The organism is Nostoc sp. (assembly GCF_036917375.1).
Lineage (GTDB): Bacteria > Cyanobacteriota > Cyanobacteriia > Cyanobacteriales > Nostocaceae > Nostoc.
Window position 1 is genome coordinate 1 of record NZ_JBALDN010000054.1, and the last position, 41,524, is coordinate 41,524.

A 41,524-nucleotide genomic window follows, 5' to 3' on the forward strand; every position below is an offset into this window, starting at 1 on the left:
CGCTCTAGTTTCAGAGGCAGGTCTTTTTCCATAATTGTGATACTCCACCTCCGATGTCACACTTGTCAATACCTCCTGACCTGAATCCTTACAACTTCACTTTCTACCTTTGCAGATAAAAAAGCATTATTGGTAATGTTTATTTGTCGGCATTGCCCGTTTGTAAAACACGTCCAAAACGAATTAGTACAGTTAGGAAGAGATTATTTTACAAGTGATTTAGCGATCGTTGCGATTAGTGCTAACGATGCAAAAAATTACCCAGATGATGCGCCAGAGTCGTTACAAGCATTTGCAACAGAACAAGGGTTTAATTTTACCTTCTGCTACGACGAGAGCCAAGAAACAGCGAAGGCTTACACAGCAGCTTGCACACCAGATTTTTTTGTATTTGATGACCAACGCCAACTTGTGTACCGGGGACAATTAGATGATAGCCGCCCCAGTAACGGTAAACCTGTAACAGGTGCAGATTTACGCGCAGCCATTGAAGCAGTGCTAGCGGGTAAACCTGTTACAAGTGAGCAAAAGCCGAGTGTTGGTTGCAATATTAAATGGAAACCAGGAAACCAACCCAGTTATTTTGGTTAAGAGGGATTGGGCATGGGGCATTGGGCATTGGGCATTGTAAAAACTTTTCCCTACTCCCTACTCCCTACTGCCCACGACTATCAATGTTTAATTTCCAAATTCAGTATGTAGCATCCTAATTGGACTTTTTCTGCCCACAATTCATATTCCAGCCGCAAATTCTCTGGCAAAGGATGTCCATTGAGAGTTAGGCTACGAGTAAAATTTCGTAAACGAATCGGATCGTTAGGTTGCAATGACTCAGTTGGCAACCAATAGCGACTAATGCCATAAACACCCTGTTCCCAAAAGTGACGATAACTCACTTGAGCGTTACCTTGCATAGTCATGATGACTCGGTAAGGTGAAATCTCCAGCCATAATATTCTGGGACTGTTAGGGGCGTAAGCTTTGCTCTTGCTTTGAGGAAGTGTGTCTTCTGGACTTATGACACTCTCTACTTCGCAGCTAATTAAAGGCGGTGCGGTCATCAGTAAATGAAATCGATCGGTGTCTTTTTGATACAATGTCGCGGCAGTTTCGACAACTGACCAGATGGGTAGGTCAGTGGAAATAAGTGATAAGCACACGGGCTTGCGGTGATGGGTCAGCATGGGAGCGATAAGGGCTAAAAGCTATTGAACAAAGTGAAATGAACACTCTAGCTGTCTAATAGGTCGGGCTAAGAAACTAAATAGTAAAGCAGGCTTAATATTAATGAATCCGTTGATTTGTTAATAAGCTACACAAATCTGGATGGAACAGGTAGAATGTCAGCTTACACAGTAAAAATGGTACTTTTATCTAGAGAGAGCTAATTCGTAAGTAAAGCTTGTAAATATTCTAAGGCTATAGCCTCAAAACAGTGGCAGTCGTTTTAGATGCTAAAAACCTTCTTCAGGGAGACTTACCGTAGATTGGAGTAAGTTTCATACAGCCAAAAGCAATAGGATACTAGGAAGGAAGTCACCAGAAAGAAGCGACAAACTAAGTCGCTGATGAACTTCCGGTGTATTCAAATGCCAGTGTATCCTAATGTCGGCTTCTGTTATATCCGTAAAAACTCACGAAAACCTTTCTCACCAAAATATTGCTGAGTAAAAAGTAAAATTTATTGACTCAGCAATATTTTGGTCTGCCCATTACGCGTCTCGCAGAGGCTGAAGCTTCATAAAAAATCATTCTGATTTATTTTTATTCATTACTGATGCCATTGCACCTGTAAACAAGTCATGAGTGTTACAGGCTGGTACTTATTTGGGAATACTTTTATAGGAGTGATAAGAAAGGCGATCGCACTAACACTTGTAATTCTAATGTACTACTACGTCACCTTATAATCACTCTTATTTTACAAAAAAGACCTATCAATACTCACTAATCTATCAGGAGCAAGCTAGATGGCATTCACTGAAGATATTACCAAACTATCTGAACAAGTGCGTAAGCGGGCTGACCAAGTTGTTGGTGAAGAATCTACTAAGATGGCACTGATTGTTCCTTTTTTGAGTGTTCTTGGCTACGATGTCTACGATCCTAGTGAAGTAATACCAGAATACGTGGCAGATTTTGCTATCAAAAAAGCAGGGCAGTTTGAAAAGGTAGATTACGCCTTAGCTATTAATGGTACTAAAGTGATGCTCGTAGAAGCAAAAGCCCGTGGTCAAAAAGCTGAGGCACATGATGGACAATTGAGTAGATATTTTAATGCACTTTCGACAACAAAAGTAGCTATTGTCACTAACGGTATTGAATACCGTTTTTTTACAGACTTGCGTGAAACAAATGTCATGGACAAGGAGCCATTTTTTACTTTTAACATCCTGGAATATGATACCAAAGATATTGATAACCTCAAATTCTTTCACCGTGATAATTTTGAGGTTACAGCTATTACCAACCATGCTGAAGAAATGGTTTATGTAAAAGGCATGACTCAACTTCTAGGAAATCTTTTACGTTCTCCTTCTGAAGAATTTGTTCGCTTTTTAGTGACTGAACTTGGTACAGTTGCTCCTAGTTATGAAATTAAAGGTCGAATTACAGGTAAAATTATTGATAAATTCAAACCAATTGTTAAAAAGTCGATTCAGGGAAGTTTAGTAGAGTTAATGACTCGCTCACTTACTCCAGTAATAGATCAGCCTGTTGAACCTCCAATAGACATAGATAATGGAGAAGTGGATATACAACCAAATCCTCAAGAATCAAAAGTAGTAACAACTGCTGAAGAAATCGAAGCTTTTGAAAAAATTAAAGCAATTACGCAAACCTCAACGAGTTACAATTATCAACTCCAATACAAAGATACTGTTTCATACTTTGGTATCAATCTTGTTGGCAAAAGTACTTGGTGGTTTCTGCGGCTGTATCTATCTTCGCAGAAAAAAAGTTTTGTTACTCGACTAAGTGTAGATGAAGTAAAGTCGCTAGCTTCAAACTTTGAAGTACAGGAAGTAACAGCTTCTCTGGGAGATGCCGCATCAAAAGTAATTATTTCCTCTGTCAGTGATTTAGATAAGCTGACATCACTGATTCTCAGATGTTACGAGGCAGAAGCAGCCAAGCATCAAACATTGACTCCAGACTTAATCAGAATGGAAAAATCAGCTTAACTCAAGGTATTTACTACAAAACTACACCTAAGCAACTATCTCCGATTTTTGCGTGCCAGCAAATTAGCGATCGCAGTACTAATTGCTTGACATATCAGTAATCATTGACTTGGAAAAAGGACAAAAAAAGTGGCTCTGCAAGCAGCAGAACCACCAAAGTTTTCACAAACTTTTTATAAATTAACGAACTGCCCCTTGAGCAGAAACAGTATCAATCGGTTTCATCAGGTACAGCCGCAATAATTGCCAGCCGTTGGAGATGTAAAGCGGCAGTTTTTGGAAGATTTGCAGGAATTTGGGAGTGTTGGAGTTAGCGATCGCACCCAACTTCTCATTATTGCTTATACAAACATCCAACCGCTCATAAAACTCTGGATTCTCTACATCCAGCATCAGTGGGAATACCCGACCTGCGTTTTCGTTGGTCTTCTGAATTACATGGATATCGTATTCTCGTGCATCTAATCCAAGGGTGGCATAAAAGTCCTTGCGTTGGATGTCATTGAGATACATTGTCGCAAACACCGACAACAGGAAGAACCGACTCCAGAGCCGTGCTTTCCAATCATTCAACATTTGCGGCTGAGATTTCATGATTGCATCAAAGAAATCGCCGTGACGGTTTTCATCCTGACACCAGTTCTCAAAAAACCGGAAGATTGGATAAACCCGATCTTCGGGATGTGCTTCTAAATGGCGATAAATCGTGATATAGCGCCAATAACCGATCTTCTCAGAAAGATAAGTAGCGTAGAAGATGAATTTCGGTTTAAAGAAGGTATAACTGCGGCTCTTAGTCAAAAACCCTAAATCTAGGGATAGATTAAAGTCTGACAAAGCTTTGTTCAAAAAGCCAGCGTGACGTGCTTCATCCCGTGACATCAGGTTAAAACACTCTGCTAAAACAGGGCTTTTTCCCTTCAAGCGACGACCAAGTTCTTTATACAGCAAAAAGCCGGAAAACTCTGCCGTACAAGAACGTTCTAGAAATTCAACGAACAATCGGCGAGTTTCCCCGTCAATATGATCCCAGGATTGTTCAAACTCGGCATCCCGAACAAAGTGGTGGCGGTTGTAGTCAGTGCGGAACTCTTCAAGAATGGCTCTTAACTCATCTTCGTTGACGGAGATATCCATCCGTGCCATTTCATCAAAATCGGTAGTATAAAACCGAGGTGTTAACAGGGTTTCTTTTGCCGGGACTTTAATCCCTGGCCGGATTTCTTCAAAGCCTGGTTTTTTGAGGGAATCTACCATGTCTTGATTTCTCTTTCGTCTTTATTATCTTAAGTAGACCTTTCGGGTGACGTTCCTACGTCTCTACCGCCACGGTAACGGCAGTTCCTCATCGGGAGCCAGTGCGTTGGGCGGCTGTGCCGACTTGAAGCAACTGGCGTGGAAACCCCGTTGGCGCTAGCCTTTCCTTTTGGGAAAAGACCGGACTGCCTCACCAAAAATTCTTTGGCAAACCGTAACAGCCCACAATAATCCAATTGTATAAAGTTCAGTCTACCAAGGTGCGGGTGAGAAATTTCTAAGCAAAACATTAAGAGTTGCAACAATCATTCAATATTTGCGGAATCAAAAATCGCGGATTGGTAGTCAAATAAATATAGTTCAGCAAGCAGTATTATCTCGTTCAAGTGGAGTAGCACTCACCTCTTGATTCTCAAAGCACTACTATCTCAGTAATTTTCTCTGGTTGTTACTACAATAAATTCATAGGGTTCTATTAATACGTTGGGCATCTTAAAGTTAACAATCCATGAGTAGCATAATTACTGAAAAAATCTAAGTACTTTAGTGATTTTTTGCACCTTTCTTAATAATTATAGATTAGACATTGCCGACAACTTCAAATCATAACAGCAGTGTCTATTAACAAAATTGTTAGAAAGCAACTGGTGCAAGATGTAAGTCTAGCTATTAGCACTTGGTATAAAAAACAGTCAAAAAAACCATTTCAAACAACAAGAGTAAATCCAAAAGGTTGAAAACAAGATGAATCTTGAAAACAATCAGCAGCAGAAAGACCGACTTCTTGTCTCTTATATTTTGTGTGCAGTCGGATTTATGGGGGTGGGAGGATTACAGCGTTTCTATAATGGCAAGATCGGAACTGGTTTGTTATGGCTGTTGACTGGTGGTGTGTTTGGTATAGGGCAGTTTGTGGATTTGTTCTTTATCCCCAATATGGTTGACGAATACGAACACAACTTGAGATTGAAAGCGGGTGTATCTCCCTTTGGTGTGCCGTTGAATCAAGCAGTAGTTGCTTCTCAAGTCCACCGACCAACAGGCAACCAATTGATGATGAAACTGATTGAAGCGGCCGAAAACAAAGGCGGTATTTTAACTGTCACTCAAGGCGTAAAGTTTACAGGAGCCAGCTTTGCTGAAGTGGAAGCTACTCTCAAAGAGATGTACAAATCAGGTTATGTAAAAATTGATAACGACCCCAATACTGGAGCCGTTACCTACCATTTCCACGAGCTTTAATTATTAGTCATTTGTCATTTGTCCTTTGTCATTTGTTAAAAACCAATGACCAATGACCAATGACTAATTTCTACCTAACCACTTTTGACCGTCCAAGCGCTGAACTAAGCCATATACCAATAAATCGAGGGTAATTTTGCGCTCATCGATTAAGAATGACTCAAGAGTACTAGGTTTTTTGCCTTCATTACAAGAAAATCCCTTTTTTCCTTGAATATCTTCATCGGGGAAATACAGGTTGAACTGACGCTTACCAATTTCTGACCAACTGCCAATAATTTGCCAGCATTCTTCAGCAGATTCAAAGCCAGTGATTGGCATCTTCTGCTTGGCAAAAGACACCTGTAAATCTTGCACACCTTTTTGAGCGATCGCTTTTTGTAAAGCTGGCAAGTAGTCTTGCTCAATGAACTCTACAAATGGCTTATTTTCAACAGCTGGGGCTTTTTCCTTTTTGGCGGCTTTAGCGGCGGCGGGTTTTTCTTCTGTTGCGTCGTCGTCGGCGGGTTTTTCTCCTTTTGCGGCTTTAGCTGCGGCGGCGGGTTTTTCTCGCTTGGGTGATGCAGCTGGTTTGGCAGCATTGGGGTTATCTTCGGGGTTTGCGGCTTTAGGATCTGGCGCGTTGGCAGTAGGAATATCTGTGGCTTCGGGTGAATCTGTACTAGGAGCGTGTTCTTCAGCTACACTGGGAGCTTGCTGGTCAACAGTGCTGGGAGCTACTTCTCCCGCTTGATTGTGATTGGTTGGGTCTGCCATTGCTCAGGTCAATCCTTTAATCTAGCTTTGGGAGCGATCGCTCACCTTGATGTATCGGGTATTTTTATTTTGACATACTACTACCGCTGTGCAGAATTCGTAATTTGTATTTGTAATTTGTAATTTATATACCGCAAGGGTTTCATTTATTTGGGATGGGTGGTTTACTTCAGCCATGCTGTACCAATGCAACACAGCAAAAATAACTGTACAGTTAGAAATAACGCAAAGGCTTAGGATATAAGCTTTTTTACCCTTCGCCTTTTTCAAATCCCTTTGAATCTCATACCAGTTTCTACCTGTTGCTGTGCTGGAGTAGAACTCACTTTGCCAGATGCAATCCTAGCAGTCTGACGCCCGGTTGCCAACTTGGCTCAAGAATATATCTCCTAAAATCAAGCTAACGCCAATATATTGAGGTCGGGTAGGGGCTTCACTCAGTCCTATAGTTTAAGATAACGCCAACAAAAGCTGCGAAAGTAAAACATAAAATTTTATTTTTTATTTTCCTCTTAAACGATTATTGAACTATTTGTATGTCAGGTATTTTAAAATCTTAATTTTAAAAGCGATCGCGCCTGCGAACAAAAATTTTTTAATAGCTATTAAAGCAATTATTCTATGCTAACTCATAGTTAATTGGTAGCAATTCCAGATTAATGTAGTGGATAATTTTCCTTTCTCGAAAAAATATAAAAATCATATAATCCAGTCAAAAAGTCAGCAAAAACTAAACCTTAACCAAGATGCTATTCAACCTTAATGATTAGGATAAATATTCTTAACATTATTCAAATACACTCCTGCTAAGATAACTCCAAATCCAGATTACAACCTTAGTTTTCGACTTTTAATGGGCAAATAGAAGCGAAAAAGTGAAGAGAGCTAAAGAGTAAAAAGTGTTATTTAGCAAACTCACTGTACTTTTATTTTTAAATTTATCCAATAGATATTTTAATCCTAAGCTATCAGTAAATTCGCTTAAATTAGATTACAGAATTCGATATGCTTCCTAATTATGATAAGTTGCTATTAATAAATTCTTTAAGGAAGTTTACCAATAGTTAGTAGCTTCATTTCAGATAAAATCTTAATTTCTATATTTTATGCTAAAATTACCAGCTTTTTATTGTATTTAACAATTAAAGTGGCGTAATCCAATAAGTAATACCTCGAATAGCTTGTTTTTTAAAACCAAACTGAGGTAAGTTCTCTTCAGATAAACCCACATAAGTCCAATGTGGAACATCGTTTTCTACAGTTTGAAACCAACCATTTTGATTAAGAGCTTTTCTCTGCTCTTTACTACCTACGCGTAAATCAATGGCTAACCCCCAGAGATGTTGTGAAGTTCCTGGAGGCGCAACTAAACCGAGAATTTTTGTTTCTTTACCTTGTTGAACTTTTGCTAAAACTCGATCGTTAGCATACTTGTGCCAAAATCTTAAATTTGTATTAAAAGTGCGAGTACAATCACCAGAGCCATAACCAGATTTTAGCGGAATTTGTTGCTGGATTCGCGCTTTGTTTAAAGCATCAGCCGCCGATTTTTGTAAAGAACAGTCGTTAGTGCCATCAACATGACCCATTGTTAAAGTAGCTTGAAACTCTTGGGTTTCTTGTTCGTTAGCAAAGATATCTTTTGGCGGTAGTTTAATCCCAATATCGGGATTTACGAATACTGCACCATAGCTTCGCAGCAAAGTATATTCATAAGTACCAGGCTGGGGAATTGTGGGTAGTTTTCTAGCGATCGCAGATAAAAAACGCTGTTGAGCATTTAATTTAGGATCGGGAATAAATGGTTCTGATGTTGTGTTTTTAGAGGCATTTATACAAGGTAATGAATTATTAATCAAGCATTCTTGTAATGGTTGAGCAGTTATAGCAACTTTGTGATGGGTAATCTCATTGCTAGCAACTAATACAAATATCATCAATATAACGATACTGATGAAACTTGTCTTTCTAATAAACCTAGTAATATTTTTTTGCTTTTTGAGGGTGAGTTTCATTTTAAATAATTGGCTTAGATAGATGATCAAGAATAAAATTAATAAGCTTTTGGTAAAAAGCTATTATTGATGATTTAAAATCACAAATGATTTGTCAGCATTGAGCTATAGTCTTATACAAGCTAGAGAAAGTATTTAATATGTACCAGTCATAAATTAATTTATGCTGGCTAACGATATGAACAATAGCTGCGATCGACAAACCGGAACGTTGTCACAAATTTTAAAAAGATGAGATTTTTCACCTTACTACTAAACTTAAAAAATGGAACCTTGCTTTTAATTGAGTACTAGTAAGTTTGATAACTTTTTTATCAGAAAGTTACATCCATGAAACCACTGGAACAGCTAAAATTGAAAAGAACTCTAAGCTTGCCGATCCTGTAAGTATGACCATGCACAATTCCGTTGAATTCCAAGACGCTTTTGATGTCATAGTCGTCGGTGCAGGTCACTCCGGTTGCGAAGCAGCTCTCGCCTCTGCACGCCTCGGTTGTCGTACCCTGTTATTGACGCTCAATTTGGATAAAATCGCTTGGCAACCTTGTAACCCAGCAGTGGGTGGTCCGGCGAAATCCCAATTGACCCATGAGGTAGACGCACTCGGCGGGGAAATTGGTAAAGTCGCAGACCGCACCTACTTGCAAAAACGTATCCTCAACTCTTCACGGGGGCCTGCTGTTTGGGCATTACGCGCCCAGACTGATAAGCGCGAATATGCAGCGGTGATGAAAAATATTGTTGAGAACCAAGAAAACTTGACAATCCGCGAAAGTATGGCAACAGATTTGGTGCTGGGCGCTAATGATGAAGTCATTGGGGTTGAAACTTATTTTGGTGTAGGGTTCCAATGTAAAGCAGTCATTTTGACAACCGGCACCTTCCTGGGAGGCAAAATTTGGGTTGGTAACAAATCAATGCCAGCTGGGCGTGCTGGAGAATTTGCAGCTGAAGGATTGACACAAACCCTAAATCGTTTGGGATTTGAAACCGGCAGACTTAAAACTGGAACTCCAGCACGGGTAGACAAGCGATCGGTAGATTACAGTAAAATGCTCATCCAGCCAGGAGATGAAGATGTGCGCTGGTTTAGCTTTGACCCAGATGTGTGGGTAGAACGGGAACAAATGCCTTGCTACATCACCCGTACAACCCCCGAAACCCATCGCCTGATTCAGGAAAATTTACACTTGTCGCCAGTTTATGGCGGTTGGGTAGAAGCTAAAGGGCCGCGCTATTGTCCCAGTATTGAAGATAAGATTGTCCGCTTTGCCGATAAAGAAAGCCACCAAATCTTTATTGAACCGGAAGGAAGAGATATACCCGAACTGTATATCCAAGGATTTTCTACAGGGTTGCCAGAAAATTTGCAGTTGCAAATGTTGCGGACTCTCCCCGGTTTGGAAAAATGTGTGATGCTGCGTCCCGCCTATGCAGTGGAATATGACTATTTACCAGCAACTCAGTGTTATCCCACACTGATGACTAAGAAGATTGCGGGGCTGTTTTGTGCTGGGCAAATTAATGGCACTACAGGTTATGAAGAAGCTGCTGCTCAAGGGCTGGTGGCGGGAATTAATGCCGCTCGATTTGTTCGCTCTCAAGAAATGATTGTGTTTGCCCGCGAGCAAAGTTACATTGGGACGCTAGTTGATGACCTGTGTACAAAAGACCTGCGAGAACCTTACCGAATGCTCACCAGTAGGTCAGAATACCGATTGCTATTGCGTTCTGACAATGCCGACCAACGCCTGACACCCTTGGGGCGGGAGATTGGTTTAATTGACGATCGCCGCTGGGATATGTTTACTCAAAAACAGGGTAATATCACCACAGAAAAACAAAGATTGCAAGCCACACGAGTTAAAGAACATGATGAAATTGGAATAGCGATCGCATCTGATACCCAACAAGCAATTAAAGGTTCGATTACCCTCAATGACTTGTTGCGGCGTCCAGGATTACATTACGTCGATCTCGACAGGTTCGGACTGGGAAACCCTAACCTCAACCGTGCCGAGAAAGAAGGCGCAGAAATTGACATCAAGTATTCTGGCTATCTTGCTAGGCAACAAAATCAAATTGACCAAATTGCCCGCCAAGCTCACCGCCAGTTACCTGGGGATTTAGACTACACAACAATTGATACTCTTTCTAAAGAGGCACGGGAAAAGCTGACTCACATAAAGCCACTCACCCTTGGTCAGGCTGCACGTATAGGTGGTGTAAACCCAGCCGATATTAACGCCTTATTATTATATCTAGAATTGCGTAGAACCAAGAGCCAGTCAGAGTTTCCAGCGTTAGCTTAACACAAGCTTGATAAAGACTGAGTATAGTAGTAGGGAGAGAGATTGGTATGATAGATGACATAAGGATTAGTAGTGGCATCATCAACAATCCCCAGATGAAAGTTGAATTTAATACCAACACTCAATCAACTTATCTCAATTAGATGGGGGATTGGATGTTTCATTATTCAGGAGGCAGTGTTTCGACTACGCTCAACAACCAGGCAGAAGTAACCCACGCACAACTGCATAGGATTGGCGCAAGACCAAAGGCAAAGCGGCTCCTCTGTTTGTATCTTGCCCGATACAATTCTTCTTTTTAATCAGGGTAATCACTCAGGAGTAAAGTTTTTATTCATACTTATTTCCTCCAGTAAAAACTGCCCTCGACCTACTGCCTCCTCTGATAATCCTAATTTCCAGGCAGTCTCAATGAAACAAGTTTCACCACCAAGTATGAAAGAGGGACTGGGGACTGGAAACTGGGAACTGGTATTTTTACTCAGCACTCAGCACTCAGCACTCAGCACTTTCAAGTCAGTAGGGGTGGCGTTTCCTCGTCCAAGCAACAACCCAGAACGTCTATGTTACAAGAAGCCAGCACCCGTCTCATAGTACCAGAACCATCAGAAGACTTAATCACCAACGAGCCTTGGTCGATAGAAAACTATGCTGATGGCCTAATGGATGAACTCTTTGCCGATATCGACTGCATTCTGGATGCTAATGGTAATCTGCCTTCTCAAACTGTTAGGCACAGTAGTCAGAACAGATCGAGCCACTCTGTTGCTGGAGTTTCCGCCCAAGCTCAACGCCAATCGCCTCCAGAATACGTGCCTCTGCAAACAGTTACGATACCACAGATTACTTTGAACCAAGGAGTACAGTCAGTTGCTCAAGATAACCACAAGCAATTGAGTACCGTTGTATTTGGCACCTCTACTGTTAAATCAGTTAGTAGAAAGCGTCAAAACACTAGTTCGGTTTTGGGCAAACTGCTAATTGTAGGAACAACTTTAGGCGTGGCGATCGCTAGCACGATCTACTTGGTGCAGGCTGGAGTCGTATATCTTTTAAATAACAAATTGCCTGAGTCAGCGCTTCTATTGCCGCAATCGCAGTCACGGTTGCCCGTAAAAACGGAAATAGAGGCAGAGTTAGTTGACTATATGCTCCAAGCGCTGGCTGTCATAGATAAGCAAGGAGCAAAAAGCAATCAAAAATCTTTTAATCTAGGATTCTCCAGTCAGGCAAATACTAACCAAATAGCCCTTGGTCGCGAGCAAGCAACTGGTAATTTACCAGCACTTCCACTTTTAGCGAATAATACACCACCAGCCCCCAATCGTTCTGGAAGCGTTGTTGAGCGGATCTACGTCCCCGTTTATCAAGCGCCGTCACCAATGCGCTACGCCCTTCCAGCCATTCCGGGGACTCCTACACTTTTACCACAAGTTGCCAGTGCGTTACGGGCATCTCAACCTAATGTTGTGAAAACTGCCCTGAATACAGTGCGGCAAGCTGCCAAGCCTGTAAGCGTCAACACAATGTTTGCTGCGGCTGTACGAGCCGAACTCAAACCGGTGGCAGCAAAAACTGCACCCATTACCGTGCGCCAAACACCCAAACCTCTGCCTGCATTACCAGTAGTTCCATTGCGTGCTGCACTCGCACCAGAGTCAGAACCAACTATTACCCAGGAACAAGTATATCCGGCAACTGCGATCGCAGAAGCTCCGAGTAATACCTTAGAGGGATTACTAGAGTTGGGCAACAAATCTGCCGCTTTGTTTAAAATTGATGGTGTGACTCGCCGCATCAATATGGGTGAAAGTATCGGCTCAAGCGGTTGGACGCTAGTAGATGTCAGTAATGGCGAAGCAGTCATCCGACGTAATGGCGAAGTGCGATCGATTTATGCAGGACAGAAACTATAAATTTTTTAACCCACTGCCTGATTGAGGAGAGTTTAATCTTTAAACTCATCGAGCGCCATTAATAGTACTGCGACCAGAATAATTGATTGAAATAATTCGATCGCGTCAAATAGTTCTCTGTCTCTATCTGCACTGTTAGGATTGCCTACTTATATGTAGCCTAACGAATGCGATCGCGCCTTAATAGTTTTAATATTATCAGCTTTATTGATTGCAAGATCGCTTTTACCTCCAACAGACTCTAGTAACTATTGAGCGAGGATTACTTTTTTGGGAATTTGCCGATTGATTTCGGTAATTTTGATACTTTCAATGCTAACTTGTGTAAATCCTGTTGCTAAATTTTTATTAAAATAAATTTCAACTAAATCATCTAGTAATTATATAGTTTTGTCCTTTTAAAAAGTATTTGCATAACCCTTCAGCCAATAATGGTTTTTCTCAAAACGGACAGCTAAAATTGGGTAACTCACTGGCTTAATATCAAATTTCATTGGGTTTATCTCCTTTTGTAGCTTGAGAGTTACGCATTTGCTACACTGTTATTAACCCAAATGTTTAGGTGTAGTCCGTCGTAGGCATCGATTTGCCGATAAAAAAAAGTAAATATTTACTGTAAATAGCTGGAAATTTTGTCTAATTATCTCATAAATCAGTGAAATACCACAACATTTAATCAATATAAGCAGAAAATCAGGTGTGTGGTGGAGAATTGGAAGACAATATTGAATTTCCCTACCTAAAGATGGTTCACAGAAATAAATTTCAATGTTAAAACTATAATTTGTGTTTATTATAGTTACACTATAGTGACTATTTGGAAACCTACATTTTGCATATATCTTGCTTAAGCAAGATATATTTAGCTCAAACAGTTAGTTTGCTAATTGATGTAATCCTCAAATCTTACCAATATGAAACAACCTAACTATTTTCAAAATAATTCTAAAAACTCTTTAAGAGAAAAGTATCATCTTTACAAAGGCGAAAAGCTGAACTGGCTTCAAGTAACTCTTCGCCTTGAAAGGTCAATTATCTCTATCATTCTTCCTTGGGTAATTTTTTGTACTATATATGGTACTTTCATATCATTTTTAGCTCATTTAGGATTACCAATCGCATTTTCCGATTCCAGTAATATTCTTACCAATGCTGTTTTAAGCTTTAATATTGGCTTTACATTACTATTAGTCTTTCGGACGAATACAGCTCATGATAGATTTTGGGAAGGTCGTCAACTATGGGGAGCTTTAGTTAATACATCGCGTAACTTAACTCGTGGAATTGCGATAATAGTTAAAGAGAAGACACCACAAGATAAATTAGAAAAAGAAGCAATGCTTCGGTTAGTAACTGCTTTTGCAGTTGCAATGAAGTTACATCTTAGATCGGGGCCTTTAGACACTCAGTTAGCATCATTAATGTCTGAAAAACAATATTTACACCTCCAAGATAGCGATCATCCTCCACTACAAATTGCTTATTGGATAGGAGATTATTTGCAGTATCAGCATGACCGAAATTGTCTAAATGTCTATCAACTGACTACTCTACATAATTGTGTAGATGAGTTAGTAGATATTTTAGGTGGTTGCGAACGTATTTTAAAAACGCCATTGCCTTTGATATATACTATTAAATTAAGACAACTGTTATTAATTTTTTGTCTTATATTACCTTTGGAAATTGTGAGCTTTTTAAATTGGTGGACTGGTATAGTAATGGCTTTTGTAAGTTTTACATTATTAAGCATTGAACAAATTGGCTCAGAAATAGAAGAACCTTTTGGCTTTGATCCTAATGACTTACCTTTAAATACTATTTGCAATACAATCTCTAACAATGTTGAAGAATTAATCAAGCTTACTTCTAACAATGTTCGTTCTTATTAAATCTGTAAATAAGTTTAGTTTTATCAGTCAACTTTTGATGAGAACAGAGAGGTTTTTCCTTTATTAAACATAGAAAATACTTGGCTGAAAAATGCGATCGCTTAATAAATAATTCGCCAAGCTTTTACCGTCCCTTTACCAATTTCGCTATCAACAGTTTGACCTCCTTCCAAAACTAGTCTAATATCTAAGTTCTCATCTGGAGCATTTTTTAAAGCAGTGGCTAATTCTTGACTGATAGCAAAGGTGCCATTTGAACCGTCTAATCGAAAAACTTTTTCTTTGACCTTGAGCAAAAGCTTATCGACTTTTTTAGTCGTGATAAATCTAAAATAGTCAGGTCTAGGATACACACGGCCTGCGGTGTAGAAAGAAGACATTGCTTGACCCGAATTTACTGTTACGAGTACTCGAATGCTCGAAGGTGTCCACAAACTAATAACTTGCGTTGAACCCTCACGGTACAAATAGCCACCTAACGAATTGCGGTCGAAAACTCCAACAAACTCTCCTTCAAAGGGGTCAACAATTTTTACGGCTTTCGACCAAGGTACATCCATATCGGGGGACAGTCCAGCCGATTTGACCATTGGTAAATCGCTTGATGCTTGAGCAAGAATAGCTATTTCTTGAACAGTGAAAGCAGCACAAACTTGAGGGGAAATTACAGCCAAGCTAGCCCCAAAAAGAAGAACTGGAATCGTTTGCGGTAACTTCATCATAAGTCAGGGGTATAATCTTCAAATGCTTCTTACTGCAAAACAGTTTGCCTCACTTCAACTGGTTCACCTGTCAAACTAAAAGGACGGACTTCAGTAATTTTTACCTTCACTAACTGCCCTTTGAGTTCTTTGATGTCACCGCTAAAAAAGGTCAAACGATTACCGCCAGTACGTCCCATCACCTGGGTTGGATCTTTCGGATTTTGGTCTTCTACTAAAACTTCTTCAATGCGTCCAAAGTAACGTTGCGATCGCTCTGCTACTTTCAAGTTTCCCAAATGATTGAGCCGTTGCAAGCGATCGCTTTTAATTTCTTCACTCAGTTGATTGTCCCACAAAGCGGCTGGTGTCCCTGGACGCGGCGAATATGCTGCTGTATTCAACATATCAAAGCCAATATCTTCTACCAGTTTCAGGGTATTTTCAAACTGTGCTTCTGTTTCCCCAGGAAAACCGACAATCACATCGGCACTAATGGAGGCATCTGGCATATACCGCCGAATGGTATCGATAATCCGGCGATATTTCTCATGAGTATAACCCCGCGCCATTGCCTTTAATAGTTCGTTATCCCCAGATTGAAAAGGAATGTGGAAGTGTTCGCACACCTTGGGTAACTCAGCACAAGCTTGAATTAATCTCTCAGTAAAATAACGGGGGTGGCTAGTAGCAAATCTTAGCCTTTCAATCCCTGGCACATCATGGACGTAATAAAGTAAATCTGTAAAGTTATGCAGATGCCGACCTTCTGCTGTGACTCCAGGTAAATCTCTGCCGTAAGCATCAATATTTTGACCGAGTAGAGTAATTTCTTTGTAACCTTGCCGTCCTAATTCTTCCATTTCAGCCCGGATAGCTGACGGCGTGCGAGATTGTTCGACACCACGCACGTTGGGAACCACGCAATAGGTACAGCGTTCGTTACAGCCGTAAATCACATTCACCCAAGCGGTCACTGTACTATCTCGTCGCGGCTGGGTGATATCTTCAATAATGTGAACTGCCTCGGTTGCGACAACTTGGTTGCCCTCAAATACGGACTCCAACAAATCTTTCAGACGGTTGGCGTGTTGTGGCCCCATTACCAAATCTAATTCTGGGACTCGCCGCAACAGCGCTTCTCCTTCTTGCTGGGCAACACAACCAGCAACAATGAGGGTTAAATCAGGCTGCTCATGTTTACGCTTTGCTTGTCTGCCAAGATAGGAATATACCTTTTGTTCAGCATTATCCCGAATGGTGCAGGTATTGTAGAGAATCACATCTGCATGATTCGGATCTGGACACCACTCAAAGCCCATGTCTTCCAAAACGCCAGCCATGCGCTCTGAGTCAGCTTTATTCATCTGACAACCGAAAGTAGTAATGTGATATTGGCGTTTAGAAGTGGTCATGGGCAATTCTGCTGAATCAGCGTAATGTATGTAAGGTTTCTTTCTATTCTATAACGCTGTTAAGCTGCTTCAGGAGTGCTGAGTACCTTGGCTCAGATTCCTTTTGATATTTCAATATAAAAACCTCAATAAGTTACAAGCTGCAAGCATTAGCGGTGATGAAATTCAACTTCTGTTTCCAGAATTTTAATATCATAGTTGCCAAAGAAATCGTGACCTAGTAGCCCGATGCTTGCTTTTGGGGCGATCGCTACTTGAAGATTATTGGCTGTAACTCCACCTACTGCAACAGATTTTACCTTACTGGTTGAAAATTTTACTTCACTACCATCAGCAATTTGGGCTTGCATTGTACCTGTAGCCTGTAATTGCAGTGTATTCGCCATATCTTGAGTGATAATGGTTCCACTAGCACCTGTATCTACAATCATTTCAAAGGTTTTTTTGTCGTTGAAAGTGACATCAATCACAGGAGTTCCACCAAAACGGCGTTTGATTGAGACTCGAAAAACTTTATTGTCTGAAGGTGCGGCTATGATATTGCCACAAATTCTTCCCAATCCAACGGTTTTCCCAGAGGAAGTTATCATATAACACGCTCCTGGATCGTCTCCTGTTGCCCGATGAGAGAATGCTAAAAATATCAGCGTTGGCATTAGTGCAATTGCAGCTAGATTAACGGTTGTAATCCAACGCCTCCAAGCATTCTTCATGTTATACTGCACTCCAATTTTTTTGACTACTCTTAATCTCTAAACTCATCATGGTGGCTGTAAAACATGGTGTTAGATAACAGGCTTTTAATATATAAATTCAAATTGCATCTATTTTAAATAGACATTTATAACGACTTTTTTAGTTTTCAATTAGTTAATGTTTTATATATGTATCTCACAAACATGAAATTGCATCTTACTCAATACATCTTACATATAATTACTGATTGGTAAATTAAAGATTAGGTAAAGACATGATGAAACTACTTAGAGCAGATTCAATCTGATATACTAAGAAGTTGGATTAGGAGAAATTTGTTAGCTTACTCAAAGTTTGTTGCTGCATTTACAGCAGTTGCGATCGCATTTTTAACAGCAATATCTTTTTGTTCTAAGATGATATTTTCACTAACAGTACGTCCAGCTACTACACCGCAAATAGCAGCAGCAGCAAAATTATACACTCCTGCCATTTTGAATAGTGTGCCGCATTCCATCTCGTAATTCAAGATATTCAAGCGCCGATATTCTTCTGTAATGCCATGCAGCGATCGCATTAAATTTGGATTGGCGGAATCAGTGCGTTCTTGTCCTTCGTAAAAAGTATCAACTGATGCCGTAATTCCGATGTAATGTTCAACCTTTAATTCTCGTGCGCCTTTAACTAAAGCAACTGTCAGAAAAGGATCGGCTGCGGCTGGATATTCCACAGGTGCAATGTCATTCGCTGCACCTTGGCGGCATAATGCTGCACTGCTAATAACAACGCTACCGACTGGTATATAAGATTGAATGGAACCGCAAGTTCCAATGCGAATAATTTGCCGGATTCCTACTTGTACCAACTCATTGACGACAATACTTAATGAAGGCGCACCCATACCACTTGTAGCTGATAAGATGGTGCGACCATTAGGCAAATATCCTACATAGCTATTGAGTCCGCGATTTTCTGACAACACGCGTACATCTTGTAAATAAGTTTGGGCAATTAGACGCGATCGCTCCGGATCGCCAGATAATAAGGCAATGCTGGGAGGCGATGAACCTAAATCATCTTGTCCAAAGCCAATGTGATAGAAACGTTTATTTGCCATTCAATGCTACTCACACACTTATTGCTGGCTTCTACAACTAAGAAACCAAAAATTGCTCTCAATAGGTTGGGCGATCGCTAAATTATTAGTACTTATGCAATTAACTTGTCACGAATGAACCAACAAGTATTGACCGTTACCAAGAATTTCACCATCACAACCGTCAAAATACACAATGCACAAGAGCAAATAAAGTCTCCACATCCGGCAGAACTTGCCATAGTTCATGCCATAATTTAAATCTTTGACTTTAGCTTGATTTTGATCAAAATTTATCAACCAATTTATCAGAGTCTTTGAGTAGTTAGCACCATTTAAATACCATTGATTAATAGTTTTCAGGTCTGTATCAATCTTTGGGATGACATCATAATTCCACACCCGCATGTTTGGAAAAACATATTTGTCGATAAAAGGATGGGTTATATTATAAGGTAATGTGGTTGTGATTATGTGAATTAACACCTTGCCATCATCTTTAAGGAGAGAAGCCAGTTTTTGAAATGATTTCGTTAAATTCCCTACATGTTCAAACAGGCCAATCGCCATAATTTTATCAAACTTATTCTCAAAATCAATATCATTAAAGTCCTTTTCATATAGAGTGAATCTATCTGAACTGAGGTAACTGGTAGGGTCTCGCATTTTTTTTCGCATATATTCGCATTGCCCGTGGCTCAAATTAAGAGCCGTTACTTTCACATGCGGAAACCGGGAAAGAATGTAATTTGATGCAGAACCCCAACCGCATCCCAAATCTAAGATTTCATCTCCGTCTTCGATGCCTGCTTTTGCGATCAAATCATCGAGCATGTGCATTTGAGCTTGCTCAAGGTTAGATGCTCCTTTTTCCCAAAAAGCCATTGTGTATTTGGGATATAAAAGTTCTGTTTCTTTTAACATCAGAGTGAACATTTCTTCGGGTAGGTTGTATTGAACCTTCATTAGTTCCTGTGACCCTTCTGCAAGGCGATCGCTTTCTTGCAACAGCCATTCATAGGGAACTAAAAGAGAAGGAAAATATTTGTAGCTGATTTGCATGGAGAGATTTAAAAGGGATTTAAGCAGAGTATCGGGGATTTTTAACCCATTGATATAAGCCTCTGCTCCTGCCATTACGATTGCATTGAATGCAGCGATCGCTGTGCGGTTATCTTGGTAAGAAATTCGGTTTTTTTTATTCATATCTACTGAAAGATTATGTCTGTAATGCTGGAAGTCATGCAATACTTCTCGCTTTGTGCATTTTTAATCCGGAATTGGGTTTTGGGAAAAGGTTAAAGGGGAAGGGTTAAAGGTTTTTTCTTTCTCTTTTCCCCTTCCCCTTTACCCTTTAACCGAGAAGTATTGGGAAGTCATGTATACATTACCTTAGATTTTTAGTTATATTAAATTTATGACAAAACTAAATACTCGTCTTTTACAATTTCGACCTGCGATAAATTCAAAACTCCCATAAAATCAAGGATTTATCACTCTCTGATGCTACTTAAAGTGGTAAAAGACAAGAAATAAAATTGAGAGTTAGAAAATCAACTCATGTATTAAACCTTAATATTTTTTATAAAGTTTAATAAGCACATAACGCTCCCTTAATTAATAGTGTTTCCCTTCGGGTTGCAAAAATATTTGATAAATTGCATTTAAATTTTTAACACCATAGGAAACACCATATTTTGCCTAGTAATGAACTCAGACTATTATCCAAAGTCCTGCTTTACCTAAAATCTCCTCCTTCCCATATCTGAAGTTGTCTTTCAGCCGCAACTATGCAATTGAGATGCTTGGGTGGATAGAGAAAATGATCGTAAGCTAATGCCATCTGTCTAGCAGCTTCAGTATATGGCACTCGTCCTATTCCCGTACCCAATCCAGGACAGGCAATGGTGTTAATTTTTTGCCTAGCGTGTTGATTATGGTGTCGAACTGCCAGCAGCATCGCCCACATCGCAATATAAGGAATATCTGTCCCAGCAATAATCATGGGAACTCGCATAGTGGGTGTATGAGCCAAAAAAGGATGTTTGTGATGGCCTGTTTCCACAATCATTGATGTTCCCACAGGCTGTTCGCCCAAATAATCCTCAAGAATGCGCTGCTGGACTTTTGCCATTAAGGAACGACCGAAAAAACGGATAATTGCCGCATCTATGCCACCATCCATCATTCCGAAAGAGTTAGCAGGGCTGACCATACAATCAAAATCTGGCAACCACTCGAAATAGTTATTCACTATTTCTACATTGGGTAAGTAATTAAAATGCTGTTGAAAGGCTGCACACAACAAAGAATCGGGAGCTACCAATATCAATTTCAAGCTTTCATTTCCTCCGCTTGAATACCTATTTTAAACGTCAGCTAGTAGTTCGCTTTCGTAACTTGGCGGGGTAAAGGGTAAGGGGTAAGGGGGAAAGGTTTCAAATCCCTTGCCCTTTCCCCTTTACCCTTTCCCCAGCCCTCACCTAACAATTTTGGGTTTGCAGACTACTAGGGCAAATATCAACGGTTTTTTTGTATTATCAGCCTTGTCTTTTATTTGTACTACATATATAATACAAATATATCACCACTCAGTTGGTGACTGTTTGTCGCTTGAACAAAAGGAAATTTTATGATTCCCCGAACACGCATCCGAAATATTGGTATCTCTGCCCACATCGACTCTGGTAAAACTACGCTGTCAGAGCGAATTCTCTTCTACACGGGCAGAATCCACGCTATTGAGGAAGTGCGGGGAGGCGGTAAGGGTGCAACGATGGATTTTATGCCAGAAGAAAAACTACATGGTATAACCATCACTTCCGCTGCTACCACCTGCCAGTGGCACGATACTCAAATTAACCTGATTGATACACCTGGACACGTAGATTTCACAATTGAAGTGGAACGTGCCTTGCGGGTATTGGATGGGGCAGTGATGGTGCTGTGTGCTGTGGCGGGTGTGCAGTCCCAGTCCATTACGGTGGATCGGCAAATGAAGCGCTACCGTGTGCCGCGTTTGGCGTTCATCAACAAAATGGATCGGACGGGAGCAGATCCATATCATGTAGTACAGGGAATACGCGATCGCTTGCAACTAAATGCAATGTTGCTCCAGTATCCTATCGGCAGTGAAGACCAATTCCAGGGAGTGATCGATCTGGTAGAAATGACTGCTGACTACTTTGAAGGTGAAAACGGCGAAAACCACATCAAAAAGTCAATTCCCGAAGCTCTTAAAGATGAGGCACAACAGGCACGGGAGAAACTACTAGATGCTTTGTCGCTGTTCTCAGAACCGATGACAGAAATGTTGTTGGCGGGTGAGGAGATTCCCAAAACATTAATTTGGGAAACCATTCGACAAGCAACCTTGAGTCTAGAATTCACACCTGTACTGCTGGGTTCGGCATTCAAAAATAAAGGAGTGCAAAACTTATTGGATGCAGTTACGCTTTATCTACCATCTCCCATAGATAGAGAAGTGGTCAAAACCGCAAATTCGGTGAGTGTCTACCCTAACCCTGATGCTTCCTTGGTGGCATTGGCATTTAAACTCACCGTTGAGTCCTTTGGGCAGTTGACCTATACGCGGATTTACTCTGGGACGCTCAAACCAGGCGATACCGTCTACAATTCGCGGACTGAACAACGAGTGCAAATCGGTCGCTTGGTGAGAATGCACGCCAATAAGCGAGAAGAGGTAAAAGTTGCGGTAGCAGGGGATATTGTGGCTCTGTTGGGTGTGGATTGTGCTTCTGGTGATACATTCTGTTCTGGAGAACCACTGGTATCTCTAGAGAAGATGTTTGTGCCGGAACCAGTGATTACGCTGGCAATTACGCCCAAAAAACAGGAAGATAGCGATCGCCTTTCCAAAGCACTCAATCGCTTTCAAAGAGAAGACCCCACCTTCCGGTTGAGTATCGACCCCGAATCAGGAGCAACTCTGATTTCTGGGATGGGCGAACTCCACTTGGAAATCTACCTCGAACGCATCCAACGGGAATACAATGCCGAGGTTTACGTCGGTACTCCCGCCGTGGCGTACCGGGAAACCATTAGGCAACAAGCTACCTTTGACTACCGATTCAAGAAACAGTCAGGCGGCCCCGGTCAGTACGCCCATATTACTGGGTGGATTGAACCTACAGATGAACCGTTTGTCTTTGAGAATCGGGTGGTTGGGGGTGCGATTCCTAAAGAATATATCCCGGCGTGTGAGAAAGGTTTCCGTGAGGCGATGCAATCAGGACAGCTGGAAGGCTATCCGGTAACTGGGGTGAAAGTCGTTTTGGATGGTGGTTCTTATCATCCAATTGACTCTTCAGAATTGGCTTTCCGGTCAGCTTCCCATCAAGCAATTGAGGGTGCGATCGCTAAAGCAAAACCCTACATCCTCGAACCTATTATGCTTGTAGAGGTGGAAACACCCAACGAGTTTATGGGAAGGGTTCAAGGTGACTTATCCTCCCGTCGGGGTTTGTTGTTGGGTTCCGAGACAATGCAGGGATACACGGTGATTCGGGCAGAAGTACCACTAGCGCGAATGTTTGGGTATTCTACAGAATTGCGATCGCTTACTTCTGGTATGGCTACTTTTTCAATGGAGTTTACCTGCTATCGGCAGTCCTAGCATCTTGAAGTAGCTTTTAGGGACACAGCCTAACTGTGTCCCTTTCAAGTATCACAGGAGGTTTATTGTGCCTACTTTGAAAACTCTGCAACCTGGAGATGAAGTATCGCTAGAAGCATTTCTCTTGCAACACACTGATACTTCTATGTTTTTGCGCTCTAATTGGCGAGCTGCGGGACTGCTTGACCAAGGTGCAAGATTTCAAGGAACTTACATAGCGGCCTACACAGATGAAACTATAGTGGCAGTTGCAGCCCATTTTTGGAATGGGATGATTATAGTCCAAGCCCCTGTATATTTGCCAGAGGTGGTGCAAGCAGTTGTGGCACAATCTGGACGTGCTATTTCTGGAATTAGTGGCCCAGCAGCACAAGTCGAAGCGACAAAAAACATTTTGGGATTTAACAACCGACCAACTCAGCTTGATGAATCTGAGATATTGTTTTCTCTAGCACTCCAAGATTTGCAAATACCTGAAGCTCTAGCATCGGCAAAGGTGCAGTGTCGTTTGCCACATCCAGATGAGTTGGAATTACTCACCCAATGGTGCGCTGCTTATAGTGTGGAAACTTTAGGACAAAGAGATACTCCCACTTTAACAACAGCTAGCCGTCTCGTAATTGAAGCCCGTCACTCTATGGCAATGCATTGGGTTTTGGTAGAAGGAGATATCCCAGTTGCTTACTCTGCTTTCAATGCTAGCTTACCTGATATTGTGCAAATTGGTGGAGTGTGGACACCGCCAGCGCTGCGGGGTAAAGGCTTCGCCAAAAGTGTGGTAGCAGGTTCATTGTTAGATGCGCGATCGCAAGGAGTAAAACGTGCCATCCTATTTACAAGTGATAAGAACCAAGCAGCCCAAGCCGTTTATCGAGGAATTGGCTTTTTGCCTACTGGCGAAAAGTATGGCTTAGTCTTATTTGAAGAGACTTAGGATTGAGAAATATTGGGTTGTTACCTTGGAAGCACAACACCTTACGCCCTTGCTATGTATTTATAATTTCCCTGTTTCTGGATTTGCTGGAATTGATTTTGTCGCTTCTACCGAATTGATTGTAATACTTGAACTATGAGCCAGTATCGTTTCAAACAGTCATTCTCTAACGATCCCAGCTTAAGCGATAAGCTTTTTGACTTGATGGAATCACATTTCCCGGAATCAGCAGTTTAGCAGAATGTGCAAGAAAACTAGGTGCATCCTGAGAAACAGCTTCAACTCCCTTTATTCGAAGCGATCGCAGTTTTGTAAAAATATCTTTTGAATAATCCGAAAAGCAGCAACTTCAGTTTGGAGATTCAGCATATACCTACAAATAAGTCATGGTAAATATGAATCTAAAACTGAGATTTAAACCAGTTTCACACAGTTGGGTCGCTCTACATCCAAAGCCTAAAGGAGTAATTCAATTTATTGCCGGGGCTTTCTTTGGTACATTTGGCCCTATGCTTTTTTATCGTTATCTGCTTCAGTCTCTATTTGAGCAGGGATATACAATTATTCTTTTGCCATTTAATTTTACTTTTAACCATTATGTAGAAGCTGGTTTTCTCATGAGAGAACAGTATGAAATTTTGCCAGAGCTTGTGAAGATGGCAAGTGTTGCAGGATATGATTATGAAGCCTATCTAGATGATAAAAACTTTTCTTGGATTGGACATAGCCTTGGCTGTAAATATATCTCGTTGTTAGAAGGATTTACTGCTCTACCTCCAGATGCTCAAGATAGAGAACAGTTTATTCGGAACCTGCTATCTAATACTTCCGATGAGTCAGAGATAGAAAGCGTTATTGCAGACATTAACATTCTCTTTGACGAACTAACGCGAAAAACGGATGAAGTTAAAAAATTAATTTACACTTATGTGCATAAGAATATCAAAATTAACAGTGTCTTCATTAAAGGACAGGTTTCTATCCTCTTAGCACCTGCTATTGCTGACACAGGGAGCGCAATTCGTCCTCAATTTTTAGCGGATATCATCGACAATCTTGGTTGGGGTGTGAAACCAACTGTTAAAGAAACTCAGTATTTAATCAAGGATAGTGGGCTATTTAATATCATGGGTTTAGTCTGTTTCAAATCAGACAATATTGCTAAATCAACCTGTGAATGGTTTACTAATATTCTGCAAAAGCCACCTCAAGATTTTCGCAACACTGTAGCAGGTGGGCATTTAAGACCTTTAGGTATTCAGCTAGCTAAATATGTTGTTAATCTTTTTGATAAACCGTTAATTGAATCAGTTCAAGAGCGAAACAAAGCATTTGAGCATAATGTAATTCAATTGCTTGAAGAACTGAAAGAAAAATCAAGATAATGGGCATTGGGCATTGGGCATTGGGCACAAGAGGCAGAGGTGCAGAGGATTTCCTCTAAGAATTGGGGGAGCGATCGCTTAGTTTCCTCGCTTGAATCGTGTGGGAGCGATGTCTACGATCTGACTTTTCCAATATCCTGCGGCTCGATACCTAACAAGGCGTTCAGCGATGCCGAAGGCGGCAAGCATTGAGTGTCGCCTTCGGCATCGCTCTCTTTTCCTCGCTATGAGCAGCAATTACTAGCTTAGAGGCTATGCCTTGAGCAACTATGTTACCTTTTTCAACTTTAGAAGCTCTACCTATTGAGCGACAACGAGCAGAGGATTCATAATTTACAATGCAGCCAGGATTTAACTATCAATTAGTTAAATCCTGGCTGTCTTATAAAACTTATAGCATTAACAGAGAGATACTATAAAACTCAATTAATTGTGTCTTTGGAATTTATGCAGCTAAATGAAGATTATGACTCTTAAACTTACATTGTGGTTACTGTGGACTGGATTTATCGCCTATATTTTATTGTTGGCACCGCCCTTGCACTTAGATGAAACGCTAACGCTGTTGAAAAATATATTTACTTTTCAGTGGGCTGCTATTAATCCAATTATCCTTTCTTTATTTTCTCTAGTGGGTATTTGGTTATTAATTTACAGTAGTTTATTGTTCATTGATGGCAGAATGCAACCAATTCCTTTTTGGCCTTTTGCCGTAGCATCAGTAGGTTCCGGTGTAATTGGTCTTTTGCCGTATCTGGCTTTGCGTAAACCTAATCAACAATTTTCAGGACAAAAGGATGCTTTTTTGAGTCTGCTGGATTCTCGCCTTTACGGTATCGTCTTAACTTTCAGCACAGTTGTCTTACTTATCTATGGTTTTGCCTTTGGTGATTGGGGAGATTATGTGCAACAGTTCCAAAACGATCGCTTTATCAATGGTATGAGTTTGGCATTTTGCCTGTTTTATCTTTTATTTCCTACCATTGTTGGTGATGACATGGCTCGTCGCCGTTTCCCTGATGCCCAGGTATTTTTAGCAGTAGTGTTTGTTCCCTTACTCGGTTCTCTTGCTTATCTTTGCCTGCGCCCACCACTAGTGTCATCAAGTATTCGTGAAGAATCATTAATAACTAATCGCTAAATATCGGCATTTTTCAATTAGTTCTGTGAGTCAAGATTGGGTGATCTGGGCGATCGCTTGGTTGACTATTTTTTGTATAACTTGTGCTGATGGAGGGTTACGGGAAAAGTGTCTCGAATGAGTAGGGTGGAGCCGCAATACCTCAAAGCTATATCGCAATATTTTTTTATATTTAATATAAGAAAAATCGTTAAAAAATAAAAGTTTTAATTTCTACAATGTGCAGGAGAATAAAGAATGGCGTGGGTGTATTTGTTGATTGCAGGGTTCTTAGAGATTGCATGGGCAATTGGTCTGAAATATTCACAAGGCTTTACTAAGCTGGCTTTCAGTATTCCCACAGTTGTTTGTATGATATTGAGTTTTTTCTTTTTATCGATAGCACTACGCACATTACCAGTAGGTACTGCTTACGCCGTTTGGACTGGGATAGGAGCAATGGGTACGGCTTTATTAGGAGTCTTGTTATTTGGTGAACCTGCTTCTGTAAAGCGTTTTATTTGCATTGGCTTAATTTTGGCAGGTGTACTGGGACTCAGATTAGTATCAAGTCGTTAATCCTGCCAAACAGAAGCCTAATTCCTGTTATCTTTTTGGTAGAGCTATCATTTATTATGCACATATCCCGAAACAGGACTGATGGTATTTTAACAAACATCCCCATACTGCTTTTTGTCCTTAGCTAAGTCAATCATAGGAGTTGGTAGTCTTGAAATAGTTAACTGTAACGCTTGCATTTGAGGAAAGTCACGCTTAATAATTTCGATAGCTTTTCTTTGACTCTCTTGATTTTTAACGATCAGTTGTGCAGTGCCATCCCCCTGAGAACCTACGCCTTTTCCTCCGAAGATATAAGGCTTAAGTGGCTCGTGATCGAGAAGCAGATGCAGCTTTTTTGCAGTTAATTGATCGGGACAAGCCGGAACTACGTGCCGATCGAATTCCGCTTGGGCTTTTGTCATTAAAGCTCCAAGAAGTTGGGCATCTCCAAGTTGTATTGCTTCAACTGCTGCTTGAGTAATTTCAGAGCTAATAGAACCAAAATATTTTTGGACATTTTCCTCTATTGGATTAGTAGCAAAAGGATAACAATGATTCAATTTTTGTAGTATTTCTTGTGTGTTTTTGCTGCCGCCAAGATCGACAATCAACAAAAACAAATCCTCACTCACTTTCAGTTCAAATAGATCGATTTTTTCACCATCAAATATCATCAATATTGGGCGATTTCCATAAGCACAAGCCTGATCCATACGACCACAAAGGCTAGGAGTGGTTCTTTCTCCCAGATAGGCAAACTCCATTTCTGAACGAATTGTCATCTTCAAGTCATACACACGATTAAAAGCCCTCGCAATCAAAACGCAAAAGGCAGCACTCGAAGATAATCCCTTTTGGATAGGTAAGTCGGTTAGATAATTATCAACCTCAAGCCCACCAACATTATAGTTAGTCAGAATTTGATATGCTGTACCAGCAGCATAACTAAAAAAACCACCCTTTGCTGCTATGCATTTCAGGGTATTAGATTCCATAGGTAATCTCAACGGTTCATAACTCTTGCCATCATTGAGAGAACTACGAATAATTAATTCAGTAGAATTAGGTTTGACCGAGGCATAAATTCCTTGATTAGTACCAACAATTAAGGTGTATCCCTTTTCGATAAGAGGATTAACACTGCGATATTCTCCTGCCCAATCGCTGTGTTCTCCGAACAAACAAAGACGCCCTGGAACAAAAATTCTCATTTGAAGTTTCCTGTTTTTAATTGAGGTATATTATTCTGATTAACTTGAATAAACAACATACCATTCATCACTCCAATAGCTCACATCAGTAAAGCTTTCGGCAGTCTTGGGAGAATCGATTGGGAGACGATGGACTAGCCTCCATCTAGCGAAGCGATCGCTCTTTGAGAAAAAACTTTTTGGTTTACTGTTTTTTAGTTAATGTGTCAGTTTAATTATTGTCCACTCAGTAAATACAACAAGCTTTAGGCTAAAATTACATTGTTAGTAGGTGCAATTATCCAAAATATCCTTATTTTAGATAATATTACTATTGTCTAAAATCAGGAATACAAGGATTAGCGATCGCACTGAAATTTGGTTGTTTGCCAATCGTAAGATTTGTAGAGGGTACTACTATGCAAAATATGTTAAAACGCGCATTCCTACCTGGATTGATGGCTGCTACTTTAGGTGGTACTAGCTTAATCCCGGTTCAACCTGCTTCTGCTGATGACCGAATTATTAATAATGCAGCCATTGGAGCTGGGGCAGGTGTATTAAGTGGGGTTGTAACAAATTGTGGTTCCGTATTAGACAATGCTTTTAAAGGTGCTGCTGCTGGTGCTGCTGTTAATGCTGCCAATGGTGCAAGAAGTGCCAGAGCCAGAAGAAGAAACGGACGTTTACCTGTTCAAGATATCGGTGTAGGTGCTGGTGCTGGTGTATTGGCAGGTGCAATTTCTGGTGGTTGTGGCACTACCTGGAAAAATGGTGTCAATGGTGCTGCGGCTGGTGCTGCGGTTCATTTATTAGATAAAAGACCCAGAAGAAGATAATCTGTCATTGATAATTCGTCATTTAGTCACCCAGCACGAATTATCAATAAAAACCTTCAGGTGCAGAGCGAACATAGTGCCTTGCGGTACTCTTTAAAAGATTGGGCACACGACCTGCTTAAATAGCCAAAGTTGCGTATGCCGTCTGTAATGTAGTGTATTTAGTCCTGTTTTATCACTTTTGAAAAACAATAATCGAAGCCAAAGTTTAAAACTTTGATTTAACCAAGACTTAAAGCTTTATTTTCTAATAGAAACTAAAATTTATAGAAAAAAACTGGAAAACAAAACTTCACAATTTTGGTTATCGCATTCTTTCAAAGGGAGAAAACAGGGTTAAGTTTAAATATTCAAGCAACCTATAATACAGAGCAAACGCATCTAAATATTGATGAGCATAGATAAAAGTAGAATGCACTAGAAGCTAAACCCCATTGTCATTTTGAAATTTTCCTTAGTTTTTATTAGTAAATAAGAGACGTTTGCCCTGGCAGAGGGGCAGAGGGGAAAACTTACTGCAACTTCTCCTCGGTCACTGAGCGTAGCCGAAGTGCTGCTCCCCTGCCCCCCTGCTCCCCTGCTCCTCTGCTCCCCTGCTCCCCTGCTCCCCTGCTCCCTACTCCTTAACCCTTTTTCATGACAATCCCAACTCTTCTGGAAAACCGAGCATGATGTTTAGGTTTTGGACTGCGGCTCCTGATGCGCCTTTACCCAGGTTGTCAAGACGAGCAACCAGCAAGACTTCTTTGGTGGTGTCATTGGCAAATACAAAAACCTGAACAATATTAGTACCGTTCAGTGCGATCGCATCCAGAAATGTTCCATCTCTAAGCAGTGTAGAATCTTGGAATGGAGCAACCTGCACGAATTTTTCACTTTGATAGTAGTTAGCGATCGCTTCATAGATAACCTTACCTGATGGTGGATTATCTAAACTTCCTAGTGGCAAAGGTATTTGTACCAGCATCCCCTGCTCAAAATCTCCCACGGCTGGTACGAATAGCGGCGGTGATGCTAACCCTGAATACTGATGCATTTCTTTGACGTGCTTATGCCCAAACTGCAAACCGTAGATGCCATAAGGGTAGAGCGACGTTGTACCGGCTTGCTGTTCGTGGAAGGTATCATACTGTTTAATCAGATTCTTTCCGCCACCAGAGTAACCTGACACTGCATTAACGGTGATGGGAAAGTTACTGTTCAGGATTCCTTTAGCAATTAACGGACGGATACAAGCTAAAAATCCTGTGGGATAACAGCCCGGATTGCTGACAAACTGGGCACTGGCGATTTTCTCTCGCTGTCCTGGATTTAGTTCTGGGAAACCATATACCCAATCCTTAGCCGTGCGATGGGCACTACTAGCATCAAGGATCTTAACCCTAGTATTACTAACTAAGCTAACAGCTTCGCGGGCTGCATCATCAGGCAGGCAAAGAATAATAACATCAACAGCATTGATTAGTTTGGTTCGCTCAGTTGCATCTTTACGTTTAGATGCTTCAATGCTAACTAACTCGATGTCATCCCGTTGGTTCAGGCGTGAGTATATTTGTAAGCCTGTGGTTCCTGATTCCCCATCAATGAAAATCTTCGGTTTAGTAGTCATGCGTTTTTTATTATATGAGAGTAATATTTTGACAAAGTAAGAGTTATTTTAACGATCGATTTTTGAATGAAATTAACCTGCTTTCACCATCCACACCAAAAAGCTCAGAATTAGTTCGATAGGAGGCAGAGAATAATCCATCAAATCAATTGTGACTGTTTGACCCTCTAGTTTCAGAAATCGCCATAGGGTTCCACTGCTTACAGTACCGTAAACTGCTGTTAAAGGTTGCTCTCTGGCTTGATTGAATCGCTGCGCAGCTACCATTTCTGCAATACATTGTCCCAACCCAGATTTTAAATCTGATTTTTTCGCTTCAACAATGACAATTGCAGGTGCTTCCACCGTTAATTGTTCAGGTGAACGGCAAAGTAAGAAGTCACATACACCGTTGAGTCCAATACTTGCATCAACGTTAAACTCTTCCCCTGAAAACACGCTAATTGTGGAATTGAAGATGCGTCGCACTTCCAGCAAGATAGGATTAATTATCGCCTCTGAACGAGCTTTTTCTGTATCTACTGCGATTGCCCACGGTAAATCCTCTAAAATACCTTGCAGTCTGAAACTTGGAGTAATGGGTTCAATCGAGTCTGGGAAAAAGCGGACTCCTTCGACAGTACTCAGATGAAAATCTTGTTTCACTCGGTCAATGGTGAATTGACTGTAGGGCATGATAAATCAATACTCCATCCATTTGCTTGATTGTAATAGTGTTTGTTTCTTCGCCTTCCCCCATTTCAGGATATGAATTTCGCTTTAACTCGTTTTTGGCGGTTACTCCTCCCAAGCTAGAGTACGTTTCACAGCTTTTTGCCAAGTACCAAATTTGGACAAGGGGAAATCACTTTTCGGCTCAAACACACGCTCAATCTGCCGTTGTTTTGCCAATGATTCATAGCTCTCCCAAAATCCTACAGCTAAACCTGCCGCAAATGCTGCACCCTGAACGGTGGTATCGCGCATTATCGGGCGTTCAACTGGAATACCTAAGACATCAGCTTGAAACTGCATCAAAAAATTATTCTCGCAAGCGCCACCATCTACGGTTAATCGCCCAACTGGAGTACTGCTAGATGCGTTAATTGCTTGCACCACTTCCAGAACTTGATAAGCGATCGCTTCCAGCACAGCGCGAACTAGATGCTCTGGTTGTACACTGGCGGTAATGCCGAAAAAGGCTCCCCTGGCGCTCATATCCCAATAAGGTGCGCCCAGTCCACTAAATGCTGGCACAAAGTAGACTCCGCCATTATCTTTTACCTGATTGGCCATCGCTTCAGTTTCAGCAGCAGTTTTAATCAATTTCAGGCGATCGCGCAACCATTGAATACAAGCCCCACTAGTAAACATACTGCCTTCTAAGGCATAGCCGACATCTAAAGTATCGCTGGTATTTGCTTGTGTCCATGCCACTGTCGAAATGAGTTGATGGTGCGAGCGCACAATTTTTGTTCCTGTGTGAGCTACTAAAAAGCTACCAGTACCATAAGTGCATTTCATCAAACCGGGGCGATCGCAGCCATGACCAAATAGAGCCGCTTGCTGATCTCCCAAGATGGCAGTAATGGGAATTTCAGCACCCAACAAAGTCGCATCAGTGACTCCAAATACTCCTAAACTCGGCTGAATCTGGGGCAAAATATGCGCTGGAATTTGAAATAGATCCAGTAAAATCTCATCCCACTCACAGGTTTTGAGATTCATCAACATTGTACGGCTGGCGTTGCTGTGGTCAGTGGCGTGGACTTTTCCACCTGTGAGATTCCACAACACCCAGCTATCAATAGTACCTGCTAAGACATTGTTCAGGTCAATATCAGTCACATTGTCTAATAGCCATCTGAGCTTAGTAGCAGAAAAGTAAGCATCAATGATTAATCCGGTGCGATCGTAAATTTCATCAGCGTAGCCTTGTTCTTGTAACTGGTGGCAAAGGGGAGCAGTGCGGCGATCTTGCCAGACGATCGCTTTATGGAGTGGTTTACCAGTAGTTTTGTCCCAAATCAAACAGGTTTCGCGCTGTACAGTTAGTCCCAAAGCTGCGATCGCTGATGGTGCAATCTGGGCATTTGCAATTGCGGTTTGCATTACCCAACAGGTATCCTTCCAGATTTGTTGAGGATCATGTTCTAACCATCCTGGCTGAGGATAATACTGAGTTAATTCTTTATATGCCTGCCCAACAATCTTGCCGTCTGCGTTAAATACAAAGGCGCGGTTGCCTGTCGTACCTAAATCCAGTGCTAAGATGTAGCCCGATGATGAAGTTTTTTTGCCAAGTGTGTGCATAGCCGCTTTTAATGTTGCGTAGGCGTAGCCCAACCTAGACATCGCGATTTTAGCAATACGCCTTCAATCACATATACATTATTTTGGGTACATTTTGAATTTCCTGTTTGGATAGCGTTATGTCTCTGTAAGTTTAAAAACGCTAAAATTTTATGCAAAGTTGTACTTAGGACAATGGGTATTGATGTCTGCCTCAAATCCCAGACCTTCACAACGTTGCAAGACGCTGTGCATTGTAATTATGTGTAAGTAAGTATATTGGCACAGTAATTAATTATTAAAATGCTGCGTTCAAAAGAATATTACACACAAATTCATAGAAGTTTTAGGATTAAATTTATGTGGCAATATACAAAGTGTCACTTTATTAAAGTCTGATTATGATACTCATGTTTTATAGTTTGCATATAAAAATTAATAGTCAACCAATACGTTCACCAAGATTTGAAAAATCATCATCAAGACACAAATCGCCGTATCTACGAAAGACTAATTATTGTAGAGACGGCAATTCATCGCGTCTCTTGCCTTAACCAACAGTATTAATAGTAAACCTGGTTGATATAGATTTGATTACAAATAATCATCCTAACTTGATATAAAAACTATGAATTTCAAAATAGATGTGGTTTAAAAGTTAAAGCCATCGAAATACAATAAAACTTTCCCATGTTAAAAGCCAACCAAAATCAAAATGCACTACTAGCTCTGTTGTTACTTGTGCCAGTTCCGACCATTGGTATTGCAACTCAACTATATATACTCCCTGGCTTGCAAGGACATTTAGTAGCTTTATTAGCTAAAATCTGGTTATTGCTAGTACCCATTATTTGGTTGTTATTTGTCGATAAAGAGAATTTAAAAGTTGAATATCCTAAAAGCCGCGATTTATTAGCTGGAGTCGGATTAGGACTATTAATGCTAGGCATCATGTTGATTGTTTATTGGTTGCTGGGCGCAAAATGGATAGATGTTGAATATGTTCGCGATCGCGCAACACAAGTTGGATTGAACAGTTTTGTGATTTACTTAGTAGGTGCAGTGTATTGGATATTTGTTAACTCTTTACTTGAGGAATTTGTTTGGCGTTGGTTTGTTTATCGTAAATGTGAAATTTTGGTATCAAGTCCTTTAGCTGTAGTACTATCTGCACTCTTTTTTACAATTCATCATGTTGTTGGTTTAGCAGCTTACTTCGACTGGCGTGCGACAACATTATGCTCATTGGGAGTGTTTCTAGCAGGGGCAGTTTGGTCATGGTGCTACTTAAATTATTGCTCGATTTGGACTGGATACATCAGCCATATTTTTGTAGATATAGCAATTTTCCTGATTGGCTGGCAACTGATCTTTGTTTAACAAAAATGTAATCAATCAACATCTCTCAAGATAATATGTTTTTTTGAGTCAAAACTGATTATACCTTCTTCTTGAAATTTACCCATCAATCGTGTAATTGTTACTCTGGTGGTACAGCAGGCGCTAGCAATATCTTCGTGAGTAAAGCGAACATTTAGGCGAGTTCCCTCTGGTACAGTTTCACCCACTTCTCGTTTCAAAACTTGTAATAGATGCTGTAAACGATCTTGTACTCGCCGTCTGCCACAAATTGCTAAAAAAGATTCTGTTTGCTGTAACCGCTGCTTAATTTTTGGTAGAAGTGTATGGCTCAATGTTGCAGAAGCTGATACTTCTGCTGCATAAATTGACACTAAGTCAACATCAGCAAGCGCTGTTGCTTGGTAAATGTCTAAATATGTCAAACTAGAACCAAAAACCATTCCTGTTGTTGCCAATCCGATCAGCACTTCTTCACCCGTTTCACAGTAGGTACTGAGTTTGACCAAACCCTGAGAAACATACCAAATTACTAATGGGTTGAGGAAAATAGTTTCTCCTTTAGCATATTTATGTAGGGGGCGTAGTTTACCGCCGTAGGCATCGCTGAAAATGTCGCTCTTGTCTTTAACTTTTGCTGATTCTAATTGCCGACGCTCGGTGATATTACGCACCATCCAGCGCAGAGAGATTGCCTTACCCTGCTGATTGCGGACAACTGTCACTGTCAAAGCTGCATCAAATAACTCGCCATAACGTTGTTGCAAATGTACGAATAACTCTCTAACTCTGTCTGATTGCGATAGCTGTATCAGTTCGTTGCGAACTTGCTGACGTTCTTCTAGAAGGACAAAGTTAATTATTGGTTTACCCACTAAAAAATGCTTGGAAACATTCAACAACTTAGCTGCGGTGAGGTTAGCTTCTTGGATGATTCCTTCTGTATTAGTCACTAAATAGCCGTCTGGCGCTAACTCGAATAAATCTTGGTAGTGATGGCGTTCTGCTTCTAGCCAATTCCGTGTTTTTACTAGTTCCTCGTTTTGCTGAGAAAGTTCCTCTGCTGCTAACTGTACTATCTTTGAGGTGTTATAGAGTTCCTTAAAAGCTTCCGGCAACAAATCAGGGGAAATCCAAGGTAATAAACTAGCAGTTTGGTATAAATCTGCTAAACGCTTGTGCAATATTTCTGTACGTTGGACAAATTTTTCTATATTCACCTTAAATTCCCGCTATTTGCTTACAGAAGTTGAGCAAAAAATCTACTAAGTAAATCCTTGAAAAATTGCGGCATACCTAATTTTCGTGAGTGATAAATTTAACTAATTGTAAATTGCAATTTTTATACAATAGAAGTAATAAAGTTAGATTTGTTTTAGGTTTTTAACAATTTATATTTTATAGTCGCTACAGATGGGTCAGTTTTTAAATGACATATATAGCATTCAACCTAAATGCTAAAAGTAAAATTGAATCTAGAAAATGACAAAGTGTTTTGTCTGTTGATAACTTTTGCCATCAGATGTTTTTTACAAATATACTACGGTGTTTTGATAAGTATTACTTCTATCTTTGGTGGGACAATTCTGTAAACTCAGCTAAATACAAGTGGCAAATCTACCATCTTAGATTATGCTAATTTTTGACTAAGTAGCCAGTCAAAATGATGACACTAGCAAATAGCAGATACCACAGTTGGAAAATCCTACATCTCAACCTTAATTTCTGACTATTCTTGCTGAATGCGCTTTGTCATTCCCCCAAGGAATGATTTAGTGTTGATGATAATTTTTTCCATTGCTACCAAGAATACAAGAATAATTGATAAGAGTTTCCCCAACTTCCATCACAAGCATTAACCAACTATTACCAAAGACATAGACTCTTAGTTAAGTTTATTTGTGATTTTGAATACCTTGCCTATTAATAAAATACACAACCGGATTCTCAACTTCTTTAAGAGGATATTTTAAAAGTATTATTGGTAACACCAAAGGCTTAGAACTCCTTTGTAGGGGTTAGATTTCATATCTACGCTAGCTACTTCTCCTTTAGCGCAGACCTTCCCAATTTCTTTAAGAAGTTGGGAATCCAAGCTTTTCCATCTTCAAATTCATTATGATATAGCAGTTGCCAGGTAGGTAGATTAGGACATAATGACAAGCGTAAATCTCAGGAATAGCAAGGTTTTTACCTCCTGCCTCCTCCCTGGTTGTTGAGTTTCGACTACGCTCAACTGCCGCGTAGTCGAAACACTGCCTCCTGCCTTCTGCCTCATGCTGTATCTGACACGGGTAAGAGTAAAACTACTGAGAACAAGCAATCGTCGAACTACTATATCTAGAATTGCAAAGATAAATATTAATAAGTTAAAAAAATTTGTATAGCCAATCACGTATGAACTTAATAATTATCCGCCTCTTTAGTTAGAGGATAAATGAAGTAGTAAGCTGGTGTAATTTAACAATGCGTAACAGCTAATCAACGCGCAAGTTACAAGGAGTGATGGGTGAGGTGTCAATGCGATAAAATCTCATCACTCCTTTTTACTTACATCAGTTTATGAGCTACTAACGAATGCCATCATTATCAATGGCGCTGTAGCTGTCGCTGGGGAAAAGCCCCAACCAAGGGTCAGAACTAGGAGTTAAAAATAGTTGTCCGTATACTTGTTCATTGAGCGCTTCCACACTCCTTGTTTGCTTACCCTGCATAAACCATTGATGAATTTGGCTGTGCAGCATATATTCATTTCTGACTGTATCTAAAGCCATTGTGGCTTCAAAATTTTTCACTATTATCGGCAAATTATCTCCTTGAGGGTTAGCAGATTGAGACTTTTTAGCTCTGATTAGAGAGATGCTGTTTCGATCTAGCTTGGCATCGGCGGCATAGAGTTGAGCAATTTTGTCCCAAACTTTCTGGTCAGTAATTTCAGCTAAAGCGTTTTGATTCCGTTCAGCATCAGACTGGAGAGCAGTTAGCATTGGCGTTTCAACTCTCATTTTAGAAACTGCTAGAGAGCTTGCTATTTCTGCTGTCGGTGGTTGAGTGGGATTGTTGGGAATTTCTGCCAACTTAGGGGGAGACTGGATACCCAGGCGGGATAAATCTGCAACCCATTGGGCTTGGATAGAATTTAAGCGATCGCTGTGGTATTTTCTTAAATAAGACTCGCGATCGCTTGGTGTAAGTTTACTGTAATTTTTTACTGCTAATTCAGCCTGCTCTAGCTGTCGCAAAAATGCTTTGGGACTATACAACCCTGGAATTGCATCGATTGGCCGACCTGATGCATCCAATATATAGTGAATGCTATTACCTGTAATCGTTCGCTCCAACTTGCGTCCGTCGCCAAAATCAATAGTTACTTTGGGTACAGGGCGCACTGATTGCCAATGCAAAATAAAGCGGTCTTGAAGCAGTTTAGAAATTTCAAGATTCGGATACAGCGCTACTCTGAAGAACCTACTATTAGCACAACTCAAATCTTGATCCAGCCTACCCAATAACCGCAGAGATAGAATGGGTTTACCACTGGTTCTAGCAGCAGCTTTGGCTTGTTCTATATCAGTGTACCAGTACAAACGAGAGGCGTAACAGTCCCGTTGTTGACAAAGTTCGTCTAAAGCTACCCGAAGTGCAGGAGAAGGTAGAACTGCTCCTGAAGAAGCGGTATTTAATGTATTAGTATGGGATTTAAGAAATACTTGTAACCCTTTTGGGCCCTGTTTCCGAAGTACAGAAATTTCTTGAGATAGCTTGGAGGTTTCAGCTACAGGAGTTTGAGCATCAGCTATCTGCAAAAAACCGAAGCTGACTAGAATGAGTGCGAAAGGATATTTGCAGGTTCTAAATTTCATATATTTTCAGATATTTTCAAGAAAAATAGTGGGTTTGAGTGGGGAGCATCCGGTTTTGGCAACAACAGAAAGAATTTGGTTGATACTCTCCAAATTCCACTGTTAGCCAGAAATTTTAATCCTAGCTTATCGCCTTTCTCATGGTTTATAGCAAAGTATATTTTTATACAAAATAGCTAAATAATACAAAAATATTTACGACAAATTACCCCGTTTAAATTGCACTGTTAGGCGGGGTGATGGCAATACGGTTCGGTTAAAGGGGAAAGGGGAAAGGTGAAAGGTTTTGAATACATCCTTTCCCCAGACCACAAGGAAAGTGAAAAATACTTATCCGAACTGTATTGGGGGTTGTGGAGAGGCTGTAATTCTCAGTTAAAGGGACTCTTTATATTGAGGACTAGAGACGAAACCCAAGATTTACGTTAGTTTGCTGGGTTGTGCTAAAGAGCGCGATCGCTTATTTACAAGATGCTTGACTAACTTGCTTACCCGTAGAGATAATTTCTTAATCTTCTTGATTGGGTTGAGTTAAAGAGATATTTCCTAAGTAATTGACTAAATCGCTTTGACTAGAGAAATCTAACAGCGCCTCGGCTAAATCTTCTAGTTGAGCAATAGATAATGTGCGAATCTGCTGTTCTATCTCTGGCTCAATTGCAGCAAACCGACGTGTTAACTGACGCATAATCAGTTGTAGCGCCTCCTGTTTCTTTCCTCGTTCTTCTCCTTGTTGCAATCCCTTTTGCAGAATATCTTGGTAAATCACAGATTCTTGCATAATTTCCTCTCTGAAAAGCTGTGTAATCAAACTTTTGTCAAACCGCAAACCAGCTAAAACCTGTACGCAAGCTGATATATTTTGTCGCTCGTCTGTTTCTTCAATCATATCGACATTAACAGCGACTTGAGGAGTTAACAAGTCGGCAGGTGAGTCGGTTCTGGCTAATGTCGCCAGTGGTAAAAGTGCAGGGTTAGCTAGCAGTGGTGTGGGATCTTCTTCCCATAAACGAATCACTCGATACTCATGTCTGGTTTTTTTATCTACATACTGGGTATTAAAAACAATTTCTGAGGAGGTGGGTTGTAAGAAAATCAACACCTGCTCAATATCACACCAGTATTCTCGCTTTAATCTGGTGTAGTAATCTAGCATCCGAAAATCAAGTGGGGTTTTGGATTTTGGTGTCGTTTGAAACTCTAAATGCAAGATTTGGTTGGCGATTTGCAGGAATGTCACCGAATCAGCGCGAATCGGTTCGAGATTGAGTTCGGTTTTGAGTACTTGGATATCGGAGGTGTCAGATGCAAGTAACCATCTGGCAAAGTCACCAGGGTATCCAATACTGCTCGGTTAAGGATTTTTAACTCGGAATTTGGTTTGGGGAAAAGGTTAAAGGGTAAAGGTTAAAGGTTTTTTCTTTCCCCTTTCCCCTTTCCCTTTTCCCCTTAACCGACAAGTATTGCCAGGGTATTTTTCGGCAAGGTATTTGCAGGTGTTATCGTAACTCAAGGGCGTATATTTGATATGTTGTGGTCTAATTGCATATTTGAGTGTGGAATTATGAAAAACTCCACCCATAAATGAATGGAGTTTTCCACCGCTTTCTATGAAACTAAAATCTGACGGCTTAAAATACTCATTACTTCGCCAGGGTTAGCGGTTGGTAGTAGTTGACTCCAGTCTCCAACACTTGCATAGCCAATGACCTGTAAATAGTGAATTGTACTGGTGACGGCTTTCGGAGAACCAATCAATAAGTGTTTAATTGGTTCTCTGTTGGACGATCGCATTTGAGCAGATTGTTTGAAGATAAGTGCATCGAAGTCTTCGCTACTCAAATACTGTTGCAACTGTGCTTGGGCAAACTTTTGATTTTCTACGAACTTTTGTACTTGTGTCATTATTGTAATTGACTCCTAGAGTAGGGGTTTAAAGAAAAGCGATCGCGGACTCTTCCCGGAGGGCGATCGCTTTTCTTATGCTTTAATATTAGAGTATAATTTTATACAAGTCAACTACTAATACAAAAAATATTGACGGCAATTTACCCCGTCTAAGTTGCACTGTTAGGCGGGGTGGTGGGGTGGCTATAATTCTTAGGTGATTTCTGACAAAGAATATACCCAAGTTGACGAGTTTCGACTTCTCTTCGAGACGCTACGCGAACGCTCAACTCTCGATTCTTTAGTTGGTTGAGCGAAGTCGAAACCAACGGCAGAGGTAGATTTATTAACGGAAATTGCCTTAGTTAAAAGAGTAAAGTTGTGTAAAACAGACTGGGGATTGGGTTTGTTGGCTTGCGTTAAAAAGCGGGAACGCTTCTCTACAAGACGATACGCATCGCTAACATTACAACATTGGTCATTAACATTACAACATTAAGGAGAAACATTACAACGTTGGTCATCAACATTACAACATTAAGGAGAAACATTACAACGTTGGTCATTAACATTACAACATTAAGGAGAAACATTACAACGTTGGTCATTAACATTACAACATTAATAAGAAACATTGCGCGGCTCGCCAACAAGTCATAATAAAAAAGGTGTTACATAATACTTGCACCAGACTATGAACGAACAGCGCCTACAAGCTGATTACCAGCTAATCGAAAGCCTGTTAAATTGCCCTAGTGGTGAAAAACTAGAGATATTGGCAGCTAATACAGAATTGCTTGATGCTGGTTTTTTGCAACGGAAAAGGGCATAACAATGCGCCAAATAGTAAATTGGCTGAAAAATTTGGTAAATATACTAAATTTTCGCTCAACAACGGTTAAAACTCAAACAGAAGCTACTCGCATTACTCCAGAAGATATAGAGACTTACGAGCAATTTCTACAAAAAATACTGCAAGTAACAGCCGAGAGTTACGGCGATGCTCAAGTAATTTACCCATTGCTGGCAGCAAATACCGATAAACTCAATGATATCTTTGCTGAATTATTGCGTGACTGGGCAACAAATACCTTAGCAGAAGCGGAAGCAGATCAAGTAGAGTCCATTGCCTACTTGATGGTTATATTCAGTAATCGAATTAGCAATTTTCCTTTGGGTAGCAAAGCTAGCAACATGGAAATTGCGATCGCTGGCTACGAAATCGCCCTAACTGTTTACACCAAGAGCGCCTTTCCTGAAAAATGGGCAATGACGCAAAATAATCTGGGGATTGCTTACCGTAACAGAATATTAGGAGAACGAGCCGAGAATATTGAAAGTGCGATCAAGGCTTATAATCAAGCACTCCAAGTATATACCAAGAGCG

At 40.6% G+C, this 41,524-nt stretch carries 32 protein-coding genes and 2 pseudogenes; 16 read left to right on the forward strand and 18 right to left on the reverse strand.

All coding sequences use genetic code 11. The features are described 5' to 3' along the window. Nucleotides 1-90: 90 nt before the first annotated feature. Nucleotides 91-591: pseudogene (locus V7K45_RS13845) on the forward strand (thioredoxin family protein); the annotation flags it as partial. An 80-nt stretch (nt 592-671) separates the two neighbouring features. Here V7K45_RS13845 and V7K45_RS13850 read toward each other — a convergent pair. Then, nucleotides 672-1,184, reverse strand: coding sequence for a hypothetical protein (locus V7K45_RS13850; RefSeq protein ID WP_094348271.1), 513 nt, complete (start codon nt 1,182-1,184; stop codon nt 672-674). A 786-nt stretch (nt 1,185-1,970) separates the two neighbouring features. Here V7K45_RS13850 and V7K45_RS13855 point away from each other — a divergent pair. Beyond that, complete coding sequence (locus V7K45_RS13855; protein ID WP_335004253.1) at nt 1,971-3,185, forward strand: type I restriction endonuclease; 1,215 nt, start codon at nt 1,971-1,973, stop codon at nt 3,183-3,185. Between the two features lie 180 nt (nt 3,186-3,365). Here V7K45_RS13855 and acsF read toward each other — a convergent pair whose 3' ends face one another. Further along, nucleotides 3,366-4,442, reverse strand: coding sequence for a magnesium-protoporphyrin IX monomethyl ester (oxidative) cyclase (gene acsF / locus V7K45_RS13860; RefSeq protein ID WP_335004255.1), 1,077 nt, complete (start codon nt 4,440-4,442; stop codon nt 3,366-3,368). A gap of 744 nt (nt 4,443-5,186) precedes the next feature. Here acsF and V7K45_RS13865 point away from each other — a divergent pair. Then, on the forward strand, nt 5,187-5,684 hold the full coding sequence (locus V7K45_RS13865) for a TM2 domain-containing protein (protein WP_099101195.1): 498 nt from the start codon (nt 5,187-5,189) through the stop codon (nt 5,682-5,684). Nucleotides 5,685-5,747: 63 nt separating this feature from the next. Here the strand turns inward: V7K45_RS13865 and V7K45_RS13870 are convergent, their stop codons facing one another. Beyond that, nucleotides 5,748-6,440, reverse strand: a complete 693-nt coding sequence (locus V7K45_RS13870) for a DUF2996 domain-containing protein (protein WP_335004258.1) — start codon at nt 6,438-6,440, stop codon at nt 5,748-5,750. Nucleotides 6,441-7,582: 1,142 nt separating this feature from the next. Then, the gene (locus V7K45_RS13875; protein WP_335004260.1) at nt 7,583-8,455 is read right to left on the reverse strand and encodes a D-alanyl-D-alanine carboxypeptidase family protein; all 873 of its coding nucleotides are present in this window, start codon (nt 8,453-8,455) and stop codon (nt 7,583-7,585) included. 389 nt (nt 8,456-8,844) lie between these two features. Between V7K45_RS13875 and mnmG the strand changes: the two genes are divergently transcribed. The 4 genes from mnmG (at nt 8,845) to V7K45_RS13895 (ending at nt 14,575) form a co-directional block, all read left to right on the forward strand. Next, the gene (gene mnmG, locus V7K45_RS13880) at nt 8,845-10,767 is read left to right on the forward strand and encodes a tRNA uridine-5-carboxymethylaminomethyl(34) synthesis enzyme MnmG (protein WP_335004309.1); all 1,923 of its coding nucleotides are present in this window, start codon (nt 8,845-8,847) and stop codon (nt 10,765-10,767) included. Nucleotides 10,768-11,178: 411 nt separating this feature from the next. Continuing rightward, complete coding sequence (locus V7K45_RS13885; RefSeq protein ID WP_335004262.1) at nt 11,179-11,361, forward strand: hypothetical protein; 183 nt, start codon at nt 11,179-11,181, stop codon at nt 11,359-11,361. Continuing rightward, the gene (locus tag V7K45_RS13890) at nt 11,331-12,683 is read left to right on the forward strand and encodes a hypothetical protein (protein ID WP_335004264.1); all 1,353 of its coding nucleotides are present in this window, start codon (nt 11,331-11,333) and stop codon (nt 12,681-12,683) included. Before V7K45_RS13885 ends, V7K45_RS13890 begins: the two co-directional genes overlap by 31 nt. A 914-nt stretch (nt 12,684-13,597) precedes the next feature. After that, on the forward strand, nt 13,598-14,575 hold the full coding sequence (locus V7K45_RS13895) for a bestrophin family protein (protein WP_335004266.1): 978 nt from the start codon (nt 13,598-13,600) through the stop codon (nt 14,573-14,575). Nucleotides 14,576-14,676: 101 nt separating this feature from the next. Here V7K45_RS13895 and V7K45_RS13900 read toward each other — a convergent pair whose 3' ends face one another. The 6 genes from V7K45_RS13900 to V7K45_RS13925 all read right to left on the reverse strand — a co-directional run bounded on the left by V7K45_RS13900 (nt 14,677) and on the right by V7K45_RS13925 (nt 20,821). Continuing rightward, nucleotides 14,677-15,297: a hypothetical protein gene (locus V7K45_RS13900; RefSeq protein ID WP_335004268.1), complete on the reverse strand. Its 621-nt coding sequence runs from the start codon at nt 15,295-15,297 to the stop codon at nt 14,677-14,679. Between the two features lie 29 nt (nt 15,298-15,326). Further along, nucleotides 15,327-16,691, reverse strand: a complete 1,365-nt coding sequence (gene miaB, locus V7K45_RS13905) for a tRNA (N6-isopentenyl adenosine(37)-C2)-methylthiotransferase MiaB (RefSeq protein ID WP_335004270.1) — start codon at nt 16,689-16,691, stop codon at nt 15,327-15,329. A 149-nt stretch (nt 16,692-16,840) separates the two neighbouring features. Then, a complete protein-coding gene (locus tag V7K45_RS13910) occupies nt 16,841-17,404 on the reverse strand; it encodes a retropepsin-like aspartic protease family protein (RefSeq protein WP_335004273.1) in 564 nt (187 codons plus the stop codon). Nucleotides 17,405-17,730: 326 nt separating this feature from the next. Further along, nucleotides 17,731-18,504 carry a nucleoside phosphorylase gene (locus V7K45_RS13915; protein WP_335004274.1) on the reverse strand — a complete coding sequence of 258 codons (774 nt, stop codon included), beginning with the start codon at nt 18,502-18,504 and terminating at the stop codon, nt 17,731-17,733. Between the two features lie 108 nt (nt 18,505-18,612). Then, nucleotides 18,613-19,689: an SAM-dependent methyltransferase gene (locus V7K45_RS13920; protein WP_335004276.1), complete on the reverse strand. Its 1,077-nt coding sequence runs from the start codon at nt 19,687-19,689 to the stop codon at nt 18,613-18,615. A gap of 532 nt (nt 19,690-20,221) precedes the next feature. Further along, the gene (locus tag V7K45_RS13925) at nt 20,222-20,821 is read right to left on the reverse strand and encodes a macro domain-containing protein (RefSeq protein WP_335004278.1); all 600 of its coding nucleotides are present in this window, start codon (nt 20,819-20,821) and stop codon (nt 20,222-20,224) included. Nucleotides 20,822-21,115: 294 nt separating this feature from the next. On the opposite strand from V7K45_RS13925, the gene fusA reads away from it, so the two are divergent. The 5 genes from fusA to sugE all read left to right on the forward strand — a co-directional run bounded on the left by fusA (nt 21,116) and on the right by sugE (nt 27,137). Next, nucleotides 21,116-23,119, forward strand: coding sequence for an elongation factor G (fusA, locus tag V7K45_RS13930; RefSeq protein WP_335004280.1), 2,004 nt, complete (start codon nt 21,116-21,118; stop codon nt 23,117-23,119). A 67-nt stretch (nt 23,120-23,186) separates the two neighbouring features. Continuing rightward, nucleotides 23,187-24,053 carry a GNAT family N-acetyltransferase gene (locus tag V7K45_RS13935; RefSeq protein ID WP_335004282.1) on the forward strand — a complete coding sequence of 289 codons (867 nt, stop codon included), beginning with the start codon at nt 23,187-23,189 and terminating at the stop codon, nt 24,051-24,053. A 395-nt stretch (nt 24,054-24,448) separates the two neighbouring features. After that, nucleotides 24,449-25,438: a DUF1350 family protein gene (locus tag V7K45_RS13940; RefSeq protein ID WP_442941996.1), complete on the forward strand. Its 990-nt coding sequence runs from the start codon at nt 24,449-24,451 to the stop codon at nt 25,436-25,438. 466 nt (nt 25,439-25,904) lie between these two features. Next, nucleotides 25,905-26,579 (forward strand): hypothetical protein, encoded by a 675-nt coding sequence (locus V7K45_RS13945; protein ID WP_335004286.1) that lies wholly within the window; start codon nt 25,905-25,907, stop codon nt 26,577-26,579. Between the two features lie 237 nt (nt 26,580-26,816). Further along, the gene (gene sugE, locus V7K45_RS13950) at nt 26,817-27,137 is read left to right on the forward strand and encodes a quaternary ammonium compound efflux SMR transporter SugE (RefSeq protein ID WP_335004288.1); all 321 of its coding nucleotides are present in this window, start codon (nt 26,817-26,819) and stop codon (nt 27,135-27,137) included. Between the two features lie 89 nt (nt 27,138-27,226). On the opposite strand, the gene V7K45_RS13955 is transcribed toward sugE, so the two are convergent. Continuing rightward, nucleotides 27,227-28,330 carry a mevalonate kinase family protein gene (locus V7K45_RS13955; RefSeq protein WP_335004290.1) on the reverse strand — a complete coding sequence of 368 codons (1,104 nt, stop codon included), beginning with the start codon at nt 28,328-28,330 and terminating at the stop codon, nt 27,227-27,229. Nucleotides 28,331-28,728: 398 nt separating this feature from the next. Here V7K45_RS13955 and V7K45_RS13960 point away from each other — a divergent pair, with 398 nt between their 5' ends. Beyond that, entirely contained in the window at nt 28,729-29,148 is a 420-nt protein-coding gene (locus V7K45_RS13960; RefSeq protein ID WP_335004292.1) for a hypothetical protein, read from the forward strand. A 634-nt stretch (nt 29,149-29,782) separates the two neighbouring features. On the opposite strand, the gene argC is transcribed toward V7K45_RS13960, so the two are convergent. The 3 genes from argC to glpK form a co-directional block, all read right to left on the reverse strand. Next, nucleotides 29,783-30,757, reverse strand: coding sequence for an N-acetyl-gamma-glutamyl-phosphate reductase (gene argC / locus V7K45_RS13965; protein ID WP_335004294.1), 975 nt, complete (start codon nt 30,755-30,757; stop codon nt 29,783-29,785). A 72-nt stretch (nt 30,758-30,829) separates the two neighbouring features. Beyond that, on the reverse strand, nt 30,830-31,432 hold the full coding sequence (locus tag V7K45_RS13970) for a hypothetical protein (RefSeq protein ID WP_335004296.1): 603 nt from the start codon (nt 31,430-31,432) through the stop codon (nt 30,830-30,832). 102 nt (nt 31,433-31,534) lie between these two features. Then, nucleotides 31,535-33,049 (reverse strand): glycerol kinase GlpK, encoded by a 1,515-nt coding sequence (gene glpK, locus V7K45_RS13975; protein WP_335004311.1) that lies wholly within the window; start codon nt 33,047-33,049, stop codon nt 31,535-31,537. 669 nt (nt 33,050-33,718) lie between these two features. On the opposite strand from glpK, the gene V7K45_RS13980 reads away from it, so the two are divergent. Then, on the forward strand, nt 33,719-34,408 hold the full coding sequence (locus V7K45_RS13980) for a CPBP family intramembrane glutamic endopeptidase (protein WP_335004298.1): 690 nt from the start codon (nt 33,719-33,721) through the stop codon (nt 34,406-34,408). An 11-nt stretch (nt 34,409-34,419) separates the two neighbouring features. On the opposite strand, the gene V7K45_RS13985 is transcribed toward V7K45_RS13980, so the two are convergent. The 4 genes from V7K45_RS13985 to V7K45_RS14000 all read right to left on the reverse strand — a co-directional run bounded on the left by V7K45_RS13985 (nt 34,420) and on the right by V7K45_RS14000 (nt 40,155). Next, the gene (locus tag V7K45_RS13985; protein ID WP_335004300.1) at nt 34,420-35,607 is read right to left on the reverse strand and encodes a PAS domain S-box protein; all 1,188 of its coding nucleotides are present in this window, start codon (nt 35,605-35,607) and stop codon (nt 34,420-34,422) included. Nucleotides 35,608-36,957: 1,350 nt separating this feature from the next. Then, on the reverse strand, nt 36,958-38,250 hold the full coding sequence (locus tag V7K45_RS13990; RefSeq protein ID WP_335004302.1) for a hypothetical protein: 1,293 nt from the start codon (nt 38,248-38,250) through the stop codon (nt 36,958-36,960). A gap of 508 nt (nt 38,251-38,758) precedes the next feature. Further along, on the reverse strand, nt 38,759-39,595 hold the full coding sequence (locus V7K45_RS13995; RefSeq protein ID WP_335004313.1) for a DUF4351 domain-containing protein: 837 nt from the start codon (nt 39,593-39,595) through the stop codon (nt 38,759-38,761). A gap of 263 nt (nt 39,596-39,858) precedes the next feature. Then, nucleotides 39,859-40,155, reverse strand: coding sequence for a hypothetical protein (locus V7K45_RS14000; protein WP_335004304.1), 297 nt, complete (start codon nt 40,153-40,155; stop codon nt 39,859-39,861). 676 nt (nt 40,156-40,831) lie between these two features. Here V7K45_RS14000 and V7K45_RS14005 point away from each other — a divergent pair. Continuing rightward, on the forward strand, nt 40,832-40,969 hold the full coding sequence (locus tag V7K45_RS14005) for a hypothetical protein (RefSeq protein ID WP_335004307.1): 138 nt from the start codon (nt 40,832-40,834) through the stop codon (nt 40,967-40,969). Between the two features lie 2 nt (nt 40,970-40,971). Continuing rightward, nucleotides 40,972-41,524 (forward strand): annotated as a pseudogene (locus tag V7K45_RS14010) (CHAT domain-containing protein); the annotation flags it as partial.

Bases quoted from the DNA above. Each gene is read 5' to 3' on its own strand.
- V7K45_RS13850 (WP_094348271.1), bottom strand. From the start codon at position 1,184: ATGCTGACCCATCACCGCAAGCCCGTGTGCTTATCACTTATTTCCACT.
- V7K45_RS13855 (WP_335004253.1), top strand. From the start codon at position 1,971: ATGGCATTCACTGAAGATATTACCAAACTATCTGAACAAGTGCGTAAG.
- acsF (WP_335004255.1), bottom strand. From the start codon at position 4,442: ATGGTAGATTCCCTCAAAAAACCAGGCTTTGAAGAAATCCGGCCAGGG.
- V7K45_RS13865 (WP_099101195.1), top strand. From the start codon at position 5,187: ATGAATCTTGAAAACAATCAGCAGCAGAAAGACCGACTTCTTGTCTCT.
- V7K45_RS13870 (WP_335004258.1), bottom strand. From the start codon at position 6,440: ATGGCAGACCCAACCAATCACAATCAAGCGGGAGAAGTAGCTCCCAGC.
- V7K45_RS13875 (WP_335004260.1), bottom strand. From the start codon at position 8,455: ATGAAACTCACCCTCAAAAAGCAAAAAAATATTACTAGGTTTATTAGA.
- mnmG (WP_335004309.1), top strand. From the start codon at position 8,845: ATGACCATGCACAATTCCGTTGAATTCCAAGACGCTTTTGATGTCATA.
- V7K45_RS13885 (WP_335004262.1), top strand. From the start codon at position 11,179: ATGAAACAAGTTTCACCACCAAGTATGAAAGAGGGACTGGGGACTGGA.
- V7K45_RS13890 (WP_335004264.1), top strand. From the start codon at position 11,331: ATGTTACAAGAAGCCAGCACCCGTCTCATAGTACCAGAACCATCAGAA.
- V7K45_RS13895 (WP_335004266.1), top strand. From the start codon at position 13,598: ATGAAACAACCTAACTATTTTCAAAATAATTCTAAAAACTCTTTAAGA.
- V7K45_RS13900 (WP_335004268.1), bottom strand. From the start codon at position 15,297: ATGATGAAGTTACCGCAAACGATTCCAGTTCTTCTTTTTGGGGCTAGC.
- miaB (WP_335004270.1), bottom strand. From the start codon at position 16,691: ATGACCACTTCTAAACGCCAATATCACATTACTACTTTCGGTTGTCAG.
- V7K45_RS13910 (WP_335004273.1), bottom strand. From the start codon at position 17,404: ATGAAGAATGCTTGGAGGCGTTGGATTACAACCGTTAATCTAGCTGCA.
- V7K45_RS13915 (WP_335004274.1), bottom strand. From the start codon at position 18,504: ATGGCAAATAAACGTTTCTATCACATTGGCTTTGGACAAGATGATTTA.
- V7K45_RS13920 (WP_335004276.1), bottom strand. From the start codon at position 19,689: ATGAATAAAAAAAACCGAATTTCTTACCAAGATAACCGCACAGCGATC.
- fusA (WP_335004280.1), top strand. From the start codon at position 21,116: ATGATTCCCCGAACACGCATCCGAAATATTGGTATCTCTGCCCACATC.
- V7K45_RS13940 (WP_442941996.1), top strand. From the start codon at position 24,449: ATGAATCTAAAACTGAGATTTAAACCAGTTTCACACAGTTGGGTCGCT.
- V7K45_RS13945 (WP_335004286.1), top strand. From the start codon at position 25,905: ATGACTCTTAAACTTACATTGTGGTTACTGTGGACTGGATTTATCGCC.
- sugE (WP_335004288.1), top strand. From the start codon at position 26,817: ATGGCGTGGGTGTATTTGTTGATTGCAGGGTTCTTAGAGATTGCATGG.
- V7K45_RS13955 (WP_335004290.1), bottom strand. From the start codon at position 28,330: ATGAGAATTTTTGTTCCAGGGCGTCTTTGTTTGTTCGGAGAACACAGC.
- V7K45_RS13960 (WP_335004292.1), top strand. From the start codon at position 28,729: ATGCAAAATATGTTAAAACGCGCATTCCTACCTGGATTGATGGCTGCT.
- argC (WP_335004294.1), bottom strand. From the start codon at position 30,757: ATGACTACTAAACCGAAGATTTTCATTGATGGGGAATCAGGAACCACA.
- V7K45_RS13970 (WP_335004296.1), bottom strand. From the start codon at position 31,432: ATGCCCTACAGTCAATTCACCATTGACCGAGTGAAACAAGATTTTCAT.
- glpK (WP_335004311.1), bottom strand. From the start codon at position 33,049: ATGCACACACTTGGCAAAAAAACTTCATCATCGGGCTACATCTTAGCA.
- V7K45_RS13980 (WP_335004298.1), top strand. From the start codon at position 33,719: ATGTTAAAAGCCAACCAAAATCAAAATGCACTACTAGCTCTGTTGTTA.
- V7K45_RS13990 (WP_335004302.1), bottom strand. From the start codon at position 38,250: ATGAAATTTAGAACCTGCAAATATCCTTTCGCACTCATTCTAGTCAGC.
- V7K45_RS14000 (WP_335004304.1), bottom strand. From the start codon at position 40,155: ATGACACAAGTACAAAAGTTCGTAGAAAATCAAAAGTTTGCCCAAGCA.
- V7K45_RS14005 (WP_335004307.1), top strand. From the start codon at position 40,832: ATGAACGAACAGCGCCTACAAGCTGATTACCAGCTAATCGAAAGCCTG.